General features: G+C 58.0%; 48 protein-coding genes and 1 pseudogene (1 of these 49 running past the window's edge). 14 read left to right on the top strand and 35 right to left on the bottom strand.

What is annotated here, in order from left to right; genetic code table 11:
* The 4 genes from ACIF4X_RS11050 to ACIF4X_RS11035 form a co-directional block, all read right to left on the bottom strand.
* Window positions 1–9, bottom strand: the 5' end (the start) of a protein-coding gene (locus ACIF4X_RS11050; protein WP_397482138.1) for a curlin. Its footprint begins 1443 nt before the window's first position; only the first 9 of its 1452 coding nucleotides appear in the window; the start codon lies at window positions 7–9; its stop codon lies beyond the left edge, outside the window.
* Between the two features lie 28 nt (window positions 10–37).
* On the bottom strand, window positions 38–502 hold the full coding sequence (locus ACIF4X_RS11045; protein ID WP_180700087.1) for a curlin: 465 nt from the start codon (window positions 500–502) through the stop codon (window positions 38–40).
* Between the two features lie 72 nt (window positions 503–574).
* Entirely contained in the window at window positions 575–2809 is a 2235-nt protein-coding gene (locus ACIF4X_RS11040) for an Ig-like domain-containing protein (protein WP_397482137.1), read from the bottom strand.
* 35 nt (window positions 2810–2844) lie between these two features.
* On the bottom strand, window positions 2845–4191 hold the full coding sequence (locus ACIF4X_RS11035) for a hypothetical protein (RefSeq protein ID WP_397482136.1): 1347 nt from the start codon (window positions 4189–4191) through the stop codon (window positions 2845–2847).
* A 414-nt stretch (window positions 4192–4605) separates the two neighbouring features.
* Here ACIF4X_RS11035 and ACIF4X_RS11030 point away from each other — a divergent pair, with 414 nt between their 5' ends.
* The 5 genes from ACIF4X_RS11030 to ACIF4X_RS11010 all read left to right on the top strand — a co-directional run bounded on the left by ACIF4X_RS11030 (window position 4606) and on the right by ACIF4X_RS11010 (window position 13115).
* Window positions 4606–6054 (top strand): sensor histidine kinase, encoded by a 1449-nt coding sequence (locus ACIF4X_RS11030; RefSeq protein WP_397482135.1) that lies wholly within the window; start codon window positions 4606–4608, stop codon window positions 6052–6054.
* Between the two features lie 166 nt (window positions 6055–6220).
* Entirely contained in the window at window positions 6221–9028 is a 2808-nt protein-coding gene (locus ACIF4X_RS11025) for a multicopper oxidase domain-containing protein (protein WP_397482134.1), read from the top strand.
* Window positions 9025–10128: an SCO family protein gene (locus ACIF4X_RS11020; protein WP_397482133.1), complete on the top strand. Its 1104-nt coding sequence runs from the start codon at window positions 9025–9027 to the stop codon at window positions 10126–10128. The genes ACIF4X_RS11025 and ACIF4X_RS11020 overlap by 4 nt, the downstream gene beginning before the upstream one ends.
* A 94-nt stretch (window positions 10129–10222) precedes the next feature.
* Complete coding sequence (locus ACIF4X_RS11015; RefSeq protein ID WP_397482132.1) at window positions 10223–11716, top strand: sensor histidine kinase; 1494 nt, start codon at window positions 10223–10225, stop codon at window positions 11714–11716.
* The gene (locus tag ACIF4X_RS11010; protein WP_141128649.1) at window positions 11685–13115 is read left to right on the top strand and encodes a sigma-54 dependent transcriptional regulator; all 1431 of its coding nucleotides are present in this window, start codon (window positions 11685–11687) and stop codon (window positions 13113–13115) included. Before ACIF4X_RS11015 ends, ACIF4X_RS11010 begins: the two co-directional genes overlap by 32 nt.
* A gap of 151 nt (window positions 13116–13266) precedes the next feature.
* On the opposite strand, the gene ACIF4X_RS11005 is transcribed toward ACIF4X_RS11010, so the two are convergent.
* The gene (locus tag ACIF4X_RS11005) at window positions 13267–13614 is read right to left on the bottom strand and encodes a hypothetical protein (protein WP_064120091.1); all 348 of its coding nucleotides are present in this window, start codon (window positions 13612–13614) and stop codon (window positions 13267–13269) included.
* A 56-nt stretch (window positions 13615–13670) separates the two neighbouring features.
* Window positions 13671–13850, bottom strand: coding sequence for a DNA-binding protein (locus ACIF4X_RS11000; RefSeq protein ID WP_397482131.1), 180 nt, complete (start codon window positions 13848–13850; stop codon window positions 13671–13673).
* 237 nt (window positions 13851–14087) lie between these two features.
* On the opposite strand from ACIF4X_RS11000, the gene ACIF4X_RS10995 reads away from it, so the two are divergent.
* Window positions 14088–14885 (top strand): class I SAM-dependent methyltransferase, encoded by a 798-nt coding sequence (locus ACIF4X_RS10995; protein WP_397482130.1) that lies wholly within the window; start codon window positions 14088–14090, stop codon window positions 14883–14885.
* A gap of 153 nt (window positions 14886–15038) precedes the next feature.
* Here ACIF4X_RS10995 and ACIF4X_RS10990 read toward each other — a convergent pair whose 3' ends face one another.
* From ACIF4X_RS10990 to ACIF4X_RS10910, 17 genes are all read right to left on the bottom strand, one after another.
* Window positions 15039–15731, bottom strand: coding sequence for an N-acetyltransferase (locus ACIF4X_RS10990; protein ID WP_397482129.1), 693 nt, complete (start codon window positions 15729–15731; stop codon window positions 15039–15041).
* Between the two features lie 114 nt (window positions 15732–15845).
* Window positions 15846–16637 (bottom strand): ChbG/HpnK family deacetylase, encoded by a 792-nt coding sequence (locus tag ACIF4X_RS10985; RefSeq protein ID WP_397482128.1) that lies wholly within the window; start codon window positions 16635–16637, stop codon window positions 15846–15848.
* The gene (locus ACIF4X_RS10980) at window positions 16609–17793 is read right to left on the bottom strand and encodes a GNAT family N-acetyltransferase (protein WP_397482127.1); all 1185 of its coding nucleotides are present in this window, start codon (window positions 17791–17793) and stop codon (window positions 16609–16611) included. The genes ACIF4X_RS10985 and ACIF4X_RS10980 overlap by 29 nt, the downstream gene beginning before the upstream one ends.
* A gap of 4 nt (window positions 17794–17797) precedes the next feature.
* Window positions 17798–18487 carry an N-acetyltransferase gene (locus ACIF4X_RS10975; RefSeq protein WP_397482192.1) on the bottom strand — a complete coding sequence of 230 codons (690 nt, stop codon included), beginning with the start codon at window positions 18485–18487 and terminating at the stop codon, window positions 17798–17800.
* A 68-nt stretch (window positions 18488–18555) separates the two neighbouring features.
* Window positions 18556–20475 carry a hypothetical protein gene (locus ACIF4X_RS10970; protein ID WP_397482126.1) on the bottom strand — a complete coding sequence of 640 codons (1920 nt, stop codon included), beginning with the start codon at window positions 20473–20475 and terminating at the stop codon, window positions 18556–18558.
* Entirely contained in the window at window positions 20472–21779 is a 1308-nt protein-coding gene (locus ACIF4X_RS10965) for a lipopolysaccharide biosynthesis protein (protein ID WP_397482125.1), read from the bottom strand. Before ACIF4X_RS10965 ends, ACIF4X_RS10970 begins: the two co-directional genes overlap by 4 nt.
* On the bottom strand, window positions 21776–22777 hold the full coding sequence (locus ACIF4X_RS10960; RefSeq protein WP_397482124.1) for a polysaccharide deacetylase family protein: 1002 nt from the start codon (window positions 22775–22777) through the stop codon (window positions 21776–21778). The genes ACIF4X_RS10965 and ACIF4X_RS10960 overlap by 4 nt, the downstream gene beginning before the upstream one ends.
* Before the next feature lie 13 nt (window positions 22778–22790).
* A complete protein-coding gene (locus tag ACIF4X_RS10955; RefSeq protein ID WP_397482123.1) occupies window positions 22791–23927 on the bottom strand; it encodes a glycosyltransferase in 1137 nt (378 codons plus the stop codon).
* Window positions 23920–24888, bottom strand: coding sequence for a glycosyltransferase (locus tag ACIF4X_RS10950; RefSeq protein WP_397482122.1), 969 nt, complete (start codon window positions 24886–24888; stop codon window positions 23920–23922). The genes ACIF4X_RS10955 and ACIF4X_RS10950 overlap by 8 nt, the downstream gene beginning before the upstream one ends.
* A complete protein-coding gene (locus tag ACIF4X_RS10945; protein WP_397482121.1) occupies window positions 24885–26258 on the bottom strand; it encodes an O-antigen ligase family protein in 1374 nt (457 codons plus the stop codon). Before ACIF4X_RS10945 ends, ACIF4X_RS10950 begins: the two co-directional genes overlap by 4 nt.
* Window positions 26255–27346, bottom strand: a complete 1092-nt coding sequence (locus tag ACIF4X_RS10940; protein ID WP_397482120.1) for a glycosyltransferase family 4 protein — start codon at window positions 27344–27346, stop codon at window positions 26255–26257. The genes ACIF4X_RS10945 and ACIF4X_RS10940 overlap by 4 nt, the downstream gene beginning before the upstream one ends.
* Complete coding sequence (locus ACIF4X_RS10935) at window positions 27343–28935, bottom strand: GumC family protein (RefSeq protein ID WP_397482119.1); 1593 nt, start codon at window positions 28933–28935, stop codon at window positions 27343–27345. Before ACIF4X_RS10935 ends, ACIF4X_RS10940 begins: the two co-directional genes overlap by 4 nt.
* A gap of 16 nt (window positions 28936–28951) precedes the next feature.
* Entirely contained in the window at window positions 28952–29977 is a 1026-nt protein-coding gene (locus tag ACIF4X_RS10930) for a polysaccharide biosynthesis/export family protein (protein ID WP_064120077.1), read from the bottom strand.
* Between the two features lie 21 nt (window positions 29978–29998).
* The gene (locus ACIF4X_RS10925) at window positions 29999–30646 is read right to left on the bottom strand and encodes a CpsD/CapB family tyrosine-protein kinase (protein ID WP_397482118.1); all 648 of its coding nucleotides are present in this window, start codon (window positions 30644–30646) and stop codon (window positions 29999–30001) included.
* Window positions 30646–31392, bottom strand: a complete 747-nt coding sequence (locus tag ACIF4X_RS10920) for a sugar transferase (protein ID WP_397482117.1) — start codon at window positions 31390–31392, stop codon at window positions 30646–30648. Before ACIF4X_RS10920 ends, ACIF4X_RS10925 begins: the two co-directional genes overlap by 1 nt.
* 18 nt (window positions 31393–31410) lie before the next feature.
* Window positions 31411–32448, bottom strand: a complete 1038-nt coding sequence (locus tag ACIF4X_RS10915; protein WP_397482116.1) for an NAD-dependent epimerase — start codon at window positions 32446–32448, stop codon at window positions 31411–31413.
* The gene (locus tag ACIF4X_RS10910) at window positions 32445–33797 is read right to left on the bottom strand and encodes a UDP-glucose dehydrogenase family protein (RefSeq protein WP_397482115.1); all 1353 of its coding nucleotides are present in this window, start codon (window positions 33795–33797) and stop codon (window positions 32445–32447) included. Before ACIF4X_RS10910 ends, ACIF4X_RS10915 begins: the two co-directional genes overlap by 4 nt.
* 391 nt (window positions 33798–34188) lie before the next feature.
* Here ACIF4X_RS10910 and ACIF4X_RS10905 point away from each other — a divergent pair, with 391 nt between their 5' ends.
* The 7 genes from ACIF4X_RS10905 to ACIF4X_RS10875 all read left to right on the top strand — a co-directional run bounded on the left by ACIF4X_RS10905 (window position 34189) and on the right by ACIF4X_RS10875 (window position 41538).
* Complete coding sequence (locus ACIF4X_RS10905) at window positions 34189–35886, top strand: sulfatase-like hydrolase/transferase (protein ID WP_397482114.1); 1698 nt, start codon at window positions 34189–34191, stop codon at window positions 35884–35886.
* 199 nt (window positions 35887–36085) lie between these two features.
* Window positions 36086–36739 (top strand): ABC transporter ATP-binding protein, encoded by a 654-nt coding sequence (locus tag ACIF4X_RS10900; RefSeq protein WP_397482113.1) that lies wholly within the window; start codon window positions 36086–36088, stop codon window positions 36737–36739.
* Window positions 36736–39207, top strand: a complete 2472-nt coding sequence (locus tag ACIF4X_RS10895; protein WP_397482112.1) for an FtsX-like permease family protein — start codon at window positions 36736–36738, stop codon at window positions 39205–39207. The genes ACIF4X_RS10900 and ACIF4X_RS10895 overlap by 4 nt, the downstream gene beginning before the upstream one ends.
* On the top strand, window positions 39197–40264 hold the full coding sequence (locus ACIF4X_RS10890) for a lipocalin-like domain-containing protein (RefSeq protein ID WP_397482111.1): 1068 nt from the start codon (window positions 39197–39199) through the stop codon (window positions 40262–40264). Before ACIF4X_RS10895 ends, ACIF4X_RS10890 begins: the two co-directional genes overlap by 11 nt.
* 153 nt (window positions 40265–40417) lie before the next feature.
* Window positions 40418–40660 carry a hypothetical protein gene (locus ACIF4X_RS10885; RefSeq protein WP_397482110.1) on the top strand — a complete coding sequence of 81 codons (243 nt, stop codon included), beginning with the start codon at window positions 40418–40420 and terminating at the stop codon, window positions 40658–40660.
* A 10-nt stretch (window positions 40661–40670) separates the two neighbouring features.
* Window positions 40671–40868 (top strand): hypothetical protein, encoded by a 198-nt coding sequence (locus tag ACIF4X_RS10880; protein WP_397482109.1) that lies wholly within the window; start codon window positions 40671–40673, stop codon window positions 40866–40868.
* Between the two features lie 85 nt (window positions 40869–40953).
* On the top strand, window positions 40954–41538 hold the full coding sequence (locus tag ACIF4X_RS10875) for a hypothetical protein (protein WP_141128672.1): 585 nt from the start codon (window positions 40954–40956) through the stop codon (window positions 41536–41538).
* Between the two features lie 349 nt (window positions 41539–41887).
* Here the strand turns inward: ACIF4X_RS10875 and ACIF4X_RS10870 are convergent, their stop codons facing one another.
* On the bottom strand, window positions 41888–42697 hold the full coding sequence (locus ACIF4X_RS10870) for a glycosyltransferase family 2 protein (RefSeq protein WP_397482191.1): 810 nt from the start codon (window positions 42695–42697) through the stop codon (window positions 41888–41890).
* Between the two features lie 225 nt (window positions 42698–42922).
* On the opposite strand from ACIF4X_RS10870, the gene ACIF4X_RS10865 reads away from it, so the two are divergent.
* Entirely contained in the window at window positions 42923–43735 is an 813-nt protein-coding gene (locus ACIF4X_RS10865; protein WP_397482190.1) for a VanW family protein, read from the top strand.
* Window positions 43736–43897: 162 nt separating this feature from the next.
* Here ACIF4X_RS10865 and ACIF4X_RS10860 read toward each other — a convergent pair whose 3' ends face one another.
* From ACIF4X_RS10860 to ACIF4X_RS10810, 11 genes and pseudogenes are all read right to left on the bottom strand, one after another.
* Window positions 43898–44932: a DUF6708 domain-containing protein gene (locus ACIF4X_RS10860; protein WP_397482108.1), complete on the bottom strand. Its 1035-nt coding sequence runs from the start codon at window positions 44930–44932 to the stop codon at window positions 43898–43900.
* Window positions 44933–45106: 174 nt separating this feature from the next.
* Complete coding sequence (locus ACIF4X_RS10855; RefSeq protein WP_397482107.1) at window positions 45107–45559, bottom strand: hypothetical protein; 453 nt, start codon at window positions 45557–45559, stop codon at window positions 45107–45109.
* Between the two features lie 710 nt (window positions 45560–46269).
* On the bottom strand, window positions 46270–47247 hold the full coding sequence (locus ACIF4X_RS10850) for a tetratricopeptide repeat protein (protein ID WP_397482106.1): 978 nt from the start codon (window positions 47245–47247) through the stop codon (window positions 46270–46272).
* 17 nt (window positions 47248–47264) lie between these two features.
* Window positions 47265–48233 carry a tetratricopeptide repeat protein gene (locus ACIF4X_RS10845; protein ID WP_397482105.1) on the bottom strand — a complete coding sequence of 323 codons (969 nt, stop codon included), beginning with the start codon at window positions 48231–48233 and terminating at the stop codon, window positions 47265–47267.
* Between the two features lie 226 nt (window positions 48234–48459).
* A complete protein-coding gene (locus tag ACIF4X_RS10840) occupies window positions 48460–49428 on the bottom strand; it encodes a tetratricopeptide repeat protein (protein WP_397482104.1) in 969 nt (322 codons plus the stop codon).
* Window positions 49429–49539: 111 nt separating this feature from the next.
* The gene (locus ACIF4X_RS10835) at window positions 49540–50517 is read right to left on the bottom strand and encodes a tetratricopeptide repeat protein (RefSeq protein WP_397482103.1); all 978 of its coding nucleotides are present in this window, start codon (window positions 50515–50517) and stop codon (window positions 49540–49542) included.
* A gap of 9 nt (window positions 50518–50526) precedes the next feature.
* The gene (locus tag ACIF4X_RS10830; RefSeq protein ID WP_397482102.1) at window positions 50527–51498 is read right to left on the bottom strand and encodes a tetratricopeptide repeat protein; all 972 of its coding nucleotides are present in this window, start codon (window positions 51496–51498) and stop codon (window positions 50527–50529) included.
* Entirely contained in the window at window positions 51491–54499 is a 3009-nt protein-coding gene (locus ACIF4X_RS10825; protein ID WP_397482101.1) for a hypothetical protein, read from the bottom strand. Before ACIF4X_RS10825 ends, ACIF4X_RS10830 begins: the two co-directional genes overlap by 8 nt.
* Window position 54500: 1 nt before the next feature.
* Window positions 54501–55334 carry a DUF4123 domain-containing protein gene (locus ACIF4X_RS10820; protein WP_141128677.1) on the bottom strand — a complete coding sequence of 278 codons (834 nt, stop codon included), beginning with the start codon at window positions 55332–55334 and terminating at the stop codon, window positions 54501–54503.
* A complete protein-coding gene (gene tssI, locus ACIF4X_RS10815) occupies window positions 55319–57397 on the bottom strand; it encodes a type VI secretion system tip protein TssI/VgrG (RefSeq protein ID WP_397482100.1) in 2079 nt (692 codons plus the stop codon). The genes ACIF4X_RS10820 and tssI overlap by 16 nt, the downstream gene beginning before the upstream one ends.
* A 130-nt stretch (window positions 57398–57527) precedes the next feature.
* A pseudogene (locus tag ACIF4X_RS10810) lies at window positions 57528–57671 on the bottom strand (type VI secretion system tube protein Hcp); the annotation flags it as partial.

Here is a 57671-nt window from a genome sequence, read left to right as displayed (position 1 = left end):
TTTGAACATGATTGAACTCTCCGATGATTTGCAGTGCTTAGCGATATTGCTTGACCGAAACGCTCATGCCGTTGCCCGACTGGGTCACGGCGCTTTGCAGCCCCGTGCCGGCCTGCTCGATGCTGGCGTCGTTGTTGTTGCCGTTTTGCGAAATCTGCGCGCGGTTGTGGCTGCCGTTCTGAGTGATCGAGGCGGCGTTGCCGGAACCGTTCTGGTTGATCAGCGCCATCAAGTCGCTGCCCTGTTGCAGGATGTACGCTTCCTGATTGCTGCCCGACTGCACGATCTGCCCGAGCAGCGACTGACCGTTCTGTTGCAGCAGGGCGACGTTGGCCTGGCCGAGCTGGTCGATCAGGGCTTGCTGACCCACGGGTGGGGGCAGTTCGCCGAGGTCGCTGCTGGTCGGGGCCAGGTCGTCGTTGTCCATCAGATCGTCGGCGCGCACGCCTGCCGTGCTGCACAGCAAAAGCAGGCAAAGCAGGGCGGCGGTCGGCGTGTTCATGGCTCACATCCTGTCAGGCGTTAACCGGTTCGAAGTCGGCCCCAGCCACCCGCGAGTGGCTGGGGATCTGGCTTACAGCGTGGTCACCGAGACCGTGCGCACGGTGCCCTGGGACGAGCGGATCGTCGCGGTCGGGTTGGCCGATGGCACCACCGTCGTGTTGTTCAGCGTCAGCCGCCAGCGTCCGGTCACCGGTACGGTGGTCGTGCCGAGAGTGACCAGCCCGGTCGGGGTGGTGACCTGCACGGTGATGGTGTTGCCGGTGGTCACCGACGAGGTGCCGGTGAAGTCCCAGTTGAATCGCCCGCCGGAGCGTGCCTGCACCGTGGAAGCGGTGACGGTGAAGGTTTCCGCCGCTGGCCGTGGCGACACTTGCACGGTGACCGTGGCCGGCGTCGACAGGGCGCCGAAGCTGTCCCGGGCGATGTAGGTGAAGGTCGTGGTGAACGCCGTGGTCACGGTGGCCGGTGGGGTGTAGGTGATCACCGTGCCGTCAGTGCTGACCGTGCCACGGCCGGCGGCCGGTTGGGTCAGGCTGGCGACACCCAGCGGCACATTGCCTTCCGGATCGGTGTCGTTGGCCAGCACGTTGATCGGGATCGCCACACCCAGCGTGGCGACGCTGTCGGCGACGGCGGTCGGTGCCCGGTTTGGCGCGACGGTGATCGTCACGGTGGCCGGGTTGGCCGAGGCCAGGCCTTTGGCGTCCTGCGCTTTGTAGGTGAAGGTGGTGGTCAGTGGGGTGTTGACCACGGCTGGCGGCGTGTAGACCACGGCGGCGGTGCCGCTGAGGGCGACGGTGCCTTGGCCCGCAGCAGGTTGAGTCAACGCCGTGATGCCCAATGGGTTGTTGCCATCGGGATCGCTGTCGTTGGTCAACAGGCTGAGGGTGATCGGCACGCCGAAGCTGGTGCTGCCGGTGTCGGCGTTGGCGATCGGCGCCTGGTTTTCACCGGTATCCGGCGCGTTGCCGACCACGACGACGGCCTCGGTATCACTGCCGCCGGCGGCGGATTTCACTGTTACGGTTGCAGGTGGCTGAGTCAGGTCGGCGACGGTGATGCGTTGCAAGGTGCCGGTTTTCGACAGACGCCCGTAGCCCTGAGCAACCATGTCGGGGATCGCCACTTCATCGGTCGATGTCGCTTCGATCAGCAACGTTTTGTTAGCCCAGCTGTAGCGTGCGGTTTGCACTTTCACCACGTCGGTGAGCTTGCTCGACACCGATGTTGGGCGGGTGGTGCCGGCCGGATTGGTCGCGGTTACAACGACGACTGAGGGCAGGGTACCGTTGCCCAGGCGCTGACCGAAGAACAAACCGGTGTTGTCACCCGTCAGACTGGTCTGGCATGGCGTTGGTGGCGGACCGGGCAGCAGCGCTACGGTTTCACGGAAGCACAGAGTCGAGCTGGCGTCAGCCTTGGCAAACACTTCGGCACGCACGCCCGCCGAGGTGCGGCGATAAGTGGCGCGGTCGATGTCGACATGGGTTTGCTGACGGCTGTCGAGCACCTTGCCGGCGACGGTGAACAAGGTGGTCTGAATGGTGCCAGCGCCGGACGGCCCGACGATGCGCACGAAGTTGGTGTTGAACGGGCTGCCGGTTACCGCTTCAGTGAGGTTCGGGTCGCCGACGAAGGTTTCGACGCCGCCGGTGTCCGGGTTCACCTCGGTGTAGGGGCCGTTGACGCTGCGCAGGAACGGGCCGATGGCGCCGTTGAGCGTGCCGCTGAAATCGCCCGGCGCACCGATGCCAATGTCTTTGGTGATGTTGATCGCGCGCCGCCCTGGGGTGGTGACGTTGACGGTTTCGACGCCATACGGGTGAGTGATGACGTAGGTGCCGGCCACAGGAACGTTCACCCGGATACGGATCCGCGCAAAGCTTTGCTGATCGCCATCCGCCGGGTTTTCCGAGGCGAACGCCGCTTCGATCCCGGCAACATACGCGTCCATGCCAAAACCGGCGCCGTTGTTGGCGATCGCGGTTTCGGCGAGGAACCAGAACGCTTCCGGCGGCCAGTTGTCGGGGAACACCATCGGCAGGCTGTCATCGAAGATGCCCGGTTCCGGCAGCAAGGTGCACATGTAGGCCGGTGGCGTGGTGACGCCAACGCGCGAACTGGCGGCGCGCGACTGGCACAGTTCCATCGACAGGTTATTGCTGTCCTGATACCACATCGGGAATTTCCCGGTGGCGAAGGTGTAGGGGCCGGGGTCGACGGCGGCGAGTTGCGCGTAGGCACTGCCGGTCAGCGAGAGAGCGAGCCCGAGCGCGTTGAGCGCAAAGCGTGGCCACTTGTTCATGATGCCTCCTGATGCGGATCTGGGCATGTGAGCGTTCATTGCACGATGACCACTTCTTCGGTGTCGCTGCCGCCGTTGGACGACGTCACGCGGACCTTGGCCGGTGGTATCGGCGAGATCCCGGTTGCCAGGCTTTTCACCGCGCCGTCGCCGCTCAGCGAACCGATGGCGGCGCCGCTGCCGGAGGTGGCGGTGAGTACGGGTGGCGAGGTCTCGTCACTGGTCGAGGCCACTACGGTCAGTTGTCCGGAGCTGAGGCTGTATTGGGCGCTCTGGATCACCACGAGGTCGGTCAGGGTCATGGGCAGTGTGGTCGGCGTGCTGCTGGCGATGGCGAGGTGGTTGTCGGCGGTCACTTGCAGGACGCTCGGCACGGTCGGGTTGGTCGACGATTGCGCGTACCAGGCGCCGGTGGAGTTGGCTTCGGTCATGTTCAGCACCGGGGTGAAACTGGTCACGGCGACGGTGCCCGGCGCGGGTGGTGCGAGGACAAAAACGTCCTGCTGGGCGACCGGTGCGCTGGTCCCCGCTTTGCGCGAGTAGGTGCTGCGCTGGGTGATCATTGGTGTGGGTCGAACCACGGTCGACAACTTGCCGGAGACAGCAAAAGCAGTGGTACGCAGGTCAATCCCGCCGGGGCCTTCGATGCGCACGTAGTTGGTATTGAACGGGCTGCCGGTCACCGCTTCGGAGAGGTTCGGGTCGCCGACGAATTGCTCGGCGGCGCCGGTCACCGGGTTGGTTTCTGTGTACGGGCCGTTGACGCTGCGCAGGAACGGGCCGATGTCGCCCTTGAGCGCGCCGTCATAGGTTTTCGGCGTGCCGATGCCGATGTCGCGGGTCATGTTGATCGCGCGGCGACCGGGGGTGTCGATGTTGAACACATCGACGCCGTACGGATGGGTGATGACGTAGGTGCCGGCGGTGGGCACATCGACGCGAATGCGGATGCGCGCGAAGCTGACTTGATCGCCCTCGACCGGTTCTTCAGCGGCGAACGCGGCTTCGACGGCGCTGACATAGGTCAGGTCGATCCCGCGTGCGGCGTCGACGAGAGTGGTCTCGCCGGTGAACCAGAACGCTTCATCGGGGAAGTTGCTCGGGAAGGCGATGGGTTGGGTGTCGTCGAACACGCCAGGCGTCGGCAGCAACGAGCACATGTACGAAGGCGCGCCAGGTGTGCTGGGCACTCGCGAACTGAGCGCTTTGGACAGGCACAGATCCAGCGTGCGACCGTGGGTGTCCTGATACCAACTGGCGAAACCGCCGTTGGCCGGTGCGTATGGCCCCGGATCAACAGCGAACAAAGCGGCCTGAGCAATGCCCTGGGCCAAGGCGCTCACGACCAGGACGGTCGCGGTTTTGGACAGTAAAGGGTGCATGAGTTAATCCCTCTATCGAAGTACCTGCCCCTTGGGGATGGGTCAGTTGCACAGGGCCTGTACACCTTCCATGCCAAGGTGTGGTGGATGGGCGGGAGAGCGCCGGGTTAGAGGGGTTGGCGGGTATGAAAGCGAGATTTTGCTCAGCGGGGAAAGGGCGTCATTCCCCAGGATTGGGGACGGTGGGGATACCCTCGATGGCCCGCTGTACACAAAACCCCTGTAGGAGCTGCCGAAGGCTGCGATCTTTTGATCTTGATTTAGAAACAGAATCAAAAGATCGCAGCCTTCGGCAGCTCCTACAGGGATTTGGGGTGAGTTTGGAAGGTGTAGATCGGGTCGATATCCCCGCATCCGGGCAAACCCCCGTCCGTGGGCTATAACCCTATAGGGACGTATAGAGAAGTCGCCGCCATGAACATGCAGTCGAAATCGTTACCGGTCGAGGAGGGCAATCTGCGGTTGGGCTCGCGCAAGCAGCCGTTCAACCTGCTGCGCTGGTTTTCGCTGATCAGCATGGCGGTGATCGGCACAGTGGCCGTGGCTCTTGGGGCGGTGTCGACGCGGTTCGTGATTGAAGAAAGCGTGCAGCGCGATGCCTTGCTCACGGCGCAGTTCATCCAGGCCATCGCTTCCGCCGAGGTGCGCCACGTTTCCATTCCCAACGTGCGAACCATGGGCGAATTGCTCGATCCACGTCAGGACAAGGATTTTCCCGATGTCGATCCGCAGGCCCGGGCGGGCGCGCGGGGTGAATTTCTCGATCACATCGAACACCTGCCAGACGTGATCCTCGCCAACATCTATGCGCCGGACCGACAGGTGATCTGGTCGACCAACCCGGTTCTGATCGGCACCAGCATTCATGCCGACGAAGACCTTGATCGTTCCTTCAACGAAAAGATTCCGGTGTCGGCCAGTTACCACGACGTCGACAAGGCCCGTGAGGAGCAGAAGTTCGTCATCCCGCCGGATTACATCTTCATCGAGAACTACATTCCGCTGTTCGACGCCGAGGGCAAGAATGTCACGGCGATGGTCGAGATCTACAAAGAGCCGAAGGATCTGATCGCGCGGATGGAGCGCGGCTTGACCCTGATCTGGCTGGCCACCGCGCTTGGCGGCGGGCTGATTTATCTGGGGCTGTACTGGATCGTGCGACGCGCGGCGATCCTGCTCGCGGCCCAGCAAAAACAACTGATTGCCAATGAAACCTTTGTCGCGTTGGGCGAGATGTCCTCAGCGGTGGCGCATAGCCTGCGCAACCCATTGGCGACCATCCGTTCGAGCGCCGAACTGGCGCTGGAGTTCGACGCCGGCCCGGCAGAAAAGAACATCAAAGACATCATCGGCCAGGTTGACCGCATGTCGAAATGGGTGCGTGAGCTGCTGCAGTCGCTACGTCCGCTCAACGATGATCCGGAACCGGTGAACCTCGTCGCCGCGCTGCACGAGAGCCTTGTCGCCTTCGAGCAGCAGATTGCCAGGGCTGGCGTGCAGGTGGTGTTCCATCCGCAAAATACGCCGATGGTACTAAGCCAACCGGTGCAGTTGACGCAGATCCTCAATAGCCTGCTAGCCAATGCCCTGGAAGCGATGGACAAGGGCGGCACATTGACCGTCAGCCTTGAGCCGAGCGATGACCGCGGTGTGTGCGTGGTGCTCAACGACACCGGCAAAGGCATGAATGAAGAACAGCGCACCATGGCCTTCCGGCCGTTTTTCACCACCAAGTCCGGTGGCCTGGGTGTCGGTCTGGTCCTGGTCAAACGCATCATGGAACGCTTCGGCGGCGGCGTGACCCTCGACAGCCGCGAAGGCGAGGGCACCACCGTTCGTCTGGCGTTCCAGCTGGTGCCGTAATTCCGCGAAAATTCGCTGAACTTCCCCCACCAGTGGGTGTCAAGCCCCGGTCACCGGGGAGTGGGGAAACCCACAGCATCCCCAAGTCCCTGTAACAACTAGAAATAATTTATTGGCGCAGTAGTTGCAAAACACCATCACCCCTTCCTTGATGAGGCGGCTGGTGATGGACAAAACAACGCGTGACCCTAGCAACACCTTTCTGCTGACGCCTTTGAGCGTCTTTCTGATGTTGACCCTCGGCACCATGGCCGGCGTTCGCGCTAGCCCGATCGATGACGAGCGACAGCCAGAAACCTCCGACCCGTCGGCGTACTACGACGAACCGGCCGACCGCGCCGGCGCGCTCAACAACATCCTGACCCTGCCCGAGGCCAACGAAGATTCCTTCGATTTACCCGATGGGGTCAAAGGCACCCGCGCTGAAACGCGCATCGAAAACGTCCTGCCGCCGTCCGTGCAGACCAGTTTCAACTACCCCACCAACGGCAAGCCGAGCCCGCTGTATGGCGCGCAGCCGTTTACCCAGCAGTTGACCCTGTTCGAAGAGTTCGGCCCGGAAAAACTCGACCCGACCACGCCGGCCGCGCCGCTGCCATTCCCGCCGGCAGCGATTGGCCCGGCGCCCGCGCAAGACCCGAACAACGTCGCCCGCAGTGCGCCGCCCGGCACTGCGCTGGATGCGTTCCTGCGCCAGCCGGGGCTGACGCCGTTCCCCAGTCAGTTCTCCAATATCGTCGACCGCAACCCGTGGCAGGCGCAGATCGAAGTGTTCCTCAACCGCCACATCGGCTCTTCCGCTGAAGGGCGGCCGCCAGGAAAAGGCTGGTCGCATCAGCGCTGGAATGAGTTCTACCCGCAAGTCGCCTACAAAACCGCGCAGACTGGCGCGCGCCTCAATGGTGGGCTGCGTGACAGCGTGCAAATGCACCATTACGCGGTGGGCGAATTCGGCCCCGGCGGCCTGTACCACAACGTCGCGGGTGTACCGCTGACTGACGGTACGGCGAAAGGCGTCGACCCGCGTTTCCACCCGTCCATGCCGGTGCAAAACCACAACGCAGTGTGGACCTTCGACGGCACGCTGCCGCCGAAACTGTTGATGGTGCGCTATGGCCAACCGGTGATGATGCGCCACTACAACGGCTTGCCGATCGATCCGTCGGCTAACCGTGGTTTTGGCCTGCACACCATCAGCACCCACGAGCACAACGGTCACGCGCCAGCGGAAAGCGATGGTTATGCCAACGCCTTCTTCTTCCCGGGGCAGTTCTACGACTATCGCTGGCCGATCCAGCTCGCCGGTTATGACAGCATCAATACCAAGGCCGAAGACCCGCGCGCGGCGTTCCCGTGCGCACCGGGCGAAACCTTGTGGGTCAACGATCTCGCACCGGCGAAGAAGACCTGCGACAACGGCACCATCAAGATCCGCGGCGATTGGCGCGAGACCATGAGCACCCACTGGTTCCACGACCACATGCTCGATTTCACCGCGCAGAACGTCTACAAAGGCAACGCGGCGATGATGAACTACTACAGCGCGCTGGATCGCGGTAACGAGTCGGTGAACGACGGCGTCAACCTGCGTCTGCCCAGCGGCAGCGCCTTGCCGTGGGGCAACCGCGACTACGACGTCAACCTGGTGTTCGCTGACAAGGCCTGGGATCAGGAAGGTCAGTTGTGGTTCAACCCGTTCAACACCGACGGCTTCCTCGGTGACCAGGTGCTGGTCAACTGGCAGTGGAAACCGACCCTCGATGTACGCGCTCGCAGCTATCGCTTCCGCATCCTCAACGGCTCGGTGTCGCGCTACTTCAAACTGGCGCTGGTGCGCGAAATCAAAGGCAGCGGTGGTGAATTTCAGGGGCCGAAAAACTCTGGCCTAACCTACAGCCGCGTGCCGTTCCACATGATCGCCAACGACGGCAACATCATGGAGCACAGCGTACCGTTCGACGGCAGCATGGACCTCGACGCCGATGGCGATAAACAGAACCACAACGCGATCCTGCCGACGCAGGGTATCGCCGAGCGCTTCGACATCATCGTCAACTTCTCGAAAAACGGTATCAAGCCTGGCGACAAGCTGTTCTTCGTCAACCTGCAATCCCACGACGACGGCAAAGGCCCGAAAGACGTGATCTCGCTGGCCGACGTGCTCTCGGAGAAATACCTGCCGGTAATCAAGCAGACCAGCAAAGGCCCGCAGTGGGACAAAGGCGATCCAGCGGTGGGCAAGGTCTTGCAGCTCAACGTCAAGGCTTACACCGGTCAGGATCTGGCGATGAACCCGGCAGCCTACGAACCGGCAAAACCGGGCAAGGCGGAAGGGCTGGTGATGATCCCGCTGAAGCTCCACCGCGACAACGCTGCCGATAAAGCCGTGCTGGCCAAGGCCCGCCACCGCACCTTCACCTTCGGTCGCTCCGACGGCACCGATGAAGCGCCGTGGACGGTCAAGACCGATGGCGGTTTCGGCTTCCACATGGACCCGCGTCGCTTGAATGCTTCGACGCAACTGTCCAGCGGCCCGACCGATGCCGGTGTCACCGGGTTCGGTACGCTGGAAGTATGGAACATCAAGGCCGGCGGCAAGGGCTGGAGCCATCCGGTGCACGTGCACTTCGAAGAAGGGATCATCCTCAGCCGCGGCGGCAAGGCACCTCCAGAGTGGGAAAAGTGGGCGCGCAAAGACGTCTACCGGATCGGTTCTGAAGCCGACGGGCTGGACAGCGTCGAAATGGCGATCAACTTCCGCGAGTTCGCCGGGACGTATATGGAGCACTGTCACAACACCCAGCATGAGGACAACTCGATGCTGCTGCGTTGGGACCTTGAGAAGCCTGGGCAATTGCAGTTGATGCCGACACCGCTGCCAAGCTGGGACGGTGTGCGCTACGTCAACTCCGCCGCGCTGCCTACCTTCCGCAACGGCGACGGTATGGGCCCACAAGTGGTGGTCAAGCCATGAACCGCCGCCACGGTGACAGCCAACCGCTGAATACCCCGCGCTCCCGGGCGCTGGGCATGCACCTGGTGCTGCTGCTGGTGGCCTGTGTGCTCGGCAGCCGCGTGCTGCTGGCGCACCAGGCCAGCGTCGGCGAACCGCCAGCGGTCAGTGAATCCGCCACCCCGTGGGGTGGCGACTATTTCCCCAACACCCTGCTGACCGATCAGGACGGTCGGCAGGTGCATTTTTTCGATGACCTGATCAAAGGCAAAGTGGTGGTGATCAACTTCATCTTCACCTCGTGCAGCGACTCCTGCCCACTGGAAACCGCACGCCTGCGTCAGGTGCAGAAACTGCTCGGCGATCGCGTCGGCCAGGACATCTTTTTCTACTCGATCAGCATCGATCCGCTCAGTGACACCCCCGAAGTGCTAAAGGCCTATTCGCAGCGCTTCAAGGTCGGTCCCGGCTGGAAGTTTCTCACCGGCGAATTCGAAGACGTCACCGACCTGCGCAAGAAACTCGGGCTGTTTATCGACGGCGTCGACAACGGCCGCAACAAGGATCACAACCTCAGCCTGATCGTCGGCAACCAGAGCACCGGGCGCTGGATGAAAGCCTCACCGTTCGAAAACCCGTGGATCCTCGCCGATCAACTGGCCAACACCTTGCAGAACTGGAAGCAGCCGAGCATCGAAGAAAGCTACGCCAATGCCCCGGACATTCGCCCGCCGAGCAATGGCGAAGAACTGTTCCGCACCCGCTGCGCCTCGTGCCACAGCCTTGGCCCTATGGATGGGCAGGGCATCGGCATGCGCAGCATCGGCCCGGATCTGATTGGCGTAACGCGTAATCGAGATCCGAAATGGCTGAACCGCTGGATTCGCGAACCGGATCGCCTGCTCGCGGAAAAAGACCCGATTGCTTTGCAACTTTACGAACAGTTCGAGCGAATCCCGATGCCCAACCTGCGCCTCGACGAGCAGTCCGCGCAGTCGATCATCGACTTCCTCAACGATGAAACCGAGCGTCAGCATCCGGCCGCCAAAGCCTTGGCCGACGGCGCTTTGACGCCAGTAAAACCGGGCGATCCAGCCGCAACGGTGAGTCAGATGCGGTAGCGGCGAAATAGCATCATTGAACCGTGTGTCGCGGTCAGAGCCACCTACACTGATGGCTGTAACTGGCCCGATACAAAAACTCCAGGGCACTCCCATGCAGCGACTGGAAGCACAAAAAACACCTGCGCCGGACGCCCCGGCCGCAATGGGCAAGAGTTGGCGCGAGCAGTTCAATCTGCTGCGCTGGTTCTCGCTGGCGAGTTTTTTCATCATTGCCGCCGTGGCGGTGGGCCTTGGCTATATCTCCACGCGCTTCGTGGTCACCGAAAGCGTCGAGCGCGATGCATTGCTGACCGCGCAATTTGTTCAGGCCATCGGCGCGGCGGAAATACGCCACGCCGGCATCACCCCGGCGCGGACCATGGGCGAAATGCTCGATCCGCGCCAGGACAACAACTTTCCCGATGTCGATCCGGGCGCCCATGCAGCGGCCCGCGCCGAGTTCCTCGACCATGTCGAACACCTGCCGGACGTGCTCCTGGCCACGGTGTATGCGCTGGATCGCACGGTAATCTGGTCGACCAATCCAGAACTGATCGGCGTCAAATTCGAGGATGACGACGAGCTCGACGAGTCGTTCGAGATGAAAGTCGCGGTGTCCTCCAGTTACCACAAGATCGACGATGAGAAACCCGAGCAGCAGTTATTGCGCGAACCGAAATACCTGTTCATCGAGAACTACATCCCGATGTTCAACGCCGATAAAAGCAAAGTCATCGCCATGGTCGAGATCTACAAGGAACCGGCGGATCTGGTCGACCGCATCGACCGTGGATTCGCCTCGATCTGGGCCGCCACGTGTTTCGGCGGTGCGGCGATCTTTCTCGCCTTGTTCTGGATCGTCCGCCGCGCCGCGAAACTGCTGCAGAGCCAGCAGCAACAATTGATCAGCAACGAAACCTTTGTCGCCCTCGGCGAGATGTCCTCGGCGGTGGCGCACAGCCTGCGCAATCCGCTGGCAACCATTCGTTCCAGCGCCGAACTGGCCCAGGAAGTGGCCAGCCCCGGCGCGCAGCGCAACATTGGCGACATCATTAGCCAGGTTGATCGGATGTCACGCTGGGTCCGTGAGTTGCTCGTTTCGCTGCGGCCAATGAATGACGACGGCGAGGCGGTGGATCTGGTGTCAGCGGTCGAAGACACCCTCGGCGCGTTCGACGCGTTAATCAAACGCAGCAACGTCGAAGTGCGATTCACCCCACAAAACTGCGCGCCGGTCGTCAGTCAAAAGGTGCTGCTCACGCAAATACTCAATAGCCTGTTTGCCAACGCCCTCGAAGCCATGCCCAAGGGCGGCGTGCTCACCGTCGAGTTCGAATCGCCGCAACCCGACAGCGTGCGCCTGACCGTGATCGACACCGGCAAGGGCATGAGCGCGCCGCAGCAACTGTTGGTGTTCAAGCCGTTTTTCACCACCAAACAGGGCGGCCTCGGGGTTGGCCTGGCGTTGGTCAAAAGAATCATGGAGCGGTTTCAGGGCTCGGTCGTCTTGACCAGCAAAGAGCAGGAAGGAACCCGCGTCAGTCTCAACTTCAAAGTGGCATCGGGAGGGGAATATGGAACACAGCATTCTGCTGGTCGAGGATGACGAACTGCTGGCCGAAAATATTCAGACCTACCTGGAGCGCAAGGACTTCGAGGTGACGGTCTGCCATTCGGCCGAAGACGCGCTGGAACAGTTGGGCAGCTTCATGCCTGACATCGTGCTGACCGACAACTCGCTGCCGGGCATGAGTGGCCACGACCTGATCCAGAAGCTGCGCATCAGCGCGCCGGATCTGAAAGTGATCATGATGACCGGTTACGGCAACGTCGAAGATGCCGTGGTGGCGATGAAGGAGGGCGCCTTTCATTACGTCACCAAACCGGTCGCACTGCAGGAACTCAAACTGCTGCTCGACAAGGCGCTGGCCACCGAACGGATGGAGCGCACGCTGTCGTTCTATCAGGAACGCGAGGCGCAGAAATCCGGGGTGCAGGCGCTGATTGGCGATTCGGCGCCGATGCAATATCTGAAAAACACCATCGGCCAGTTGCTCGACGCCGAGCGACGCATGGCCAACACCGATCTGCCGCCGGTTTTGGTCGAAGGCGAGACGGGCACCGGCAAAGAACTGGTGGCCCGCGCGCTGCACTTCGACGGCCCGCGCAGCAAAGGTCCGTTCATTGAATTCAACTGTGCGTCGATTCCGTCGAATCTGGTGGAATCGGAACTGTTCGGGCATGAGAAAGGTGCGTTCACCGATGCCAAGGACCGTCGCGTCGGGCTGGTGGAGGCGGCGGATGGCGGCACGTTGTTTCTCGATGAAATCGGTGAGATGGACCTGCTGTTGCAGGCGAAGATTTTGAAGTTGCTGGAGGATCGGACGATTCGCCGGGTCGGTTCGGTGAAGGAACGCAAGGTCAATCTGCGGGTGATCAGTGCGACCAACTGCAACCTGGAGCAAATGGTCCAGCAGGGCAAATTCCGTCGCGATCTGTTTTTCCGCTTGCGGATCATTTCGATCAAGGTGCCGCGGTTGTATGCCCGGGGCGAAGATATTTTGTTGCTGGCGCGGCACTTCCTCGCCAGCCATGGCAAACGTTACGGCAAACCGAATCTGCATTTCAGCCAGCAAGCGGAAGAGTTGCTGCTCAGTTACACCTGGCCGGGCAACGTGCGCGAACTGCGCAACATGCTCGAACAGACCGTGCTGCTGGCGCCGAGCGACACCATCGCCGCGCATCAGCTCAACGTGTGCATGAGCCTGGTCGACGAGCCGCCGCTGCATATTCATGAAGCCCCGATGCATTACGAACCGCGCCCGGCGAGCAACACCGAGTCGATGAACCTGCCGGAAGTCGAGCGCGACATGGTGCGCAAGATGCTCGACAAGACCGACTGGAACGTCACCAAATCCGCACGCCTGCTGGGCCTGAGCCGCGACATGCTGCGCTACCGCATCGAAAAACTCGGCCTCGCCCGGCCGGATAAACGGCAGTGGTAACCCAGGCGCACCGTATTTCCCCTGTGGGAGCGAGCTTGCTCGCGAAGAGGCCATGTCAGCCGACATCAATGTTGACTGATCCACCGCTTTCGCGAGCAAGCTCGCTCCCACAGGGTTATCTGGCGCCTGCAGAATGTTTGGACAACCCGGATCAATGCTGCTGCCGACTCAAACACTCCAGCAAACACCCAGGATCCAGCACCTCGTCGTTCACATAAATCCCACGCTCGGCATCGTACGTGCGAATAAACACCCGCACCGTCGCATCCGCCACCGTCGGCAACTGCGAATCGTAGAACTCATGGTCACCCGGAATCACCACAAAATCCTGCGGCGCGGTATCGTCGTAAGGCTTGGGCGGTGTGGAACTCAGTGAATACGGAGCAGGGTGGGCGAAGGGCTGGTTGGGCCCGTAATAATTGAAATTGCTGTCCAGCGCTTGCGCCTGAGTGGCAGCAAGCAGACAGCCGGTCAACAACAGCCGAGCGAGCATTTGCATGGCGGCACCTGCGAGTGCGGTTTTCCCCAAGGCTATTAACTATAGCTGCCCTGTATTCAAGCAACCGGGTGATTGATCACGTGCCCCGGCTGTGCACAGGCCTTGAGCACATGGCCGATTGCGCGAAGAAACTCTTCGTAATCCCCATTTGCAAGAACCTGGGACAGGTATTCGTTGATGGCTTCGTCACTGTCCAGCAGTGTTATCACGTCGAAATTCGTCAACGTCTGGCTCATGGTTAAACCTCCTTAGCCATTTTTGTGCGCGTCGGATGACTGCGCTTTGTGAGGGTATCCACGTGAGCAGAGTTGAATAGTCAGCCGTGTCCTTTATCTGTTTCGATAATTCGCCAACATTTGTAGGCCAGAACACCCTCGCATGTAGGAGCTGGCTTACAAGTTTGCAACAACCGCCATTGAAGAGCTGATCTAGACTCGGATCCGCTCAATCACGAGCATCGTCCGGAGTGCGCCATGGAAGTGCCTAACAATAAAACCGCCATCGAGAGCAATCGACAGGCGTGGAACGATTCCGCCCGCCATCACCAGGATTCGCCTGACTGGCAGGCTTTACTCAACGAGGTCGCGCAGGCGGATTTCTCTTGCCTTGATGAGACCTTGAGCGGGTTGCTGGAGGTCGACGGCAAAGAGGTGATTCAACTGGGCTGCAACAATGGCCGCGAGAGTCTGTCGCTGTTTGCGCTGGGTGCCAGAAGCGTGGTTGGTGTCGATCAGTCGGCGGCGTTTCTCGAACAGGCGCGCGAGCTGAACAAGCGTTCGCCGCACAACGCCGAATTTATCGAAAGCGATATCCATCATTTGCCGGCGTCGTTGCACAATCGCTTCGATGTGGCGCTGATCACCATTGGTGTTTTGAACTGGATGCCGGACATCGGTGAGTTCTTCCGCCACGTCGCCTCGACCCTGAAACCGGGTGGCAAACTGGTGATCTACGAAACCCATCCGTTTCTGGAAATGGTCGACCCGGATGCGGCAGATCCTTATCGCCTCGCCAGTTCGTACTTTCGCGCCGAGCCGTTTGTGCAGGAAGAACCGATTGTCTATGTCGGCAAGGTTGAGCAGCAGGCGGCGAAGTCGTATTGGTTCGTGCATAACCTTGGCGCCATCTTCAGCGCTGCCATTGCGGCGGGGCTGAACATTGCGCACTTCAAGGAGTATGCGCATTCGAATCGGGAAGAGGTTTATGACCGGTATCTGAATCAGGAAGCGCAGCTGCCGATGTGTTTTACCCTCATCGCCAGCAAGGCTTGATATTTATCGTTGCTGCCCCCGGCCTCATCGCTGGCAAGCCAGCTCCCACAGGATTTTGTGTCGTACAGAAATAAGCGGTACACCGCAAAACCCTGTGGGAGCTGGCTTGCCAGCGATGGCGGCCTCAGAGAGGCCACACATTTCAGATCTGACTCAAGCCTGCGCCGCCGCACTCACCACCGGCCGCCCCGGTTTGCGCAACGGTTCCAGCCGTGACCCCTCATATCGCGTCTCACGGAAAAACTTCCAGCGCCCGAACAGGCAATACACGTGCATCACACGACCCTGCTCGTGGTAACCCATGCGGATATGCAGCTTCAGCGCCGGAATATTGTGCGTCTCGCACACGTCCACCACCTTGTTGCAGCCTTGCGCTGCCATGGCCTCCCACAGCGCCACCTGCACGTCCACCGACAGGCTGCTGCCGAAATACGCACGAGTCATCTCACCACCGAATTCAAAGAACTCGCCGGGCTTCACCGGGAAGGTGCAGCCGTAATAGTGGCGGTCGTGATAATCACGAATGCTGCCCCAGATAAACCCGACCGCATGCCCGTCAGCATCGAGGTACATGTGCCCGGTGTGGCCCTCAGTGGCCAGCTCGGCCATGGTCTCCACGCGGTCACCGAAATGCTTGGAAAACGCGATGGCATTCTCCGGCGTAATGTCGACTTTGCGCAGGCCGTCATAAGGACGCAATTTGTGTGGCGGCACCGGGCTGACCAGGTCGCGCTCCATCCACAAAAGCTCCCAATGGAAGAACACGTAGCGTTTCCACAACGTGCTGAAGGTACGGCCGAGGCCTTTCTGACGGATGCGTTCTTGTAGTTTTTCGATGATGCTCATGATGCCCTCCGTGGCCGCAGCCCGGGTGTTGTGGATGGTGCTTTTGAGGGTATAGATCACCCTTGCCAGTTAATTTCAAAGTGCCATCTTCGAAAGTATTGCAAGGTATGTAGGTCAATCGAGCGCCGCAGCACCGCGTAGAAAATCCTTGTTCAGATCGGTGTAGGAAACCTGTGGAATACCCGCCAGCCGCCGCTCTAACACGCGGCTCAGGGATTCCTCGGGATTGAGATAGGCGTCACCAAAATCGGCGCCGAGTTGCGTTGGGTGAGCAACGATTTCCAGCACGCCGTCGGTCGGCGGGCTGTCGTTGCGCAGGTCGATCGGCGTGCACACATAGTCAGCGGTGACACCCGCCAGACTCTGCAAACGCCAATTGAGCAAACCCTTGAACACGCGCTTTGGCAGATTGAGGTTTTGCCCCAGATTGCGCGCCAATCGAATCGGCACCCCTTGATGCGCGGCAAACCGCGCGACGATCTCGCCGATCGGCCAGATGTTGTGCACGTGCTGATGCGAATCGATATGGCTGGGACGCAGGCCGTGATCGACGCAACGTTGCCATTGCGCCTGCAGCTCTTCGCGTACCGCCTCGCGATCCTCGCGACCCAGCCAAAAACTGTGACGCGGCAGGCTCAGGTCGAACACACCGAAGTCATCGCAGAAGGTGCGGCGGGCCACAATTGCCTGGCTCAAGGGCCGCCCGTAAGTCAGGTTGAAATGCAGGCCAACCCGGCCTTGCAGGGTTGCATGCCGGGCCATGGCACAGGCCGCTTCGAACGCCGGCATGTTGGCCATCGCCGTGGCAGAACTGATGACCCCGGCCTGGAACGCGGCGAAGATCACTGCATTTTCGTTCGGGCTGAGGCCGAAATCGTCAGCGTTGACTATGACTTGGCGAGGCATGTTCGCCCTCCGTGGTGATCGCGACAGGTTTCAGTGTGCGTTTCGCTGGCTCGGTACGACGGGCGCGCCAGGCTTGTACGTGCGGTTTGAGTCGATGCCACAGACGCAAACCCAGACCGAGGAGGAGGCCACTCGGCCGCCAGGAATAAAAACTCCAGCGCCAGTGCTCCAGTTGTCCGGTCATGCGTTCGTGCAGTTGATGGCTGGAATTTTCCAGGCTGACCCGCGAGGCATCGATCCAGCGCCAGTGCTCGTCCAGCCCCCAGCGAATCCATTCCTCCAGCAACACCCGGCCGCTGCCCAGATCGGCGTATTGCGGCAGGAACGCGAGGTTGTAATCGTAGAGTCGTCCTTGCTCCAGCAGGCCGAGGCGATAGCTGATGCAGCGGCCGTTCAGTTCCAGCGTCACCACGCGCACCAGGCCTTGGCCGGCGAGGGCAGTGAAGGCGCGTTCGATCAACTGGCGGCTGCGTTCGCCGGCGAAAATCCCCACACCTTCATCACCTTTCCAGCTCACCGCCTCGACTTCGCTGATGACCTGCAGCAGCGGTCCCATGCTCATCGCATCGGGAATGATCCGCCGCACTTCGGCACCGCACGCGGCCATCCGTTTGCGCGCCCGGCGCAGCTTGTAACGCGGATCGCCGGAGACTTCCTGATGATCCGTCTCGCTGATCAGATGCACCGGCACCCGACAACTCAAGCGTCGCTCAGCGGTGGAGCTACGCACCATCCACTCGGTGAGCACACTTTCCTCACCGGCAGGTTCGGACAATTCATTGAGTTGCAGCAGTGCGTGGGGCACTCGTTGACGAATCAGCAGCAAGGCTTTGCGCATGTCTTCGCCGCCAAGCAAAGACAACAGCGCCAAGCGATCCGCCAGCGGATAACCCAAGTGATGCAGCACCCGAAAGGGCACGCCGGCAAAGCGCTCGCGACTTGCCACCAATGGCAGGCACAGACGCAATTCGTCGGCTTCCCAACCCATCAGGATGTGCAAGCGCTCACCCTCACCGAGGGCCTGCTCGGCCGCGTACAACCAACCGAGGTGGTTGAACGGCGTGTGATCCGTCACCCGCAGGCGCAGCGCTTCATACGCCGCTTCCGGGAAGTCGGCCGCGCACAGCGAAGTGCGCCATTCAAATCGCGTCACCATAGGCTCAGGTCGCCGTGGCTGTTACGGGTGGACGGGACGGTTTGCGCAACGCATCCAGACGCGAGCCGCTGTAGCGGCTTTCGCGGTAGAAGCGCCAGCGACCGAACAGGGTGTACACATTCATGATGCGGTTTTGCTCGGTGTAGCCCATGCGCAAGTGCAGCTTGAGCGCCGGGATGTTGTGGAACTCGCAGACGTCGACGACCTTGTCGCAACCTTGCGCGGCCATGGCTTTCCACAGCTCCAGTTGCAGGTCCACCGACAGTTCTGTGCCCCAATAGGCGCGGGTCAGTTCGCCGCCGAACTCGAAGAATTCACCGCGTTTCACCGGGAACAGGCAGCCGTAGTAGTGCCGGTCGAAATAGTCCCGCGAACTGCCCCAGATAAACGCCACCGCGTCGCCTTGATCGTCCAGGTGCATATGCCCGGTGTGACCTTCGTTGGCCAGCTCGGCCATGGTGCCGACGCGGTCGCCGAAGTAGCGCGCGAAGGCGCTGGCGTTGTCTGGCGTAATTTTCACCACCCGCAACGGCGGGTACGGTTTGAGGCTGTGCGGCGGCACCGGGCTGACCAGGTCGCGCTCCATCCACAGCAGTTCCTGATGGGAAAAAACGTAGTGTTTCCACGCTTTCGCGAGGGTCGCGCGCAGGCCTTTCTGCTTGATGTGTTGACTGAGTTTTTGCACAACGTTCATGGTCTTGGCTCCTGATGACGAGGCATCGCGCGGCCAGAAATCCGCGCGGCTGAACATCAACGGACGGTTCATGAAGCGCTCCAGCTGAGGGCGAACAGGGTTTGCCCCGGCAGCTCGAAACGTACACGCCCGTCCTGGCAGGCAAACGGTGCGTCGCGGCTGCGGTTGTCGGCGCCGAAGTAGCGCAGGGCGCCGTTGTTCAGCGGGCACTTGGCGCCGCTCAAATCCACTCGTTGCAAACGCGTGCCTTTGTTGACGCCGAGCAAGCCACGCTGATCGGCACCGGCCATCGCCAGTACATCGACTTCAAAGGCGTCGTTCTCCAGCCACAGCACCTGATGCAGCCAGTGTTGGGCGATGAACTGCTGGGCCAGACCGACCGGTTTCAGCTCGAAACGATCGTCGCCCAAGACCCGCAACATGCCCTTGGGATACTGCGGCTCATCGGCGGCCTGAAACCAGTTGAGCATGCTCAGCAAGCCGTCCTGCGAAGCGTTGATCACCACCGACGCCCACCACAGCGAAGCGTAGTGGGTTTCCTGATCGTAGGGGCTGAGGCTGGAGCCGCTGGACAGGTTGGTCTGGTCGAGCAGCAAGGCCTTGCGCGGCTGACCCTTGGCGTCGAGGCCGACCAGATCGGCGGCGCGGCGTACGCTGTCGCGGTAGACGCGGGTGGCGAGCAGGTCGCGGATCATCCATTCGTGCCACGCCAGCGCGTCGACCTGATCACCCGATTCACTGAGCAAGCGCCGCGCCCAATCAATCCCGCGTTTGTCCGCCGCGTTGTTGGCGAACGGTCCGTTGACCAGCCGCGAACTGGCCGGCATGGCAATGCGCACGCCAGCCTTGGCATTCGCCGGATCGCTGCGCACCTGGCGCGCCATGCTGGCGAAAATCGCCTGATACTGCGCGTAGCTGGAATAGTTGAGGTTCGGCTCATCGGCAAAACCGATGTAGTGCGTACCTTTACCATCCAGCGCGCGGGTGCTGGCCAGCCACGCATCGAGGCCGCTGTTGCTTTGCACATCGGCGCGCAAGTCAGCCTGACGCTGACTGCCGGCCAGCAGGGTGATGTCCTGTTTGATGCCGAAGCGCTCCTGATACACCCGGCGGAACGCGTCTTCGAAGTGCGGATTCCTCGCCGTCACATCGACAAAGCTGTAGTAACTCGCCGCCGTCGGTTTCAGCGCATCCAGCGCGGCGTGACTGGCCGGGGGCGGCATCACGTAGGGCAGGGCGATGCCCAGATCCGGCGTGCGCCCAAGGACTTTGTCGTGCAGGGTCAAACGAGTTTGCCCGGCGTCTTCACGCAACGGTTTGAGTTGCTGTGCGGTCTGCGCAAACAGATTGGCCGTGCCATCGAGCCAGAACGCCGCTTTGCCGCTGCCTTGCAAACGCAGACGCCAGATCTGTTCTCGCTCACTGACGGGCAGGGCGACCTGATCGAACTGCCAATAAGCACGATAGGGTTTCAGCGCCAATGTCAGTTGCTGATCATCGCCGACGCGCTGCGCCTGCAAGCCGCTGACGCCACCATGAAACTTGCCCGCCAGCACTGCGTGTTCACCCGGTGCGACTTTGAAATACAACTCGTCGCCATTGTGCGTGTCGGCGCTGAAATGCACTTTCGCCGGAGCGAACAGCGCCACCGTGCGCTCGTCGTGTTCGACGCGGTAGTTGCGAAAGCTGTAGCCGGGAATTTCCAGCCGATAACTGCTCGCGCCGGGCAGCAATGGCCAGCTCTGACTGCCACGCACTTCACTGGCCTTGATGAACCGATCAGCGGCCAGTTTGCCCTGACCATCGAGCAGATACAGATGCTCTTCATTGGCCTCGGCCTGCCACGCTGGCGTCCAGCGCACCGTCACCGTGTCCGGGCGATCCGCTTGCAGGTACAGGCTGCCGTCACGGATCTCGCCCCAACGCATCGACGCGGCAACGGCGTCCAGCGACAGGCCGAGACCGAGCAGCAGGGCCAGGCCTTTCATGCGGTTTTCCGGCGTTGCAGCATCAGCCACATCGGCATGACGTCGCGAGGGAGAATGATCAACGTTTGCCAGAACGGCACGCCGCTCAAACGGCAATAAAGCACCAGCATCGCCACGGTCACCGCCAGATAGGCAATCGATGAAGCCGCCGCCGCGCCGACGATGCCGTAAGCCGGAATCATCACCAGGTTCAATGCCAGATTGAGCAGGGCACCCAAGCCCATCAGCAACGACACCGTGCCTGGGCGATTCTTGCCGAGCAGGTCCAGACGCAAAATGCTCGCGTAGCACAGGCCCAACAGCCCCGGCAGCAATGCGAGCAGCGCTGGATACGCAGGTTGGTACGCTGCACCGAACAGCGTGACGATCAGCCATTCGCCAATCACCGCCATGGTCAGGCAGGCGCCGAGCATTACCGTAGCGGTCAGACGCAGGGCCAACGGCGTGACCTTGTCCATGCCCTCGTCCTGTTGCAGCAGGCGTTTCATCAGTGGCGTGGTCACCGCTTCCGGGACGATCAACAGCAGTTCCGCCGCAGCGCTGGCCATGGCGTAATGACCGAGCGCGGTACTCCCGAGCAGGGCGCCGATAAACAGATAATCCGAACGCAGAATCACCTGCTGGAACAACAGATCCGGATGGCTGCGCGCGCTGTAACGCAGCAGTTCCTTCTGGCTGGCGCGGTCCCATTGCAGTTGCAACGGCTGCGCGCGCTTGAGCCAGACCCAACCGACCAGCACCACCAGACTGATGCCGGCCAGCCAACTGATCAACGCCGCTTCGAGCGCGGCGCTTTTCCACATCCAGAACAGCGCGAGAAACAGCAACAGCGGTGCCAGCGATTCGACCAGACGCAAGGCGTTGAACGCAACCACGCCACCGGAGGCGTTGTGCAACGTCAGCAAGCCGCTTTTCAGTACCGTCAGCGGCACCGCCAGCAGCAACAGCCAGGCGAGCAAGCCGAGTTGCACCGTCACATCCAGCTCAGTGCCGAACTCACGCACCAGCGCCACCACCAACAAGGTCAACAGCGCCGCCAGCAAACAGCCGAACACCAACACCTGACTGAGCAACAAACCCATTGGCCGCTGCTTGGCGGCTTGATAACCCACCGCCGAATTCAAGCCGCCACTGGTGGCCGCGCTGATCAAGTCCGGCAGGGTGCTGAGCAACGCGAACAAGCCTCGCTCACTCGGCCCGAGAATCCGCGCCAGCAACACGTTGCGCAGCAAACGCAAGGCAATCATCGCCAGTTTGGTGCCCATGCTCAGCGCCAAATGCTTGAGGTAGTTGCTTCGGCTCATGGCTGCGCCCCGCGAAAAATCCGCCACGACAGCAATTCCGGATTACGCGCGGTGCGCTGACTGACACCGAAGCGCGGCAGGTTCAGCGGATCGCCTTCGCCGCGATAAATACCAGTGCCGGTGCCCAGCGCAAACGGATATTCATGATTAGCAATCTGTTGCCGCACACGCTCGTCGTTGTCGCCATTGGGGTAGCAATACACCGGCAGCGGCCGGTTGCAGCCGTTGTGCAGGGCATCGCGGCTGCGGCTGATTTCTTCGCCCAGGCGCACATCGTCAAGGCCTGTGAGGATCGCGTGACTCGCACCGTGCGGGCCGAAACGCACGAGGCCGGAGGCTTCCAGCGCGCGCACCTGATGCCAGTCCAGCGCTTGCGGTTGCGACTCCTGCGGGCATTCATCGGTCAGCCGTTCAAGCTCCTGCGGATCAATGCTCTTCAGCCCTTGCAGGTAATGCAGCAGCGCCAGGCTGCGGCGGTCGACATCGATGTCGTCGAGCAACACCGGCAACGGGTGGTGCATCGCGTGCAGGCATTCGATCAAATGCATCCGCGCCTTGTCGCCGAGGCTGCCCCACAGGGTTTCGCCCAAGCTCTCCCACCAGAAGCGCTGACGGCTGCCGATGAAATCGGTAGAGAGAAAAATACTCGCCGGCACCTGATGTTTTTGCAGCAGCGGGAAAGCGTTGACCGCGTTGTCGCGCCAGCCGTCATCGAAGGTCAGCGCCACCCGAGGGCGCTCGGTGCGCAGCGAGTTGGGCTGGAGGATCTCCATCAGCGGCACGCAATCGAAATGCTTGCGCAGCCACACCAGCAGATGCTCGAAGGCTTTCGGCCCCACGCACAGTTCGTTGCGGTGCGGCAGGTCGGCGGCGCGGTCGTTCGACAGCACGCGGTGCAGCATCAGAATCACCCCGGCGCCGTGTAATTGGTTACGGCCCATGGACGAGTTGAGATAGAGCCAGCCACTGGTGCGCTTTATCAGTTGTTTGATCGCCATGGCTTCGGTCCTCTTAACGGTTCTGTTCAGGATTCCACTGGGCATACCGCTGACCGCGCAGGAACTGCCACAAACCGAGACTCATCCCGGCGAGGGTGACCAGCAGAAACGCGGCGAGGCGGAAGGGTTTTGGCAAACGGTGTTGCGAATCCAGCAGCCCGGCAATCGCGATGGCGTAGCCGAACAGTTGCGCGATCAGGGCCAGGCGATAGAAACCGTGCTCGTCCCACAGCCAGAAGTTGCTCAGCAACAGCGGCAGCAACAGGATCGGTGCGAGTCGGCGGATCAGTTTGTGGCTGATCAACGCAATCGAATACAGACCATATTTCAGCGGATTGAGCAGCTCGCGACGTTGCGCAAGGCTTTGCAAACCACCGACGGTGACACGCTGACGGCGGCGGAATTGTTTGTCCGCCTCATCGACGCCGTGATCGATCACTTGCGCCTCAGGCACATAGACGATGCGTTTGTGCGCAACCGGTGCGCAGGTGCTGATGAAGAAGTCGTCGTTGACCTCGGCCGGCACGTTCTGGAACAACTCGCGGCGCAGGGCGAGCAGGGCGCCGTCGGCGGAGACCATGCAGCCGGTGCGGTTCTCGACCCGGCGCAACCAGCCTTCGTAATGCCGATAGAGGCTGTCGCCGACGCTCAAGCCAGCGCCAGTCACGGGGATGACCATATGCCCGGCACAGCCGCCGACGTTGGGGTCATTCAGTGGTGCGAGCAAATAACCGAGGGTTTCGCGCGACCATTGGTTGTCGGCGTCGGTGAACACCAGAATGTCGCCGGTGCTCAGCGCTACACCCGCATTCAGCGTGGCGGCTTTGCCCTGGCGCGGCAGGTCGAGCACGCTGATACGCGGGTCAACGACCTTGTGTGCGCAGGCCACAGTGTCGTCGGTCGAACCGTCACTGGCGAGAATGATCTGCAGCGAGGCCGGCTGATAATCCTGCGCCAGCAACGTGCGTAACTTGTGCTCGATGTGCCGCGCTTCATTGTGTGCAGCAATCACAATGCTGACGTTCAGCGGCGGCGCCGGCGTGTGGCGCCAGGCCGGGAACAATGGCGCCAGAATCGTCAGCAGCAGCGGGTAGCCAATATAGGCGTAGACCGGCAGCAACAGGCACATCCAGAAAATGAATTCAGCCACGGGCAGGCCTCCTGGCGTTCCAATGACACAGACTCAGAATGAACGCGGCGCCGGCCAGGTGCAGACGCACCCAGTGCAGGCCCCACAGTTGCAGAGTCAGGCCGATATCGTGGTGTTTGGCGCTCTGGCGCAGGCTGAGCACCAGCCCCGGCAGGCTGGTGATTGCCACCATGATTGCCGCGTGATGCGGGAAGCCATCGAGCAGTGCCGAGATCGCCAGAAAATCCAGCACCCAGACCAGCAGCGAGAGCATCGGGAAACGCAGCAGGCGCAAGCTGAAACCGTGGGTGCGCAGCAGTTGCAGATGACTGCCCTGGCGCCACAACTCCTTGCCCATCCACTCGCGCCAGTTCATTTCGTAACCCCAGTGCAGGGCGACGTTATCGTTGATCGACAGCAGCCGCGCGCCCTGTTCATGTAGGCGCAGGGTGAATTCCTTGTCCTCGCCGGTGCGCAGGCTTTCGTTGAAACCACCGACCTTGTCGAACCAGCGCCGACGCATCAGCAGGTTGGCACTGGGCAGCCAAGTCACGGCGTGGGAAGTTTGCGAAGACACACGCAACGTGCGTTTTTGCCACGTAGTGGCGTACCACGGCGCTTCGGCGGGGGTGTGCAGATCAAGGGCGAAGACGTCGGCCTGACCGCTGCCTTCAATGTCGAACAATGGTTTGAGCCAGCTCTCCGGCATTTCAATGTCGGCGTCGATAAATGCCAGCCATTCACCCGTGGCGATCGCCGTACCGCGATTGCGCAGGGCGCCGATCAACAGTCCCGGCAGCATCAGCACTTGCGCGCCGAACTGGCGGGCGATGTGTGGACCCTGATCGCTCGAGCCGTTGTCGACCACGATCAGCTCACACTCGACATTGGCCGCATGCGCGGCTTTCTGCGCAGCGAGCAAGGTGCGGCCAATGTGCCGCGCCTCATTGAACATCGGAATAACGATGCTGATCCGGCTCATGCTGTGGCCTCCGTGGTCCGTGGCGCCTGCTCGGCTTTCAGGCGCAGGACGCTGGTCAGCGCGAGCATGATCCACACGTACTTCTGGTTCGGCGCGCTGAGAAACATCAGGAACAGCGTCAGCGAGAGAAAACTCACGCCCAGGTGGGTCATCAGATCTGTCTGATACGAATTGCCGCGCAACATCCACGCCGCCCGTGCGCGAATCAGGTTGTACAGACCGAGGCCGAGCATGCCGACGAACAACAACCCGGCAGGCACGCCCAGTTCACTGAAGATTTCCAGATAGGTGTTGTGCGCCCGACGATAGAGATCGCCGATCTTGCGGTTGGCGGAAAACGCCTTGGCGTAACCGGTGGTCGCGTAATGCAGCGGGAAGGTGCCGGGGCCCGAGCCGAGCAGCGGGTTCTCGCGGATCATCTGACTGCCGACGACGATGTACGAGGCGCGGCGGCCGAGGGATTCGTCGTTGTGACCCTTGGCGCCGGCGCTCAACACGCTCAGCGATTGAATCCGAGCGAGGTAACCGGCGGGCATCGCGTAAATCGCCAGCGGAATCACGATGGCCGCGCCGAGCATGGCGAAACCCAGATGCCGTGGCCGAATACGGGTCAGTTGCGTGCGGTAGTGCCAGCAGCCGATCAGCAGGCTCAAGGCCAATACCACCAGCCCGGAACGCGACTCGGTTTTGGTCATCCCGCCCAACAGCAGCAGGCAGCAACCGCCCCAGAACAACCGGTGCAACAGGTTCGGGCTGCGAATCACCAGAAACAGTCCCATCGGCACGGCAAAGGCGATCAGCAGGGCGAACGCGTTGGGGTCTTCGAGCAAACCCGCTGCACGGCCCTGATCCTGGAACTTGGTCGAGAACATCGCCATCGCGCAGGTAGTGCTGACGGCGAGGGTGACCAGACGGGCAAACAGATCAAGGTTCAGCTCGCGGCCGATCAGCAGGGTGATGACAAACAGGATCAGCCCGACACTCAACTCGCGAAGGTGCCCGAGCGACATGCCCAGGTCATCGGTGTTGAGCAGGCTCAGGAAGTACAGCACCATGAACCAGATCAAGTAGCGCCAGATATTGCTGCGCAGGCGCTCCGACGGAATCTGGTGCAGCGCCAGTTGCAGCATCAGAATCACCGCCAGCCCTGCGCCGAGCAATTTGCTCCCGGAAAACGAACTGTCCTTGAAGAAACCTTCAAACGGCACCAGTGCGGCAATGCCCAGCAGGCCCCAGGTCGGTTTGCGATACAGCACCGCAAATCCCACCAGGCCGAGCACCACTCCCGGCGCCAGATACGGATAAGGGCTGGCCAGCAAAGCGATGCAGACCAGACTGAGCAGACTGACGATCGAGAGCGGGAAAATCATGCGCGTGCCTCCCGTGCCGTGCGGATGTACATCTGCGACCAGCGTTCGGCCAGGGCCTTGAGGTCGTAGCGATCCTGTTGCGTGCGTTTTGCGTTGTCGCGCAGTTGCCGGGCCAGTTTCGGCTCGCTCAACAAGGTGTCGAGCTGGCGGGCGAGGTCAGCGCAATCGACCGGTGTGGCGAGTAAACCGTTGTGCCGGTGTTCCAGCACATCGGGAATCCCGCCGACCGCGAATGCCACCACCGGCACCCCGGCCTGCATGGCTTCGAGCAAAATCATCGGTGTGCCTTCGGTGCGCGAGCTGATCACCAGCGCATCGAGTTGCTGCCACCACGGTTGCATGGCGACCTGATAACCAGGCAAATGAATGCGTTGCTGCAAACCGGCGTGGTCGATCCGCGCCTGCAACGCCTCGCGTTCCGGGCCATCGCCGAGCATCACCGCATCCAGTTGCGGATGCTGATGACACAGCGGGATCAAGGCATCGAGAAACAGATCGGGGCCTTTCTCGCTGCTCAATCGGCCGACGTAACCGGCCAGCCAGCGCTGCCGATCCGCATCCGGCACCAGCGCCGCAGCGGCTGGCAAACCATTGGGGATCACCTGCAACTTCTCCGCCCGGACGCTGGCCTGACGGTGCAGCACAGCGATGCTTTCCGCCACGCAGACCACCCGGTTCACCGACGCCGTGCGGCACAGTTGCAGGCTCAGCCAGGTGTAGAACTTCTGCTTGCGACTGCGCGGAGTAAAACCGTGTTGAGTGATCACCAGCGGCAGACGCCACAGCGTTGCGCCGACCCAACCGAACAACAGCCCTTTGAAATTGTGCGTATTGATCAGCGGCTTTTCACCGCGACGCTGACGCAAGTGCCGCAGCAAATCCCCCAGCCCGGCACAGCCGCGACAATCCACCCCAGCCTCACGAAAGCGCGCGATCAGTTCTGGCGGCGCGTCGAGAAACAGCACCTGATGCTGTCCCGGCGTCGCCAGACAATGATCCAGCAACATCCGCTCGGCCCCATAGAAGCCGCCGCTGCTGAGCAAATGAATGATCGGCAGCGCGGCAACAGGGCAGGGTGCGGTGTTCAATTACGCACCCAGTGCAGGAAGCTTGGCACCGTCCAGTTCTTGTGCGGATTGCTCGGCAGCGCGTTCTGATCGTTGATCACCAACAGCACCGGTACGCCCAGCTCGTGGCTGATTTGCGCCGGATGTTTGAAGCGGTGATCGAAGAACTCACGCACGTAGACCAGGGCAATCGCCAGCAGCAACCCGGTGAACAAACCGAACGGGATGATCAGACCCGGTTTCGGGAACGCCGCTTCGGTCGGTTCGAACGGTGGGCTGAGCACGCGGGCGTTGGACAGATCGTCGTTGAGCGCGCCGGTGGTGCTGCTTTCGGCAAAACGCTGGGCGTAGGTCGAGAACGCGGCGTGCAGCGCATCGATCTCGGTGTCCATCTGCCGCAGCTTGCTTTGGGTCTGCTGCAACTCGTGGATGCGATTTTTGAACTCGGCGATGCGCGCAGTTTTCTGTTCGATCACCTGCTTGACCACCGCTAGATCGGCGGTGCGTTCCTGAATGCGGTTGCTCACCACTTTGAGGAATTGGCCACGGGTGCGAGCGATCTGTTCACGGGTCAACAGCATCGGTTCGCTGCCAGGCTGGAACACCGCCAGATCATTCATGTAGCGGCTGACCTGGGTGGTCAGTTGTTCGCCCATCTGTTTGATTTCCCGATCCTCGAACGCCACGTTGTCGACAGTGGTGGTGAAGGTGTAGGGGAAGGTGTAATCGTTGAGCTTGTTATTGCTGGCAGCGGCCAACGCGGTTTTCAGGTATTCGAGCCAGCGCTGGCTCTGCAACAGGCGATCCTGGTACAGGTTCAGCGCTTGTTCTTCAGTGTTGATGGCGTTCAGACGGAAGGTGATTTCCTCCTTCGGATCCGACGAACCGACACTTTCCAGCAAGGCTTGACGATTGCCTTCCAGGCCATCGAGGCGCACTTGATAGAGGTGCTTCTTCGACTCGTAAAAGGACTGCGGCAAATCGATCGACTGCAAAGCCTGACGACTGAACAGATAGTTCTGCAGCAAGGCTGAAACAAACGTCGTGCCCTGATGCGGATCGGGGAAGCTGTAGACGATCGAGATCACGTTGGAGCCGGGCAGGGTCTCGATTTTCAGACTGTCGATGGCCTGTTGGGTCAGCGCGTCGAGGGCGGTGTCGCGCACCGGATCAGTCTCAAGTCCAAGCACGTTGCGCACGGGGTTGATCACGTACTGGCGCAGCGGTGAACTGACGTAGCGCTTGAACGGCTCGGCCACCAGTTTGCTGAAGATGCCCGGCGAAGGCGTGTACTCGCCCTTGTCGCGCAGTTCGCTGATGGTCTGCCGGATCAGCGCCGGCGAACGGAGGATATTGCTCTCGGTTTCCATGTCCGCCAGCGATGGCGGAATGAAGGTGGCGTTGTCCACCGTGAGCGACGTGGTGGCGTCACCCTGGGAGAGTTTTTTCGACTGCACGATGACCTGCGCGGTGATATCGAAGCTCTGTTTGAGCACCAGCGGCAGGAGCAGGGCGATGACTGCAAAGATCAGGAAGACCCGTTTCACCAGTTGCTTGTTGGCAAAGAAGATCCTGAAGAACTCATGCAGGTAGTTTTCCTTTGGATTCATGTCGGTCACCTGAGAGTCAGTTGTTGTTGCTGTCTTTGTTGTCGACGCGGTAGCCGAAGCTGAACCCGACGCCCTGGAACAGCACCACATCAGCCAATTGCCGGGCGAGTTCGCCGGCGCTGGCCAGTTTGGTTTTCGGCACGTAGAGCATGTCGTCCGGTTGCAGATACGCGATCTGCGAAGCATCGCCGGACAGCGCTTTCTCGACGTCGTAACGCACCGCCTGCACCTGATTGCCGTTGCGGCGCATGATCACCACCGAATCCAGACGGGCCTTGACGTTGGTGCCACGGGCCAGGGTCAGTGCTTCAAGCACCGACACCGGCCGGCGGATCGGGTAGGAACCCGGTTGGCCGACTTCGCCCAGCACATAGATTTCGTTGCCGGCGGTGGATTTCAGCAGCACATCGACGGTCATCCGGCCGGGCAGTTGCGCGTATTTCTTGTTGAGGAAGGTTTCCAGTTGATTGACGGTCATGCCTTGCAGCGGCACGGCGCCGATTTCCGGGAAGCTTGCGTAACCGTCAGTGCCGACGGTGATCTCGCGGCTCATGCCGGTGGCCGGGTGGTTCAGCGCGCTTTTCAGGTTCTGCTCATTGGTCAGCGGGCTGATGATCTGCACGGTCAACTGATTGCGGTTGGGCTGGAACAGTTGCTTGCGCTGATAGGCGCGCTGGATTTCTTCGCGCGCCTGATCACTGGTCAGCCCGGCGATTTTCACCGAGGTGTTGGCGCCCGGCAGTTCGATGGTGCCGTCGGGCAGCACCAGTTGATTGCCGTTGAGCTGGCTGGCAGCGGTGAAGTTCAGGCCGATCTGGTCACCTGACTGCACACGGTAAGCGTCCGAGCCGCTGGTACTGATATGGAAGATCACATCGAGCACATCCTGCGGACGCAGGGTCTGTTCGATCTTCGGCATATCAGTCGCCTGGGCGTTGGCCGGCGTGGCGGTGAGGATATTCACCGGCATGTTCTGGGTTTCGGAGGTGCTGGAGCAACCTGCAAGCGGCAGCATCAGCAGCACAAGAATCTTGGCGTTCATGGCGTCATCCTTCGCGTTCGCTTAGAGGTTTTTGTAAAGCCATTTGGGCATGTAGTACTTGCGTCGGTTGAACACGCTGCCGACCACTTTCGCCCCGGCCTGAGTCAGGCGTTGCACGGCGGCCTGGGCGACTTCCCAGCGCGTGTCTTCGGCGCGCACCACGAACACCACGCCATCGACTTGCGTACTGATCACCAGCGTGTCGGCGGCGGAGTACACCGCGTCGCCGTCGATCACCACGAAGCGGTACTGGCTGCCCAATTGATCGAGCAACGGGCTCAGACGCTCGGCGGTCAGGTGTTCCATGGTGCGGATCGGCCGACCATTCGGCAGCACGTGGAAGGGCAGGCTCGACACCTGCACCACGCAGTCCTGCAACAGCGGCGGGTTGTCCGGGTTGAACAGCAAGTCACGCAGGCCGCGCTCCTTGCTCAGGTTCAGTTGCTGCGTGAGGTTGCTCGCCGACTGGCTGGCGTCGACCAGCAACACTTGGCCGCTACTCATTTGCGCCAGTTGGCTGGCCAGCGCCAGGGCACTGGTGGTGGTGCCGGCGCCAGGGTTGGCAGCGGTCAGGAACAGGATCCGCAGATCGAGATCCTGCACGGTCGAGGTCAGGTTCGATTCGCTGGGGTTGGCAATGCTCAGGCTTTTGTTGGTTGAACCGTCCATTAGCTTGCTCCGTGGCCGCTGAATACTTTGAAGGGGGTTTTCAACAGAATCTTCAGATCAAGCAAAAGGCTCTGCTCGGCGATATAGCTGAGGTCCAACTCAACGCGCTGGTCGAAGTCGATATTGCTGCGTCCGGAGATCTGCCACAGGCCCGTCATGCCGGGGTAGATCGCCAGTCGGGCGAGGTGATTGTCCTTGTAGCGGTAGGCGTTGAACGAGGTCGGACGCGGGCCGACCAGGCGCATGTCGCCGGTGAATACATTGATCAGATTGGGCAATTCATCGAGGCTGGTGCGCCGCAGAAAACCGCCGATGCGGGTGATGCGCGGGTCGTGGTCGATCTTGAAATCGATGGCGTCGGCACCGTGCTTGTTGAGGTGACGCAGTGACTCTTTCAACTCTTCGGCGTTGGCGACCATGGTGCGGAATTTGTACATGCCGAACTTGCGACCGCGATAACCGGTGCGTTTTTGCACGAACATCACCGGGCCTTCGCTGGTGAACTTGATGGTCAGCGCCAGGCCGATCAACAGCGGCGAAATCAGCAGCAGAATCATCAGGGCGCCGAGGCAGGCGACCACGCGATTGGTGCGCGACAGTTGCCACGGGCGACCGCCTTCGCGACCGGTAACCCAGCCGCGACCCTGGCGGTGAATCGCAGCATCCAGGCGCATGCGCTGCTCTGGATCGATGCGCTTGTCACGCTGCAGCTGTTGGATCGGTACACCTTTTTCATGTCCAGTCATGGAGTCCTCCGCTGATGTTCAGCCGCGAGCGGCGCGTGGGCGATAGGCAGTGGGGTAGTAGTCGCGAAACCATGCGATGAAGCAACCGAGTCCTTCATCCAGCTCGATGCGTGGCTGGAATCCGGTGGCCTGTGCCAGATCGTCGGTTTCGGCACAGGTGTTGAGCACGTCGCCCGGTTGCAGCGGCAACAGCTCGACAATGGCTTTCTGGCCGAGGTGTTTTTCCATCAGCGCCAGATAGGTTTTCAGTTCCACCGGGTGGTGGCCGCCAATATTGAATAACCGCCACGGCGCCATGCTGGTGCCGGCGTCCGGGTGCTCGCGATCCCATTCGGGGTGGGCATGCGGCGGCTGATCGGTGAGCCGGGCGATGCTCTCGACAATGTCGTCGATGTAGGTGAAGTCGCGCTGGTGTTCGCCGTAATTGAACAGTTTCAGCGGCGTGCCGTCGCTGATCGCTCGGGCGAACTGGATCGGCGACATGTCCGGCCGGCCCCAAGGCCCGTACACGGTGAAGAAGCGCAGGCCGGTACTGGGAATGCCGAACAGGTGGCTGTAACTGTGCGCCATCAGTTCATTGGCTTTCTTTGTCGCGGCGTACAGCGAGAGCGGGTGATTGACGCCGTCCTTCACCGAGTACGGTGTGTGCTGATTGGCGCCGTACACCGAACTTGACGAGGCGTAAATCAGGTGTTCGACCGGGTGATGCCGGCAATTTTCCAGAATGTTGAGGAACCCACTGAGGTTGCTGTCCAGATACGCCCGTGGATTTTCCAGCGAGTAACGCACCCCGGCTTGCGCGGCGAGGTGAATCACCACTTGCGGGCGTTCGCGGACGAACAGTGCTTCGATGGCCGAGGCATCGGCCAGGTCAACCGTGGCGAGCTGGAAATCGCCAACCTGCTCGCGCACCCACTGCACGCGGTCGTGCTTGAGTTGCGGATCGTAGTAGGCGTTGAAATTGTCCAGACCGACCACCGCGTGCCCGTCGCGGATCAGCCGCAACACGCAATGGGCACCAATGAAACCGGCCGCACCGGTGACCAGCACCTTCATGGCCGCAGCCCTTCGGGGGCAATGTGGCGCAGACCGATGCCGCTGTAATGCAGGCCGGCGGCCGCCACTTGTTCCGGGTTGTACAGGTTGCGGCCGTCGATGATCACCTTCGAACGCAGCTTGTCGGCGAGCAGCTCGAAATCGACCACGCGGAAGTTTTTCCATTCGGTACAGATCACTAGCGCATCGGCGTCTTCCAGGGTGTCGTCGCGGGTGGCGCACAGGTGCAGATCGTTGCGGTAACCGTAGAGGCGCCGGCATTCGGACATGGCTTCCGGGTCGTAGGCCTGCACACTGGCGCCTTCGGCCCACAACGCATCCATCAGATATCGGCTCGGTGCTTCGCGCATGTCATCGGTGTTCGGTTTGAACGCCAGGCCCCAGATGGCAATGGACTTGCCGGCCAGACCTTGCGGGAATTGCGCTTTCAATTTGCTGAACAGGATGTGCCGCTGCAGGTCGTTGACGTCGGTGACGCTGCGCAGCAATTTCAACGGCATGCCGTTGTGTTCGGCGGTGTGCAACAGGGCGCGCAGGTCCTTGGGAAAGCACGAGCCACCGAAGCCGCAGCCCGGATAGATGAAGTGGTAGCCGATGCGCGGGTCGGAGCCGATGCCTTTGCGCACCGCTTCGATGTCGGCACCGAGCAGTTCGGTGAGATTGGCCAACTCGTTCATGAAGCTGATGCGCGTGGCGAGCATCGCGTTGGCGGCGTACTTGGTCAGTTCGGCGCTACGATTGTCCATGAACATCAGTTTTTCGTGGTTGCGGCAGAACGGCGCGTACAGCTCGCTCATCTGCTCGCGGGCCGCGTCGTCGCGGGTGCCTACGATAATCCGGTCTGGGCGCATGCAGTCGGCGAGGGCGCTGCCTTCCTTGAGGAATTCCGGGTTGGAGACCACACGTACGGTCAGACTGCTCTTGTCGCGGCGCTGCAATTCGCTGTTGGCGGTGGCGAGTACTTGATCCGCCGTGCCGACCGGCACCGTGGATTTGATGATCAGCGTGCGATCGGCTTCCATGTGCGAGGCGATCTGCCGGGCGACATTGAGTACATGGCTGAGGTCGGCAGAGCCATCCTCATCGGCCGGGGTGCCGACGGCGATGAAGATCAGCTCGGCGTGTTCGACCGCGTCGCTGGCCTGGGTGCTGAACAGCAGACGGCCGGCCTTGATGTTCTCCTCAAGCGTGCTGGACAAACCGGGCTCGCTAATGGGCGGCACCGCTTGTTGCAGTTGTTTAATCTTGTTCGGGTCAATATCCACGCATAAAACCCGATGACCGACATCTGCAAGTGCGGCGGCTTGTATTAGTCCAACATAGCCCGTGCCAAATACGCTCACGTCCATCTGCGCACCCTCGATAGAGCGAAAAGAAGAAGTTCAAAATGAGACTGTCAAAAGGGGTATAGCGCAGGGTTTGAAAAGCGTGTCAGCAAAATGACATGTTGCACCTGTATAACAGCCCCAATTTTGGGGGCGATTGGCCATCAAGTGCTTGCTATTGCTGGATTTGTCCCGTGCTTGACGCTTTTTTCACATTTCAAAGAAAACGATGGACGGTCGAAGGCCGCGAATTTAAAGGCTTTCAGCGACTTGAGTGTGTCAGATTTGAGTCATCGGTTTTTTGACGCTTTGTAAGAAAGTCAGCCATTTCTTGCGCTTTGATGGCCGGGTGCTAGTGTCAGATTTTGACCGACAAACGATTGACTCAATGCCGTTTTGTGCGACCGGAATTGCCATGTTTCGATATTTGAAAGAACTGCTTTTAATTATTTATTTGCTGCTTTATTCCGAATATTACATTGATCGGTTAAATGCTATCGGCCCGGGTTTCGCTGTACTTCTTTTTGGCGCGATGTTTTTGGCGCTTACTTTAGCGTTATATCTAACGGCGTATATACGACAGGCACTCATCCGGCATGTGTTCGCATTTGTGATGTTTGCCTCGGCGGTATTTTTCGATGTCTACACCCGGGTCACTGCGGATTACCTGAGCTACAGCAGCTTCGTCTCGCTGGTGTATTCCGGCGGTTTCATTCAGGAAGCGGCATACCAGTATCGAGGCGCGATCCTGCACGGCGCCGTCAGTGGTTTGCTGTTGTTGTTCGGCATCGGTCTGAAGCCACGCCACGGTTTGTCGATTCCCGACGCGCTGCGGGTAGCGGCGCCGTTGTGCGGCGTGTTGCTGCTCAGTGCCGTGCTGTTCTTGCGTGCGGGTGAGGGCGCGCGGGGCTTGCCGATCATGTACACGCCGCTGGCCTATCTGAATCTGTTTGCCTATGAGGCGCTGCACAACACGGTCGGCCCGCGCGAACCGGTGACACTGGCGCGCGCTTCAGAAGCGGTCGGCCATGACATCGTGCTGATCATCGACGAAAGCATCTCTGGCAATTATCTGGACATCAACGCGCCGTACGGTGTGCACAGCAACCTCAAGCAAGCGCCGCACGGCGTCGACATCTTCAATTACGGCTACGCCGCGTCCATCGCCAATTGCAGCGCCGACACCAACGTGACCCTGCGCTATGGCGGCACCCGCGCCGACTACATGCGCATCAACAGCACGTTGCCGTCGATCTGGCAGTACGCCAGGAAGGCCGGGCTGCGCACCGTGTACATCGACGCCCAGCGTACCGGCGGCAACCTGCAGAACCTGATGACCGATACCGAGAAGAAGGACATCGACGAGTTCGTGCAATTCGACCAGACCAGCGTGCGCGACCGCGACATGGCCGCCGCGGCGAAGCTGATCGAATTGCTCAACGATGACAAGCCGGAGCTGGTGGTGATCAACAAGGTCGGCGCGCATTTCCCGGTGCACGACAAATACCCGGACGCGTTCATGGCGTACCGCCCGACCTTGCCGCGCGGGCAGTTCACCGAGGTGGCCGATACCGGCGAGCGCAACGGTTTCAACGGCCAGCCGGATGACTGGGTGCTGTACCGCAACGCCTACAAAAACACTGTGTTGTGGAACGTTGGCGAGTTTTTCGCGCGGGTGTTCGCTCAGGGCAATCTGAACAATGCGCTGCTGATCTACACCTCTGATCACGGCCAGGATTTGCATGAGCGCGGTAATCCGGGCTTGAACACGCATTGCGGTGGCGATCCGGTGGAAGAAGAAGGGTTGGTGCCGCTGGTGGTTATTCAGGGCCGTGAACTGAAGACGCTGGATTGGTCGGCGCAATTAGCGGCGAACAAAGATCGTTCCAGCCACTACAACATCTTCCCGACCCTGTTGCAGTTGATGGGCTATGACCTGGCGGGGATCGAAGGGGTTTATGGCAAGCCGCTGACGGTGCCGACGGCGGATGAATTTACCTTCAACTATCGCTTCAATGCGCGGTTGGGGGCCAAGCCTGAGTGGAAGCACATTGATCTGGGCAGCATTGTCACGCCGTCGCAGGCGCCGGCGAGTGTGGCGGCCGGTCAGTAGATTTTGGGTTGGCAGGACTGACCCCATCGCTGGCAAGCCAGCTCCCACAGTGTTTTAGGGTGAATTCAATATTTGTGAACAGCCTCATTCCCTGTGGGAGCTGGCTTGCCAGCGATGAGGCCATTGCGTTCACTGCAAGATTCAGGTCTGTCATCGGCATCCGCTATCCTTGCCCCACACTGACCGATCAGGTGGCGGCATGCTTCACGTTGAAAACGTCTTCAAAAGTTATCTAACCCCGCAAGGCCCATTGCCGGTGCTGCAAGGCGTCGACCTGACACTGGCGCCCGGCAGTAGCCTCGCGCTCATGGGCGAATCCGGCAGCGGCAAAAGCACATTGCTGCACCTGGTGGCCGGTCTCGACAAAGTCGACAGCGGCAGCATTCGCAGCGGCGAGCATCGACTTGAGGCAATGAACGAGGCGCAACTGGCTAACTGGCGGCGCACAGAAATCGGTCTGGTGTTCCAGCAGTTCAACCTGATCGGCAGTTTGCGCGTCGAGGACAATCTGGCCTTTCAGGCGCGGCTGGCCGGCCGTCATGAGCCGCGTTGGCAGGCGCATCTGGTGCAACGCTTAGGGCTGGGCGATTTGCTCAAGCGTTATCCCGAGCAACTTTCCGGAGGCCAACAGCAGCGGGTCGCGTTGGGCCGGGCGCTGGCCTCGCAGCCGAAATTGCTGTTGGCCGATGAGCCCACCGGTAGCCTCGACGAAGCCACCAGCGACGAAGTCCTGCGGCTGTTGCTGGAATTGCTCGATGACACGCCAACCACCTTGTTGATGGTCACCCACAGCCCGCGAGTCGCGGCCCGATTGGCGCAGCGAGTGGTGTTGTCCAGTGGACGGCTGACGTGATCGTCTTTGCGCAAACGCTACGCGCGCTGCTCAGCCATTGGCGGCGTCATCCGGTGCAGTTTTTCAGTGTGCTGACCGGGTTGTGGCTGGCGACCAGCCTGCTGACCGGCGTCGAAGCGCTGAACAGTCAGGCGCGCGACAGTTACGCGCGGGCCAGCCAATTGATCGGCGGCGAGCCGCAGGTCAGCCTCAGTACGCCGAACGGCGCAACGTTCGCGCAGCAATGGTTCGTGGATCTGCGCCGACAGGGCTGGCCGGTGTCGCCAGTGTTGCAAGGTCGGGTGCTGCTCAAGGGCCTCGACAATCAGCGGCTGCAATTGATGGGCATCGAACCGGTGTCGCTGCCGGCCGATTCGGCGGTGGCCGGGCAGGCGCTGCCGATCGAGCGTGTGGTCGAGTTTTTCACGCCGCCGGGCAGTACCTGGATTTCACCGGAAACTTTGCAAGCACTGGCTCTGCGTGAAGGCGACACGCCGCAAACGGCGAATGGTCTGCGATTGCCGCCGTTGCTCGCGCAAAAGGACATGGCGCCCGGCCTGTTGCTGGTGGACATCGGCGTCGCGCAAACCCTGCTGGAACAACCCGGGCAATTGTCGCGGCTGTTGCTGCCCAAGGATTTTCACGCTGAGTTGCCTGCCGCGTTCAAAGGTCAGTTGCAGCTCAAGAGCAGCGGCGAGGAAAACAATCTGGCGCGACTGACCGAGAGCTTTCACCTCAATCTCGATGCGCTGGGATTTCTCTCGTTTGTGGTCGGCTTGTTCATTGTCCACGCCGCGATTGGGCTGGCGCTTGAGCAACGGCGCGGCTTGCTGCGTACGCTGCGCGCCTGCGGGGTCAGTGCGCGGATGTTGATCTTCTGCCTGATCGTTGAGTTGGGTGCGCTGGCGCTGATCGGCGGATTGTTCGGTGTGATCAGCGGCTATTGGCTGGCGAGTGCCTTGCTGCCGGATGTCGCCGCCAGCCTGCGCGGATTGTACGGCGCCGAAGTGGCGGGGCAGTTGCGCCTCAGCCCCTGGTGGTGGTTCAGCGGTATCGGCTTGAGCCTGCTCGGCGCCTTGCTCGCCGGGGCCAACAGTCTGTTGCGCGCCGCCCGTTTGCCGTTGCTGGCCGTGGCCGATCCGCAAGCCTGGCATCAGCAATATGCGCGCTGGTTGCGTCGCCAAGCCTGGCTGGCGGCGGTGCTGGCTTTGCTTGCCTTGGTGGCATTGATCGGGGGCGACAGTCTGGCCAGCGGTTTTGTCCTGATGGCCGGGTTGCTGATCGGCGCTGCATTGGCGCTGCCGGTGTTGCTCAGTGCGCTGTTGAATCAGTTGCTCGGGCGCAGTCGCTCGGTGCTCGGCCAGTGGTTTCTCGCCGATTGCCGCCAGCAACTGCCGGCACTGAGTCTGGCGTTGATGGCTTTGCTTCTGGCGCTGGCCGCCAACATCGGCGCCGGCAGCATGACTGCCGGATTTCGCCAGACCTTCAACGACTGGCTAGAACAACGCCTGAGTGCCGAGTTGTATATCAATCCGAGCAATCCGGCCCAGTCGCGGGAAATGTACAGCTGGCTCAAGCAGCAGCCGAATGTTGCGGCGATTCTGCCCAACTGGCAGGTCGCCGTGACGTTGCAAGGCTGGCCGGCGGAGGTGTTCGGCATCATCGATCACGCGCATTATCGCCAGCACTGGCCGCTGCTCGATGCGATGGGCGGCGATCCGTGGGCACATCTGGCCACGGATGATGCGGTGATGCTCAGCGAGCAAATCTCCCGGCGCTTGAAATTGCACGTGGGTGAACACGTGGCGATTCCTACACCCAACGGCACATGGTCGCCGCGCATCGTCGGCATCTACGCCGATTACGGCAATCCCAAGGGCCACTTGCTGGTCAACATAAACCACCTGCTGCGCGGCTGGCCCCAACTGACGCCGAACCGTTTCAATCTGCGCATCGAGCCGCAGAATATCCCGGGATTTTTAGCTGCATTGCAGACGCGTTTTCAACTCGATGACAGCCGTATCGTTGATCAGGCGCGGCTCAAGGGCTGGTCGGTGCAGGTTTTCGAACGCACCTTTGCAGCGACGGCGGCGTTGAACAGTTTGACGCTGGCGGTGGCGGGCGTGGCGCTGTTCATCAGTCTGCTGACCCAGAGTCAAAGTCGCCTCGGTCAACTCGCACCGCTGTGGGCGCTGGGCGTGACGCGACGGCAGTTGATGTTGCTCAATCTCGGGCAGACCTGGCTGCTGGCGGTGCTGACGCTGGTGCTGGCGTTGCCACTGGGGATCGCGCTGGCGTGGTGTCTGGACGCGGTAATCAATGTGCAGGCGTTTGGCTGGCGGCTGCCGTTGCGGGTGTTCCCGTGGCAATTGCTGCAGTTGATGGGGTTGGCGTTGCTGGCGACGTTGCTGGCGTCTGCATGGCCGCTGTATTCGCTCTATCGCACGCAACCGGCTGACCTGCTGAGGACGTTTGCCCATGAGGATTAATTTCGTTGTGCTCATGGTTTTGTTGCTGCTCGGTGGTTGCGATCAATCGGCTCCGGAGCAAAAAGGCTTCGCCGGGATGGGCGATCAGGCGTTGGCGTTTACGCCGGTGGTGCCGGGCCGGGTGTTCAGTTTTCCGGCAGATCACGGGGCGCATGACGGTTTTCGCATTGAGTGGTGGTACGTCACCGCCAATCTCAAGGATCAGCAGGGCAATGAGTTTGGCGTGCAGTGGACGCTGTTTCGCAGTGCGCTGAAACCTCTGGCGGAGCAGGCCGGGTGGGCTGATCAGACGATCTGGCTCGGGCATGCGGCGGTGACTTCGAGCACGGTGCATCACGCCGCCGAACGTTACGCCCGAGGCGGAGTGGGGCAGGCGGGTGTGCGGCTGGCGCCGTTCGAGGCGTGGATTGATGATTGGCGGTTTGCCAGTCAGGCGCAGGATCCGTTGAGCGACCTGCAACTCAGCGCTCGCGACAAGGATTTCGCCTATCAACTGCACCTCACTTCCAGCCGCCCGCTGGTGTTGCAGGGCGACAAGGGCTTCAGTCAGAAATCCGAAGAAGGTCAGGCGTCGTATTACTACAGTCAGCCGTTCTTCCAGGCCAGCGGAACATTGCAGATCGACGGCCAGACCTACACCGTCAGCGGCCCCGCGTGGCTTGATCGCGAATGGAGCAGCCAGCCGCTGACCGCCAATCAAACCGGTTGGGACTGGTTTTCCCTGCACCTGGACAGTGGTGAACACGTGATGCTGTACCGCATGCGCCAGAAGAACGGCGCGCCGTATCTCACCGGCACATGGATAGCCGCCGATGGCCAGACGCAAACGCTGCGCAGTTCGCAGATCCGGCTCATCCCGCAAGACACCGCAAAAGTCGCCGGCCGCGCGATGCCGGTGAAATGGTCGATCAGCATCCCCGACAAACACCTCGACATCACCCTCGATGCGCTCAACCCGAATGCCTGGATGAACCTGCGCATCCCTTACTGGGAAGGCCCGGTGCACATCAGCGGCAGCCATCCCGGCCAGGGCTATCTGGAAATGACCGGGTACTGAAAGGTATCCGCAAATCCCTGTAGGAGCTGCCGAAGGCTGCGATCTTTAAAAGCAACCTCAACAGATCGCAGCCTTCGGCAGCTCCTACAATGGATCGGTTTGAACTCGGCTTGCTGTGTTGTCCTCTATAGAGAAACCTGTCGAGGATTGGCAATGAGCGACGACCTGCAACCCCCAGACCTGAATTCCTGGCAGCGCCTGTTCGATGACCAGACCTACTGGCAGCAATCCCCCGACGCGCACTATTTCGACCTGCAACGCATCGCCGACGACCTGCTCGGCCAAGGCGCCATCGATCTGGAGCAATGGCAGCTCCTGCGCGCCAAGGCCGACGACCTGCACAAGGATTCCCCCGCCATCAACGTCACCCGTGAACTCGACGACCCCGAAGCCTGAGGACTACCCCATGAAACCCATCACCCAAGGCGAACACCCCGACGAACCCCGGCCACCGGGCGAAACCGAACGCGACAACGACGCCCTGCGGCCCACCGACCCGAAACAGCGCGAAAACACTGGCAAAGGCACGCCCAGCGGCGAATCCACCGCGCAAGATACCGCCAAGCAACAAACCTCACCGGCACAAACAAAAGCCAAGCCCTGAACAGCGTCTATGCTCAGTGGCACGCCCGGCGTCGAAGCCGCTTCAACGCCGGGTGCTGCCATTCATCACAGGGAAAGTATTGCTTATGAAGCTCGACGCACTGGCCAAGGCCATCACCCTCGCAACCGTACTGTCCGCCACCAGCTTCGGCGCCCTGGCTGCCGATATTCCGCTGTCTGCCACTGTTGAAGCCGATCAGGTCACCACCAAAGTGATCTCCGTCGATGCCGCCAACCATCAGGTTGTGCTCGAAGGGGCCGAAGGCAAGCCGGTTCACGTTCAGCTGAGCGACAAGGCGAAAAACCTCGACAATCTCAAGGCCGGCGATCAGGTCAACATCCAGGTGCAGCGTTCTGTCGCCGCTTACCTCGACACCGATGTGGATAAAGGTCTGCCTGGCACCACCGAACGTACCGGCGAGTTGCGTAAGGCCCCGGGCAGCGATAACCCCGGTGGCGAAGCGTTCCGTCAGGTTCAGGTGCAACTGAAAATCACCAAAATTGATTTGAAGAAGAATCAGGTGACCCTGCAAAACCCGGCGGGCGTATCGAAAGTGCTCGACGTGAAAAAGCCTGAAATTCAAGCCAAACTGAAAGATCTGAAAGAAGGGCAGAGCGTTATTGTCACTTACACCGACATCTTGAAAGTGACTAGTCAACACGAAAGTTGAGCTTTAACTCTACAGGGTGACTGCTCTTGTACAGTTTTTGTATGAGAGTAGTCATACTATTAGTTTGGATGGACCTCATTGAAAGTTTCATGAAAGGAATCGTCGATAAATATCTATTAACGTTTTCGTACATAAATTTCATATTCAAGAATGAGGACATAAGCGCCAACTTCTATTAAAATCCTTCCCGTTCGCCCAGTGTCAGGGCTCTTTACCGGTGCATGGATTGCCAGGCCATTACACTGGGCGAACACCTCTTCGGAGTGGATGTATACAATTTCTGCAAACAAAAAGGGCGACTTTATAGTCGCCCTTTTTGTTTGCTGTGAATTAGACCGAGTTGTGCGCTTCAGCCTTGTCTTGCTGCCCCTTGAAAGCGCTTCAGCGTGGCCTGATACATTTTTGTCCTGCGGTGATTTGCCCCGTAGGTGCCTGCAGCCGCGACGGTTCCGGACTGGATGTGATCCAGATAGCGGAAAATCTTGCGCGGCGACAAAAACCTGATGCCATAGCCCAGGCTGCTCATTCGATCTTGCAGCGCATAACCCGGCACCTGTTCATCCATGCAGAAGTGCAGGCCTTGAGACTTCATCAAACGTGCGTTCCACAATGTGCAGAAACTTTTCAGATGAGTTTCTTTGTAGGGTCTTGGCATTTTCGAGCGCAGGCCAAGACGCACTTTAGCTTTGCGAACATAGTGCTTGCAAAAGCGCGAAGTTAGTCGCCACGTATCACGAAAAACTCCCCGATTGAGTTGTTCGACACAACCGACTGCGGCCATATCCGGGGTTTTCGTGCACTCGCGCATCATCATTGCAAACACTTCCTTGTCGTAGACAAAGGTATCTGTGTGCAACAGAAACAGGTAATCGGTGTCGACTTTTTCCAGTGCTAGATCCAGTGCCTTGCCATGTGCAATATGGCCGATTTCCTTGCCCGGCGAAGGCCGTTCAATCAAGTTGATCCAATCGAGCGAACGCAAGTAATCGAGACTGGCGTCCGCCGAATCGTTATCCACCACCCACACCGGAATGCGCTGGTCCTGAACATGCTCACGCAAAAGCTCAAGGCACATTCTGGTGATGTCCGGGGTTTTGTAATTTACCAAGACAAGGCTGAAATTCGGCGATGGCTGGGTTGGTAAATCAAACGCTTTCATGTCGGAAGGACTCATCTGCGATTCAAAGGCAACAGGTTTCATGGCCGCGATCGTAGCGATGCAACCTTAGTCGAACCTTAATTTGCGGATTTGGTGGCAGGGAGAGTGTGTCGAAGTGAGACCGCTGGTCTTGTGAAATGCATGGGGTGCTGCCGGTCATTACCGGATAAAATGCGCGCCCCTCTCACGTTCAAGGAAGAAACGGCGCGCGCCGTTGTGTCACGGATGAAACCACTTTCCCTATATCACCCGGCCTTGTACTGGCTGCGCGTGTGGCAAAAAAGACTGTTTCGCCAGATTGCCTGGCACTGCTCCAGCAAACGCTACGCACGCCCCGTCGCTATGGCCGAGCGCTTGCCATTTCGCTACCTCAAACACACCTCGAAACTCATCCGTAAACTCGGCGACTCCGACCTCGCCTTGCAACACAACAAAGTCATCAACCTCAAACTCGCCGTCGCCGCCATCGACGGCGTCATCATCGGCCCCGGCGAATACTTCTCCTTCTGCCGCCTCGTCGGCCGCCCGACGTTGAAGCGTGGCTACGTTGAAGGCATGGAACTGTCCTTCGGCGAGGCTCGACGCGGGGTAGGCGGAGGCATTTGCCAACTGAGCAACCTGATTCACTGGATGGCGATTCATTCGCCGCTGGTGGTGGTCGAACGCTCCAACCACAGCTTCGACCCGTTTCCGGATGAGGGGCGGGTACTGCCGTTTGGGTCCGGGGCGGCAATTTTCTATAACTACGTTGATCTGGTGCTGCATAACCCGACGGATCGGTACTTTCAGCTGAAGTTGAACGTCGGCGAGACACAGCTCGAAGGGGAGTTGTTGTGTGATCGGGTGAGGGAATATCGCTATCACGTGTTTCAAGAGGCGCATCGGTTTGTGCGGGAGGGTGCGCGGGTGTATCGGGAGAATGAGATTTGGCGAGAGGTCAGGGAAAAAGGGCAGGTGGGGACGTTGGTGGAAAGGGAGAGGCTTTATCGGAATCGGGTTGTGGTGAAGTATGAGGTGGCGGGCGAACTGGTTGAGTAGATGCATTGTGGATGCGGGGTTTCAGCTTCGATCACGTAAGTGTTGCTCTTCAGCTTTTCGCGGATTTTTAGGCGGGTTAGTCGTTTACCGAGTAAGGGGGCAGGCTATTCAGGGGAGACCACTTCTAGAAGAAATAAACGTGGTTTATCCCCGATTGTCTATTTACTGTGCTTGATCAGAGCGCTTGAGTTTGAAATGGTCGAGAAAAGTTCTCCCCTTTAAAAAGGTTGAGCGAATCTCGGCGGTTTTATGTAAAAGTTCCTCGCTCGGATTTGCATGCTGATCAGTGGATATTGGCTTCGACCACTGCAGTACTTCTTTAGGGAATTTTGCTTTTGGGCGGTTATTTACCCAGCCGGAAATATAGCAGGGCAAAGTCCAGCCGCTAAAAAACTGTATCGTCAGGAAGCCCCAGGCGTAACGGATTACGGAGTGTTCTGCTCGGTAAGTTCGTCGACATAAATGGAAAAACGCCACACTTCCCTCTTCAAGTTCGTCTGTTTGTGGCGCAGGCAAGGCTGAGGTTCCTTCTTCCATATAGGCCCGTATAGCCTCCCATTCGGAAATCGCTAAACTTAAACTCCCGCAAGCGACAGATGACCAAAGAATGTTTCCGGTTTCTGCTTCACGCAAGCCGATCATTAATTTGAATTCAGGTATCGTTGCATATTGCGTTACTAGTTGGCCAGCAGATACGCAGGCAATAGTACTCTCCCAAGCTACATAATGTGGGCGGCTTCCCTTTTTTGGAATGAAAACGATCTCGCGACGTTGACGGTTAAAACGTATGGGTGGATGTTGTGTGATCTGGCGTGTAGAAAGATAAAAGATCACGGTATAAAGCAAGGCTAATGGTATTACAATCGCCCCCACGACCGGGCCGGAGAAAAACTCCCACCAACTTGATAAGAATGGTTCAAAATTTCGTCGTAGCCAGGACAAGTATCCGGTTGCAAGAAATAGAAAAATAATAAAAAACATGACGACGCCAATACCCACTCTCGCCATGAACTCAAAGTTTCCTCGTCCTACGGAAAAATCCAAGTAGGTTTCGTTTGCCTCTTGATGTAAATTGCGGGCGCTGAAGGCTGGCATACCTGTGGGAACTGGCATCGGCGAAAGATAAATAAATTCGGTTCCGAATTTGTTTTCAGTGTCACCGGCTTGGGGCAAACGGTCGAATTTATTATCAGGCATTGAGTTGGTCCGGCAGAGTGGGCATCGCTAGCGGGGCGCTTTTATTCTAGTATATAAAATATCTTTCGAAAGCTAAAAAACGTCGTGTGTACCAGTTATTAAAATGCTGTGGTGGTAATCATTTGCGTGTCTCTGAATTTGTATCCATGCTAGAGGGTTTTAAACCGAAGTAATCTAAAAGGGTCTTCCCTCTTGCGAAGTGCTTGCGAAGTGCTTGCGGATTTCTTCGGTTTCCGCAACTAACTCTTTGCTGGGCTTTGCATGATCGGCTAGAGGGAGGGGCGTTGACCACTCTAATACTTCTTTGGGGAATAGCGCTTTAGGACGATTGTTAATCCATTCGGATATGTAGCATGGTAAAGTCCAGCCACTAAATAACTGAATTGTGATAAAGCCCCATATGTAACGTATTAGGGAATGTTCTTCGCGATAGCTCTCACGGCATAATTTGAAAAACTCGACAGTACCTTCTTCAAGTTCGTCGCTATAATTGGTTGGGAGGCTGTCTATACCATTCTCCATGTAAGCTCTAATAGCTTCCCATTCTGATAGCGCCAGACTTAAGCGACCACATGGTATTACACTCCAAAGGACTTCGCCGCTGGTCGTCTCGCGCAGACCGATCATTAGCTTGTGCTCTGGGGTCACAGAATATTGTGTTATCAGCTTGCCGGAAGATACGCAGGCTATAACGCTTTCCCAAGATGTATATCTGGGCTTGTCTCACTTTTTAGCTACGTATACAACTTCGCGGCGCTCACGATTAAAACGTAGAGGCGGGTTTGAAGAGAGCTCATTGGCTAACTTTATAAAATAATAAAGATAGAGTGCAGCAATCGATAGAATTATGAACCATATCACGGGGTTGAAGAAAAATCTGGCCCAGGCACTGAGGAACGGTTCTGAGTATCTTCTGATCCAAGAAGCGAAAGCTGAGAAGAAAAAAAGTGAGGTGATAATTAACATTGTCGAACCAATACCAATTCGCACCATGAACTCGAAGTTCCCTTGTCCTGTAGAAAAGTCCAGGAAGGTACTATTGGCATTGCGGTGTAGTTGCCGAGAGCTGATCGCAGGCATCCCGGTTGGCGGTTTCGGAGACAAGTATATTATTTCTAGTCCATTTTCTTTTTCGAAGTCCCCCACGTGGGGTAATCGCTCATACTTACTTTTAAGCACTTGGGTTCTCCACCCTTGCTTCCTTTGCTCCTGCGGCGGCTCTGAAAGAAATGGGTGTTTTGGAAAGAAAAAGCGACGGATTATTTAATTGCTGAAGTATCTGTTAAATAAATCTATCGCTTTGTGTTGTTGGTTGTTCTCTAGTTGCAATGGAGTTGCTAGTAACCGTATGTCGGATGGAAATACGATAAAGGAGGGTGAGATTTTTCCCATTCTTTTGCGAATGATATTCCTAGCTTTATTTCTCCAGGTTGCATTTTTTTTGCTATTTCCAGGAGGTTCAATCTTGCATCTTCAGGTGCGATGGCTCCGCCTTTGAGGCTTGCTATCAAGTAGGTGAATCCGTAAGCCTTAACGAGATCTAAAGGAAATCCATAAGTATCTGGAAGATGGGCAATATTTAATGCGTAGCCCCCTAGTGCATTTATATGTCCGGATTCAGCTGTTTTTTTGAGCCAGCTTCCGACCTCTTCTTTACTACCATTGTGTTCATATAAATAGTTTGCATACAGATACATGCCCGGAGGAAAACCTCCTTCTGCTGAAGCCTTAAACCATTTTTTAACTGCTTTCTCGCGACTTCCAGGGATCAAAAACCATCCCTCTCCACTTTGGTAAGCACTAGCGAGCCGCTGTTGAGCAAAATTATCACCCGATTCTGCGGCTCGTTCTAGCCATTCTAATCCTTGATTTGCCGTAAACAGCACAACCATTGCCTCAGTATCACCTTTGTCGGCACGTTCACGGGCAATTTTTAAAGCTTGCTCTCTCCAATCAACATTACCTTTCCCCGCGCAGTCATCTAGTAAGTTGCAAAGATCCTTTTTACTACTTAGACGTAGCATAGCGTAAAGTTCACCTTGCTCTGCCGCAGCTACGTACCAATTTCTGGCCTCCTCTGTCATGTAGCGATTACTTAGTCGTATCGCCTCACCTAGAAAATATTGAGATTTTTTATCGCCGGCCTCAGCCGCGGTTCGTAAAAACGGTTGCGAGGAAGTCCATGCACCTTGCTTGTAAAGCATAATGCCAGTTTCTTTCGCTACCGCTTGATTTTCAATTAATTGGGCGTTGGAAATTGATGTTGTGGAAACCCACAAGGCGATGCTTAAGAAAAGAGGGCGGAGAGCGGACACAGATAAACTTCCTTAGGTCAGTAGCCGTAAGCCGGAACAAAGTAGGAAAGTGGTGGGTGAGTCTTTTCCCAATCTTTGGCAAAGCGAATCCCATCCTCGATTTCTTGAGGACTCATCTTTTCGGCAATTTCAGAGAGGCTTCTTCGAGCATCCTCAGGGGCTACGCCACCGCCTTGCAAATGGGAGAGAAGGTAGGTGATTCCATAGGCTTCTACCAAGTCCAAAGGGAATCCGTAACTGTCAGGGAGATGCGCGACAGTGAGGGCATATCCACCAGCAGCATCAATATGACCTGACTCAGCCGCTTTTTTTAGCCAATATCCTACATCTTCTTTGCGTGCATTATTTTCATATAAAAAATTTGAGTATAGGTACATGCCCGGCGGGTAACCGCTGTCAGCTGAAGCTTTGAACCATTTTTCAACGGCTTTCTCGCGACTACCAGGAATAAGGAACCAACCCTCACCATCTTTGTACTTACCAGCGAGCGTTTTTTGAGCAAATCCACTGCCTGCTGTCGCTGCCTTTTCTAACCATTGCAAACCTTGGCTAGCGGTAAATAAAACAATCATTGCCTCAGTATCGCCTTTCTCGGCGCGTTCATTTGCAATCTGCAGCGCATAACTCCGCCATTCTTCATCGTTTTTACCTGAGCAACTTTGAATCTCTTTGCACAAGTCATGCGCACTCAGCCGAAGCATTGCGTACAAATTTCCTTGATTAGCTGCGGATTTGTACCATTTTTTTGCATCTTCGGTGGTGTAGCGGTTGCTGAGGCGGATAGCCTCTCCCAGGTAATATTGCGCTGTACTGTCCCCTGCATCTGCCGCGATTTTCAGTAGTGGCTGTGAATCGTACCAATCACTTTGTTGATAAAGAATAATCCCGTTATTTCTTGCTAATAGCTGTTCTGTTGTTAGCTGTGCGAAAGCTGGAGTGAATAAAAATATTGAGTATAAATTGATGATATATATTATTTTAGTCAATGATTCGTCCTGTATGGAAAGCTTTGACTATTTGAATGGGGGGAATGATGGTCAGTGTATACGTTCGATTAAGTATGGTCGCTATAGGTTGTTTCTCTGGTGCAAAAAAGTCTATCTTTCAATGGTGTTTTTAATCGGGGGCATTCCATATGTAAAATATGATAAACCGTGTTCTGCCCCTGAATGTAATTGAGCGAAGGTAGGGTTGTTAAGAATATTTGATCGTCTAGTATCCGTATATTGGGTCAAAATAAGATAAGGGAGGGTGATTTTTTTTCCATTCTTTCGAAAACTCAATTCCTTCTGTTATTTCTACAGGATTCATCTTTTTAGCCAGATCCGGGAGCAGTCGCTTTGCATCTTCTGGTGCTGTTCCTGCCTCCAGTTTTGAAAGTAAAAGCGTCAAGCCGTATGCTTCAATCAGATTTTCTGGGTAACCAAGTTCATTGGACGGATCTGAAATTTTGTATGCGTAGGTGCCAACTGCATCTATATGACTGTGTTCCGCTGATTTTTTTACCCAGTATGCGATATCTTCTTTACTACCATTATGGTCGTATAAGTAATTCGCATATAGGAACATACCTCTCGGGTTACCACCTTCCGATGACGCTTTAAACCATTTGATAATCGCTTTTTCTCGACTACCTGGAATCCAAAACCACCCGGCACCGCTTTTGTAAGCGCTAGCCAGCATTTGTTGTGCGTAACTGTCACCTGCTTCGGCCGCTTTCTCAAGCCATGGCAGGCCCTGACCAGTCGTATACAGGACGGTCATTGCTTCTGTGTCGCCTTTTTTTGCTCGTTCTTGAGCCGTTGTTAGTGAACGCTCTCGCCAGTCCACTCCATTTTTATCTGTGCAGGTACCCATACTTCCGCACAAGTCATTTTTATTGCTTAAGCGGAGCATTGCATATAAAAAACCTTGCTCAGCAGAGGCCTCATACCACTTTTTTGCGTCTGGAGTGATATAGCGCTGACTGAGTCTAATAGCTTCGCCCAAATAATATTGTGCGTCACGATCCCCTGCCTCTGCAGCAATGTTCAGGAAGGGCTGGGAGTCGTACCAGTCGCTCTGTTTGAAAAGAATAACTCCCGTTTCTCCTGCTTCTTTTTGCGCTGTTGTCATTCCGGCGGAAGCTGGGTTAGACAGTGCTAACGAGAACAATAAAAATAAAGTAATATTTTTGATCATTGATGGGGTCTATAAAATTTTAATTTTTTGTTATGCGATCGTTGGTTTTACAAATACCCAAGGGCTAGTCGCACTTAGAATATTTGGCGGTAGCCTTGGGAATAAATTGGCTTAATATCCGTAAGTTGGATCAAAATAGGAAAGTGGAGGGTGTGTCTTTTCCCATTCCTTTGCGAATGAAATTCCCATTTCGATTTCTTCAGGTTTCATTTTTTCTGCAATCTCAGGGAGGCTGATCTTCGCTTCCCTTGGTGCTGCTCCCCCTCCTTGAAGCTGTGTTATCAAATAGGTAAAGCCATAGGCTTTGACTAAATCGAGCGGAAAGTCGTAACTGTTCGGAAGGTGGGCAATATTGAGGGCATAGCTTCCAAGTGCATCGATATGTCCTGCTTCAGCTGTTTTTTTAAGCCAATGTCCTATCTCTTCCTTTTTTCCATTGTGCTCATATAGGTAGTTAGCATAAAGGTACATTCCGGGAGGATAGCCCCCTTCCGCAGACGCCTTAAACCACTTCTTGACTGCTTTCTCTCGACTGCCTGGGATCAGGAACGAACCCTGTCCATTTTGATAGGCACTTGCTAGAAGCTGCTGGGAAAAGTTATCATCCGACTCTGCAGCCTTTTCTAACCACTCCAAACCTTGTTGGGCTGTGAAGAGCGCAGTCATTGCTTCGGTGTCGCCTCTCTTCGCGCGCTCATGTGCAGTTTTTAAGGCCTGCGCCCGCCAGTCCTGACCACTTTTTTGCTTGCAGGTTTCGATAATAGTGCAGAGGTCTTCTTTGTTACTGAGACGCAGCATGGCATAGATATGTCCTTGTTCGGCTGCGGCCTCATACCATTTCACTGCTTCCTCTGTCATGTAGCGATTACTTAGGCGGATGGCCTCGCCTAAGTAGTATTGAGCGTCTCGATCACCCGTTTCGGCGGCGGTTTGCAAAAAAGACTGTGAAGAAGTCCAAGCGCTTTGATGGTAAAGCGCGATGCCGCGATCTTTGGCCGTAGCTTGATTCTCTGTCAATTGGGTGGCATAAACATTTGGTGCAAGCATTAAGAGAAGAAAGCTTGTCACTAGTTTCATGATTAATGCCACGTTGAGTTCTCAATAGCCGTAAACAGGGACGAAATAAGAAAGCGGTGGGCGCGTTTTCTTCCATTCTTCCGCAAATAGAAGGCCTTGCTTGATTTCTTGTTCTGACATTTTCTCTGCTATATCAGGCAATATCATCTTTCCATCTTCGGCGCCTGTTCCACCACCCTCAAGCTTGGACATTAGGTACGCTAGTCCATACGCTTCCACTAAATTTTTAGTGTAGCCAAGATTGTCCGGCAGATGAGCTATGCTCAGCGCATAGTTGCCCATGGCATCGATGTACCCACTTTCGGCAGATTTTTTTAGCCAGTAGGCTGCATCTTCTTTTTTACCGTGGTGTTCATACAGATAATTGGCGTAAAGATACATGGCTCGCGGATAACCCCCATTAGCCGAGGCTCCATACCATTGTTCAACAGCTTTTTCGCGGCTGCCAGGAATCAGAAACCATCCTTCCCCATCTTTGTAAACTCCGGCAAGTGTATTTTGCGCTAATGGGTCGCCTGCATCTGCAGCCTTCTCCAACCAACTAAGACCTTGCTCGGTGATAAACAATACTGTCATGGCTTCTGTGTCGCCTTTATCGGCGCGCTCACGAGCAGTTACTATTACTTTCTCACGCCATTCATCAGCGCTCTTGCCCGTACATATTGCCAGATCGCTGCAGATGTCATTTTTGCTGCTCAGACGAAGCATCGCGTAAAGGTTGCCCTGTTCAGCTGCCGCCTCATACCATTTCCTTGCCTCGGAAGTTGTATATCGTTCGCTTAGCCGAATTGCCTCTGCTAAATAATACTGAGAAATGCTATCTCCAGCTTCTGCAGCTTTCGCTAGCAGTGGCTGAGAATCATACCAGTCATTTTGTTGGTAAAGAATTAACCCCTTCTCTTTTGCCGATTGTTGTTCCGGAGTTATTTTTGCGAAAGCGGCACAAGGAAGGAGTACTGAGAGCAGCAAGCTGAAGATAATCTTGTTAATCAATGTCAGGTCCTTTGTAAACCGCTTTCGTGTCTTGAATTGGCGCAAACGCAGGACCTTTGTAAATTGTAGTGAATTCGCAGTGTCCATTTAAACGTGCACCCAGTTTTTCTACATGTTCACGATAACGTGATCTTGTTTTATTGCTGATTTCGTCGAGCGCGTAAACCCGCTCTGCCATAAAAGTATCAAGTTTTAGTTTGTTCTTGCAATATGTGGTGCCTGCTTGTTTCGGACGTACCCCGTCGCGATTCATACATATAATTGATTCTTCGAATTGCTGGGCCGCATTAGCCTTGGAAGCTATCCATCTTAAACATTGCTCGATGGCTCTCTGTTGCAGGTGATATGCATTGTCCTCGTCGAAGGTTTTGTTCTTCTGATTTTCCTCCACAGTAAAGGACGCAGGGGCTGCGCTTAGCGCCATTAGTAATGGTCCAAAGGCTTGAGGTTGTAGGTTAAACACCCAATCCTGCATTTCCTTCTGATTCTTGTCATTAACGATTGAGTAAGCAATCAACCCCCCACGCCCCCCCTCAGTCAGCGCATCAAAAATCCCTTTAACAATGGCATACCCACGCACATAGGCAAACGCCACATCGATACCAGTGGCGCCGAGGAAGCTCAGTTTCTGCAGGTAGTCCATGGCTTCGCCATCGACCCACTCAAGATCCTTGTATTGGTTCGCGGCCATTTCCTGTCGCACCAGTTCCGTCAAGGCTACGATGCTGTCGTAGCCGACTTCAAAGGTCAAATACCCTTTGACACCTGCGCCCCAGACCAGCGCGCCCTTGATCGATAACAGCAATAGGCCGTTTTGCATCCGCAGTTGCATGTCGCCGGTGTAGCCGGCGCCGATGGCCACGGCCACTTCAACTTCCAGTTTGGCCATAGGGCGCCACTGGTTGGCTGAAATGCGATTGGGCACGGGAGCAGGCGGGAGAACGCTTGGGGGAGGGCACCAGAACAGTTTGCCGGTGACTTTGCACCCGGCTTGAGCGCCGGCAAACACTTCGAACTTCGCCAGGTCGCCGGATTTTTCAGCGATGTCTACACCGACCAAGCTGGTGTAGCCGGTTTTCTGGTCCAGGGTCAGGTCGCGCGACAGCATGAGGCTTGCACCAGCGAATCCCCAGGCCTTGGCTTCCAGATCCAGAGACAGTTTGCCGAAGTTGACGCTGCGCACGCTGCCGTCATGAGCCTTGTATTTTGCGACCCAAGGATCGGCTTTTGCCCGTTTCGGGAATTCGACTTTGAGTAAGCTGACTTCGCCGCGCCACGCTGTTACATCCAGTGCAACTTCTACGTTGGCAATCTGAGGGGAACCACTTTTCAGCGTGGGGCCTTCCATTTTGACTTCGGACAGCAGGTTGGCACTTTCCGGGAGCAAGCATCGAACCAGTTGGGCCTGCGGGCTGTTGTCGAACAGCATGAGGTTGCGCAACTGTTTATCTTCGAAAACCATGGCTTTGAGGTTTTCGCCCCAACTTTTGCGTTTGGCTTCGGCTTTGATGCTTTCGACTCTGTAGCCTTTGGCTTCCAGTGCGGTGAAGAATTTTTCAGGCACGAAAAGTCCATGTTCATCGAACCATGGTCCCTTTTCATCGAACTGCAGCGCGCCTTCCTGTTCCAGCCAATCACTGAATATCCGGTCGTCGTCGGATTCTTTGGCAATCGACTTGGGCAAACTGGTCGCGAGTTCTTTGAGTTGACCCTCGAATGCGTTGCCGCTGACCTGTGCCAGATGTTTCAGGCTGATGTGGTTCAGGATCGTCGTCGACGATGCGCTGCTGAGTTCACGCAGTGGAATGTTTGTTTTGGCCAGTCGTTCGAGGGGTTTTGGCTTGTAGCTTTCCGCGTCCCAGAGAAACAGACGGGGCGGCTTCAGTGTTCGAACGCGTGCTTCGGCGGTGTTCTGAATTCGCTCTGCCTCGTCATTCAGGTCGTACCACTGTTTCTGCAAGCTGACGAAGAGCACGCCGGGTGGCGCAGATTTTCCGCCAGTGGCCGAGACCCATTGGGAGTAACGTTCTTCGATCTTTTTCTCAAGCTCATCGCGTTTGGTGGTCAGCTCGATGAATGCCTGAAAATCCTCGGTACCGGCGTATTGGTCATCGGGACTCAGCGCAAACTCGGGAACTGCAATCCCGCACTCGGCAAGCTCGACAATGGCATTGATGTACTTGGACATCAGGTCTTTCAACGCCAGGATGTTGATTTGCACACCCTTGAGTTTCTTTTCGTCGATCTCGCCGGTTTCAATCAGCTTTTTGTGAAGGGCCTTATATTCTTTCAGATGTTCCCAAGCCGAGGCGATCTTCTTAGTGCCTGGATCGAACATTTTGTAGCCGTGGGCTTTCGCCTTGTCGCGCTCTTTAATGTACGTATCGATGGCTTCACAGGCCTTTAACGCGCGCGGGGTATAGAAGACGCCGTTTTCTCGTTTGTACCCCAACGTTTTTGCTTTTTCGTCGGAAACTTTTTCGAGGGTTTCCATGTTTTTCTGGTTTTTCTCGATGCGTTGTCCAGCGTGGAACATCTCGCGCTCGGCGTGCATCGTGGCGTCGCTATCACCCTTTGCTTTTGCCGTTTCCCAATCCTTGCGGCACTGCGCCTTTTTGGCAGTGTCTTCGGGGATTGCCGACTTCGACGCCAGGTAACTGCTATGTTGCTCGCCTTCGAGAAAGGCTTCCGGGCCAGGGGTGAGGAAATAGTCCATCAAACCCGCGTCGGCGATGTTGCTCATGCGCGTGGCTTTATCAGCGTCGACGGTTTTCTGTTTGAGCAGGCTGACGCTTTCCTTGAGTTTCTCGGACGTGCGCTTGGGCAACAGCCAGAAACGGCGCTGACCGGTGACGTAGATGATGTCGTCATAGCTGCTGCTGCAGCCCGGCTTCTTGTCTTTGCAGAACGTTTCCGCGTCGGCAGTCTTTTTTGGTGGATCGGCCGGAATGACAACAGGTGGTTGTTCTGGCGCGGGTGTTTGTTCGGACGTACCTGTCATCTCAGACTTCCAGTCGTTGTACTTTCTCGAATGCCGGCATGTCGCTGCTCAGCACGTTCATGACGTCGGTGCGGGCCTGCAACGGACCTTGGTTCAGATTCGGCAGCAGGTGCTCAAGATGACGTCCTTCTTCAATGCCGTGATCCACCAGCAGTTGCAAATTATCGGCCACGTCAGACAATTGCGAATCCGATAAGCCCGCTGCGGACTCGGCGTTCCGCAGCCGAATCCAGTACCACCAGCGGATCTCATCGAACGCTATCAGCGTGTCGCTCTTCAGGTGCAGCGGATATTTTTGTTCGCCATTAGAGGCATCAACTTTCTCTGTTTGTTCCCAAACACGCCATTGTTGATCGTCGCTGTGGGCGGGCGGGGTGTAGACGCTGGCCCAAGGGCCGAACAGCGCTCGGGCGGGTACCGTCAGCGCCAGCGCGCTCCAGAATGCCGGGTCGTAGTAGCGCGCCAGCGAGTCACCATGAGACGGGTCGTTCATGCGCAGGAGGCGACGAGCATGCAAGAGCGCGGTCTCTGGCTTTTCACGCGAGGTCAGCAAAATTCCCGCGCGGTTGTCGCGGCATAGCTCTATGGCTTGGGCGGCGGCAGGACTTCCCGGTGTCAGTTGCAGCCAGATCGGACTGACATCATTCATTTCGGCAAACGGCGTATCCTGAAACAGCTTTTCAACACCATTCAACCCGGACTGTTGATAAAGCTTTTCCAGAGCCCGAGGCTGGCGAACGCTGTCGATGATGCCATACAGGGTGCGGTTTCCACTGTTGCCCGATGGCGTTGTGGCCACGGGTTGTTCAAGGAAATGACTCAGCCATTCAGACATGGGCAAACCTCTCGCGAGCAAGCGCCATTGGCTTGCTTTCCACAGATCGGAACAAGGGGCAGGCCTTGAACGCTTTTTCGTACAAACGGATTGGTCATTGGCGGGACTAACACCTTGCCAGCCTTGTCAGCATCAGCCTGTTTCACGACGCCGGGCAACAACGGCGCCGCCCCCGTGCCGCTCCCCGGGCTACCACCCGAGTTCATATTGATCACCGGCCCACTCATGGTCACGCCACCAGCATCAATCTTGATGAAGCTGCCGCCGCCGATCAGGGTCAGCTCACTACCGGCTTCCATCACCACTTTCATGCCGCTGCTGAGGTGGATTTCCTGGCCGGCGTCGATGAACTGGCCGGTGCCGATTTTGATGTGCTGATTGACGCCGACAGTCAGGTGGTCGTTGGCGCGCGCTTCGACTTTGCGGTCGGCGTAGACGGTGTGGTGTTCTTCGGCTTTGAATTCCGTGTAGCTGTTCTGTTCGACGGTGTCGTGGCGTTCGTTGCCGACGCGGATTTTCTGGTCGTGCTCGACGTTTTCGTCCCAGTCGCGCTGGGCGTGCAGGTAGATCTGTTCCTGACCTTTTTTGTCTTCGATGCGCAGTTCGTTGTAGCCGCCACCGCCCATCGAACTCAGGGTTTTGAAGGTGCTGCGGGTCTTGTTCGCCGGCAGCTCATACGGGACGGTGTTTTCCTTGTGGTACAGGCAGCCGCTGATCAGCGGTTGATCGGGGTCGCCTTCAAGGAAGGTGACCAGCACTTCCATGCCGATGCGCGGGATGGCGATGCCGCCATACTGGGCGCCGGCCCAGGCGCTGGAGACGCGCAGCCAGCAGCTGGTTTTGTCGTCGGCTTCGCCTTCGCGGTCCCAATGGAATTGCACTTTGACGCGGCCGTACTCGTCGCAGTGGATCTCTTCGCCTTTCGGGCCGGTGACCACGGCGCTCTGGCTGCCGAGGATGCGCGGTTTCGGGTGGCGCAGGGGCGGGCGGTTGGGCACGTCCCATGGGGTGGCCTGGAAGCAGTTGCGGTAGCCCTGATGGAAATCGTCTTTGAGTGCGGTGGTGTCGCTGGTTACCGATTCTTCGAGGACTTGCGGTTGCTTGCCTTCGTGGTGGACTTCGGTGAGCAGCCAGAGGTCATTCCACTTGGCTTTCGGGTGCGCGGTGAGGGCGAGGAAGTGGCCGCTGACCAGCAACGGTTGATCGCTCTTGCCTTCAGCCAGCTTGAAATCGCTGCGATGACGTTCGAGGGCGCGTTTGGCCAGATGTTTGCCGCGCTCGCGGTCGATGAAACGACCTGGGTAATCGTAGTCTTCGAGGTCGGGCAGGGCGTCGCCGCGGTTTTCGCTTTCGAGGGTGAGGCGCGGTTTTTCGAAGTCGTAATCGCGGCGGGTGGTGCGGCTGGTACGGGTTTCCAGGCGCAGGTCGAAGCGCTTGATCACCGGGTCGCTGGCGACCATGCCGGAGTCTTGCTGATAGGCCACAGGCTTGAGTTTCGGGAACACCGTCTGGTCATCGCCGAACACCAGTTTGTGCGCCGTCGCCGTGTGCTCGAAGTGGTAGTGGATACCTTCTTCCTCGCACAGGCGCTGGATGAAATGCAGGTCCGATTCATCGTATTGCACGCAGTAGATGCGCTCGGGATAGATCGAACCGGTCTTGAATTCGTAGGCGTTGCTTTGAATGCCGTGCTCTTCGAGGACCATACCGATGATTTTCGGCACCGTGAGGTTCTGGAAGATGCGCTGGTTGACGCGATGCGCCAGGTAGGACAATTGCGGGCGCAGGGTCACCGAGTAACGGGTCAGGCGTTTGCCGGAATCGCCTTGCGCGGCGCGGTAGATCTGGCCGTGGATGCCGCTGCCGTCGGGCGACAGTTGCAGGAAGGCCGGTTTGTGCAGCAGGGTTTCGAGGTCCAGCGACGGCTGCTCACTGACCAGCTCCACCTCGAAGACAAAAGGCTGGCTGATGGCTTCCCGACCGGTGAGGGTAAACACCTGAAAATCGGCGGAAAGGCCTTCGATGGTCAGGGCAAAGTGGGTTTCATTGGCCGGCGCGAACATCCCTTGTTCCTCGTGCTGTACAGCGGCGTACGTCGACGACCGCAAAGCGGCTCAACTTACGCGAAATTCTGGAGGGCGAAAACAACATCGACCAGCAGAGCTGGCCGATGCTTGTAACGATCAGCCGTAATTAAACGACTGGAGCACGCCAGTCATCGGAACCCGAAGTACCGGATACTTCGTGGGTCCAGGTGATTTTACGGTAGGTGAACTGCACTTCTTCCAGGTGGGTGACGTGCGAGTTGCCTGGATCGGGGCGTTGTTGAAGTTTGTG

Origin of the sequence: Pseudomonas sp. NPDC085632, assembly GCF_044541255.1 — a bacterium.
Taxonomy (GTDB): domain Bacteria; phylum Pseudomonadota; class Gammaproteobacteria; order Pseudomonadales; family Pseudomonadaceae; genus Aquipseudomonas.
Note: the sequence above shows the minus strand (reverse complement) of the source record. Positions and strands in the feature narration are given on the sequence as shown.

Coding starts and splice junctions, on each gene's coding strand:
- ACIF4X_RS11045 (WP_180700087.1), bottom strand. CDS start 502: ATGAACACGCCGACCGCCGCCCTGCTTTGCCTGCTTTTGCTGTGCAGC.
- ACIF4X_RS11005 (WP_064120091.1), bottom strand. CDS start 13,614: ATGCAAATGCTCGCTCGGCTGTTGTTGACCGGCTGTCTGCTTGCTGCC.
- ACIF4X_RS10860 (WP_397482108.1), bottom strand. CDS start 44,932: ATGCCTGATAATAAATTCGACCGTTTGCCCCAAGCCGGTGACACTGAA.
- ACIF4X_RS10900 (WP_397482113.1), top strand. CDS start 36,086: ATGCTTCACGTTGAAAACGTCTTCAAAAGTTATCTAACCCCGCAAGGC.
- ACIF4X_RS11015 (WP_397482132.1), top strand. CDS start 10,223: ATGCAGCGACTGGAAGCACAAAAAACACCTGCGCCGGACGCCCCGGCC.
- ACIF4X_RS10930 (WP_064120077.1), bottom strand. CDS start 29,977: ATGAACGCCAAGATTCTTGTGCTGCTGATGCTGCCGCTTGCAGGTTGC.
- ACIF4X_RS10975 (WP_397482192.1), bottom strand. CDS start 18,487: ATGAACGTTGTGCAAAAACTCAGTCAACACATCAAGCAGAAAGGCCTG.
- ACIF4X_RS10950 (WP_397482122.1), bottom strand. CDS start 24,888: ATGAGCCGGATCAGCATCGTTATTCCGATGTTCAATGAGGCGCGGCAC.
- ACIF4X_RS11020 (WP_397482133.1), top strand. CDS start 9,025: ATGAACCGCCGCCACGGTGACAGCCAACCGCTGAATACCCCGCGCTCC.
- ACIF4X_RS10925 (WP_397482118.1), bottom strand. CDS start 30,646: ATGGACGGTTCAACCAACAAAAGCCTGAGCATTGCCAACCCCAGCGAA.
- tssI (WP_397482100.1), bottom strand. CDS start 57,397: ATGTTCGCGCCGGCCAATGAAACCCACTTTGCCCTGACCATCGAAGGC.
- ACIF4X_RS10865 (WP_397482190.1), top strand. CDS start 42,923: ATGAAACCACTTTCCCTATATCACCCGGCCTTGTACTGGCTGCGCGTG.
- ACIF4X_RS11000 (WP_397482131.1), bottom strand. CDS start 13,850: ATGAGCCAGACGTTGACGAATTTCGACGTGATAACACTGCTGGACAGT.
- ACIF4X_RS10870 (WP_397482191.1), bottom strand. CDS start 42,697: ATGAAAGCGTTTGATTTACCAACCCAGCCATCGCCGAATTTCAGCCTT.
- ACIF4X_RS10885 (WP_397482110.1), top strand. CDS start 40,418: ATGAGCGACGACCTGCAACCCCCAGACCTGAATTCCTGGCAGCGCCTG.
- ACIF4X_RS10920 (WP_397482117.1), bottom strand. CDS start 31,392: ATGACTGGACATGAAAAAGGTGTACCGATCCAACAGCTGCAGCGTGAC.
- ACIF4X_RS10840 (WP_397482104.1), bottom strand. CDS start 49,428: ATGATCAAAAATATTACTTTATTTTTATTGTTCTCGTTAGCACTGTCT.
- ACIF4X_RS10915 (WP_397482116.1), bottom strand. CDS start 32,448: ATGAAGGTGCTGGTCACCGGTGCGGCCGGTTTCATTGGTGCCCATTGC.
- ACIF4X_RS10985 (WP_397482128.1), bottom strand. CDS start 16,637: ATGCCTCGCCAAGTCATAGTCAACGCTGACGATTTCGGCCTCAGCCCG.
- ACIF4X_RS10960 (WP_397482124.1), bottom strand. CDS start 22,777: ATGGCGATCAAACAACTGATAAAGCGCACCAGTGGCTGGCTCTATCTC.
- ACIF4X_RS11010 (WP_141128649.1), top strand. CDS start 11,685: ATGGAACACAGCATTCTGCTGGTCGAGGATGACGAACTGCTGGCCGAA.
- ACIF4X_RS10965 (WP_397482125.1), bottom strand. CDS start 21,779: ATGAGCCGAAGCAACTACCTCAAGCATTTGGCGCTGAGCATGGGCACC.
- ACIF4X_RS10825 (WP_397482101.1), bottom strand. CDS start 54,499: ATGACAGGTACGTCCGAACAAACACCCGCGCCAGAACAACCACCTGTT.
- ACIF4X_RS10990 (WP_397482129.1), bottom strand. CDS start 15,731: ATGAGCATCATCGAAAAACTACAAGAACGCATCCGTCAGAAAGGCCTC.
- ACIF4X_RS10910 (WP_397482115.1), bottom strand. CDS start 33,797: ATGGACGTGAGCGTATTTGGCACGGGCTATGTTGGACTAATACAAGCC.
- ACIF4X_RS10995 (WP_397482130.1), top strand. CDS start 14,088: ATGGAAGTGCCTAACAATAAAACCGCCATCGAGAGCAATCGACAGGCG.
- ACIF4X_RS11040 (WP_397482137.1), bottom strand. CDS start 2,809: ATGAACAAGTGGCCACGCTTTGCGCTCAACGCGCTCGGGCTCGCTCTC.
- ACIF4X_RS10945 (WP_397482121.1), bottom strand. CDS start 26,258: ATGATTTTCCCGCTCTCGATCGTCAGTCTGCTCAGTCTGGTCTGCATC.
- ACIF4X_RS11030 (WP_397482135.1), top strand. CDS start 4,606: ATGAACATGCAGTCGAAATCGTTACCGGTCGAGGAGGGCAATCTGCGG.
- ACIF4X_RS10855 (WP_397482107.1), bottom strand. CDS start 45,559: ATGATCGGTCTGCGCGAGACGACCAGCGGCGAAGTCCTTTGGAGTGTA.
- ACIF4X_RS10970 (WP_397482126.1), bottom strand. CDS start 20,475: ATGAAAGGCCTGGCCCTGCTGCTCGGTCTCGGCCTGTCGCTGGACGCC.
- ACIF4X_RS10890 (WP_397482111.1), top strand. CDS start 39,197: ATGAGGATTAATTTCGTTGTGCTCATGGTTTTGTTGCTGCTCGGTGGT.
- ACIF4X_RS11025 (WP_397482134.1), top strand. CDS start 6,221: ATGGACAAAACAACGCGTGACCCTAGCAACACCTTTCTGCTGACGCCT.
- ACIF4X_RS10980 (WP_397482127.1), bottom strand. CDS start 17,793: ATGGTGACGCGATTTGAATGGCGCACTTCGCTGTGCGCGGCCGACTTC.
- ACIF4X_RS10880 (WP_397482109.1), top strand. CDS start 40,671: ATGAAACCCATCACCCAAGGCGAACACCCCGACGAACCCCGGCCACCG.
- ACIF4X_RS11035 (WP_397482136.1), bottom strand. CDS start 4,191: ATGCACCCTTTACTGTCCAAAACCGCGACCGTCCTGGTCGTGAGCGCC.
- ACIF4X_RS10905 (WP_397482114.1), top strand. CDS start 34,189: ATGTTTCGATATTTGAAAGAACTGCTTTTAATTATTTATTTGCTGCTT.
- ACIF4X_RS10820 (WP_141128677.1), bottom strand. CDS start 55,334: ATGTCTGAATGGCTGAGTCATTTCCTTGAACAACCCGTGGCCACAACG.
- ACIF4X_RS10935 (WP_397482119.1), bottom strand. CDS start 28,935: ATGAATCCAAAGGAAAACTACCTGCATGAGTTCTTCAGGATCTTCTTT.
- ACIF4X_RS10875 (WP_141128672.1), top strand. CDS start 40,954: ATGAAGCTCGACGCACTGGCCAAGGCCATCACCCTCGCAACCGTACTG.